Below are 56253 nucleotides of genomic sequence, written 5' to 3' on the forward strand. Positions count from 1 at the left end.
AAACTTCCCAAACAGGCCCTAGTCCGCAATCCGGTCGAGCGGGCGAAGACCCGGCTGGGCATGGCCGGCACGCGGATGAGCGAACTGCGCACGATCACGGTGAATGACAGCGGGGTAATCGCCCCGGAAACCGGTGCCGGCGCCCCGGAGACGAGCCTCCGGGTGCCGGTGGTGAACCCCACGGCCATCGCCGCACCACCGGCCATCGCGATGTCACCTGCTGCGGTGTCACCCGCTGCGGGGACGTGGTCTCCCGGTCCCCGCACGCCCGCCGTCCCCGGCAGTGCCGGCAGATCCGATGGCCCCAACGCGCCGGGCGGCCCGCCCGGCCCCGGCAACGGGGACCGCCCCGACCCCGCGCTGGTCAACGCGCTGCTGCGGGACTGGCTCGCCGAGGCACACGCCGGCACGCAGGTGCTGCTGGCCCGGGTCGCCGCCGGGGACGCGGACGCCTGGACCACGGTGAACGCCTTCACCACCGAGCAGTCCCGCGGGCTGAAGAACCTGCTGAGATCGCTTCCCGTGGGCTCGGTCGGACCGGCGCATGCGGCTCTGGATCTCATCGACGACGTCAGGCGCAGGCTTGGCCCGCGGGCACCAGCGCCGGTCCAGGCCCCCTCACCTGTCCGCCCGATCTCTCCGATCGTGCCGGCCGGTGACGCGCTCACCACCCCGCCCTACGTGGCGCCGCTGCTCTCCGTACCTCGGCCCACGGCGACCGGGGCCACCGCCGCGCCCGCCCTCAGCACTCCCACCCCCAGCGGCGCCGACACCGGCTCGCCAGGGCCCCCGAGCCCGGCGCCGGGTGGTGCCACCAGCGGAACGACCACCCCGACCACCGCCCCGACCCTGGCCCTGGCTCCCGCCACAACCCCGGCACCGTCATCGGCGTCGGTCCCCGCCTCACCAGAGCTGATCATCACCGAATCAGCCAACCCGCCCGGCAGGCGGGGCACCGACGCGGCTCCCGCCACGACCCCGGCAGACGACACGACCGCCTCCGATGCCACGCCGACCACGGTAGGCGCGCCCTCGCCGCAGAGCCCCCCGGACGGGGTGCCGACGCCGGGATCCCGTTAGCCCACGAGGGCCACGGCGCCGCGTTCTCCCCGGGTGTTCTGCAGCATCTCGGCGACGAGGAAGGCCAGTTCCAGCGCCTGCCCGGTGTTCAGACGTGGGTCGCAGGCGGTCTCGTAACGGCCGCCGAGGTCGTCTTCCCCGATGAGTTCGGCCCCACCGAGGCACTCGGTGACGTTCTCCCCGGTCAGCTCGATGTGCAGGCCACCGGGGTGGGTGCCCAACGCCTTGTGGACCTCGAAGAAGCCGAAGACCTCGTCGAGGACATCATCGAAGTGGCGCGTCTTGACGCCGCTCACGTCACGGGTGTTGCCGTGCATCGGATCGCACGACCACACCACGGGCGGCCCGGCAACGTTGACCTTCTCGATGATCGAGGGCAACGTGTCCCGGACCCGCTTCGCCCCCATCCGGGAGATCAGGGTGAGCCGGCCGGGGACATGGTCGGGGTTGAGCCGCTCGGCAAGCTCGAGGACCTCGTCCGGGCCAGCCTTCGGCCCGATCTTGCAGCCGATCGGATTGCCCACCCGGGACAGCAGGTTGACATGGGCACCATCGAGGTCCCGGGTCCGCTCGCCGATCCAGATCATGTGGGCGGACAGGTCGTACGGATCGCCGGTGGCGTCCTCGATCCGGGTCAGAGCACGCTCATACTCCAGCAGAAGGCCCTCGTGACTCGTGAACAGCTCGACCCCGCTCAGCGCGGCGGTCCGATCGAGGTCGATGCCACAGGCGGCCATGAAGGCGAGGGCACGCTCGATGTCCGTCGCCATCACCTCGTAGCGGCGACCCGCCGCGGAATCCCGCACGAACGCCTTGTTCCACTCGTGGACCTTCGACAGGTCGGCGAAACCGCCGGTGGCGAAGGCCCGCACGAGGTTCAGCGCGACTGCGCTCTGATGGTAGGCGGCGACCATCCGCATCGGATCGGGCCGCCGCGCGGCGGCCGTGGGCGCGATGTCGTTGACGGCGTCGCCCCGGTAGGAGGGCAGCCCGGTGCTGGCCTCGATGTCCGCGGACCGCGGCTTGGCGTACTGCCCGGCGATGCGGGCGACCTTCACCACCGGCGTGCTCGCACCATAGGTGAGGACGACCGCCATCTGCAGCAGCGTCTTGACCTTGTCCCGAATCTTGTCGGCGGTGTTCGCCACGAAGGTCTCGGCGCAGTCACCGCCCTGCAACAGGAACGCCTCGCCCCGAGCAACCAGCGCGAGACGGTCGGTCAGGGACCGAACCTCGGGCGCGGTGACCAGCGGGGGGAGGGCCGCAAGCTGGTCGTAGGCGGCTCTCAACTCTGCCGGGTCAGGCCAGGACGGCTGCTGCTTGGCCGGAAGGGTCCGCCAGAGATCCAGTACGCTCACGACACCAGGGTACGGGCCCAGTCGAGTTCGGGCGGTCACCATCGCCCGACATTTTTCCGGGGAATCGGCGTCTTCCTTCGGACAGGCATCCGCCCGGGAATCGGCACCCAGCCCTGGCTCCCGGACCGGGATTGGTTCCCGGACCGGGTCCGGCCCGACGGCCCGCCCCTTCCCTGGTCAGCCGGGTCAGCCGAAGAAGATCTCGGCCTCGTGGTAGAGCTCCTCGGGCACCGTCTTGAGCTCACGGGTCGCATCCTGCAGCGGAACCCGGTCGATGCGGGTGCCGTGCAGGGCGACCATCACCCCGAAGTCGCCTTCGTGCACGGCGTCGACAGCGTGCAGTCCGAAACGCGTCGCGAGCCACCGGTCGAAGGCCGTGGGCGTGCCGCCGCGCTGCAGATGCCCGAGCACCGTGGCACGCGCGTCACGACCAGTGCGGGCGCGGATCTCGGTCTCCAGGACCGCCCCGATGCCCTGCAGACGGACATGCCCGAAGGCATCGACCTCGCCCTCCCTGGCGACCATGGTGCCCGTGATCGGGACGGCGCCCTCGGCCGCGACGATGATCGGCGCGTAGTGGGTGGCAAATCGAGCCTCGACGAAGGCGCACACCTTGTCGAAATCGAACGGCCGCTCCGGGATGAGAATGACGTTGGCTCCCCCCGCCATGCCGCTGTGCAGGGCGATCCACCCGGCATGGCGGCCCATGACCTCAACGATCAACACCCGGTGATGGCTTTCCGCGGTGGTGTGCAGCCGGTCAATCGCCTCCGTGGCGATGTTGACCGCGGTGTCGAAACCGAAGGTGTAGTCCGTCGCGGAGAGGTCGTTGTCGATAGTCTTGGGCACTCCGACCACGGGCAGTCCCTCGGCGTGCAGCTGGGCGGCCACCCCCAGGGTGTCCTCCCCGCCGATCGCGATGAGCGCGTCCACCGCGGCGGCGGCGAGGTGCTCGCGCACCAGCGCGGGCCCGTCCACGGCGGCGTAGGGATTCGTGCGGCTGGAGCCGAGGATCGTGCCGCCGCGCGGGAGGATCCCCCGCACGGCCGCGATGTCCAGAGGGACCGTCTCGCCGGTCAGCGGCCCCCGCCAGCCGTCCCGGTACCCGACGAAGCTGTGGCCGTAGACGCTCTCTCCCTTGCGCACGACGGCCCGGATCACCGCGTTGAGTCCCGGGCAGTCGCCGCCACCGGTCAGTACGCCGATCCTCATCCCGAGTTCTCCCGTCGACCGTACACCGCTTTCTCCGGCGGCAGCGTAGCGGGAGGGCCGTACTTCAGGACAACATTGTGGTTACGTGGCGTGGCGACGATAGGCCGCCGCGGCCGCGTCATCGACTCATCGGGATGGGTGACTCATCGGGATGGGTCCGAGACGGCGGCAGCCTGGGCGCGCAGCGGGGCGAGAACCCGCCACCGGGCGAGGTTGTGCAAGGCGTCAGCGAGCGCATCGTGGGCGTTGGGCGGCGGTGCGGGAAGAACCGGCCGGCCCACTTCCTCCCACAGCTGACGCAGGTCCCGGGTGAAGCGGGGCAGCTGGGCGGGCAGGGCGGGCATCGTACCGAAGAGCTGGCAGAGCACCACGTGGTCATAGGCCCCGTACCAGGCCCACAGCTCGAGGGTACCACCCGCGGTCAACAGCGCGGCGACCTCGTCACGGATTCGGGCCCGCGGCTTCCACGCCTCGCCCGACGGCGACGGCAGCTGGTCGATGACGTTGCGACGGACCCAGGGCACGGCCCACGACGGATCGAACTCGGTCGACACGGCATAGTACCGCTGTGTGCCGTCCTCGCTGACGATTCCGATGCTGACCAGATCGAGCCAGTGATGACCGGTGTCGGTGCGTTCGATGAACTCGGTGTCGTAAAAGAAGCGGGTTCCCACCAGCTCAGTCTCCTCCGACCGAGGTGTCCGCCATGGTCGGCGGCTCGGCCGCGGACCACCCCGGGCCAGGGCCCGAGCGCCGGCGCCACGGGCGCAGCAAGGCCCCGAGCAGCAGCGCCGCCAGGGCGGCACCGATCAACGGCAGCAGCCACAGCAGCGGCCCGGAGTACTCCTCCGTGGCGTCATCCCCGGACGCCGCCGCCCGCGGACCGCCCGGCCCCGGCGACCGCCCTCCTGCCGGGACGATCGCCGGCGTCGCGCGGCAGCCGGCCGCACCCGCGACGGACGGCGGAGTCACCGCGGGACCGGTCGCCGGGGAGACCCGGACCTCGACCCGGGCGGCGCCAGGATCATTGACGAGGCAGAGCAGACCAGCCCCGGGCGCGGACGTCACCCGCGCCCCGGTGACCTGCACCTGGTAGCCCGTCGGATAGGACCAGGCCGGCACGCTGATCGCGGTCGCCGTGCCGGCAGCGAGGGGCGGCCCGGCCGACGGCGTGGTCCGGTAGGCCACCATCAGCACCCGCGACGCGTCGAAGCGCAACACCTCCGGTACCCCGGCGATGGCCACGGGGTAGGGGCGGACGATGTCTGCGGGCGGGGCGGGCGCCCGGCGTTCGGCGCCGCTGCTCCCGACGGGCGCGGCGGTGCCCACCGTGCCCCCGGTCGGGCTCGGGGCGTCGTAGAACCAGCTCAGGCCGAACGCGTCGGCGGAGGCGACGAGACCGCGGACGCTGGCCGCCGACCCGTCCTTCCAGCCGACCAGGTATCCGGTCGGATCATTGACCGCCACCGTCGATGCGGCGTCGAACGGGGCGGGCCGGTTCCGCCACAGCAGGTGAGTGCCGTCATGCGCGGCCACCGCCGCTACGAGACTCTCACCGCCGCCACCACCCTCGGGCACCTCGTAGCCGAGCAGGCCCGGCACGTCGCGGAACCGCGTCGCCAACCGTTCGAGCCCCGCGGCGAGGCCGGCGACGGAGGGTACGTAGCCCGCCGAGGCGGGCACGATCCGCAGCGTGACCCGCAACCCGCGGTCGGTGAACATGCGGGTGAGGGCGGCGGCCTGGTCGAGTCCGGGGTCGGCGGGCGTGGTCGCCGCGCCGGCACCGTCGAGGACCGGCCCACCGGATGTCGCCGGGAAGCGGCCGCCGCTTGCCATCGGGACCGCTAGGCGCACCCCGGTAAATCCGAAGCCGACCCAGGTGTCGATGTCCCCGGCGGTGGGCGTCACCCCGGCCGGCACCGTGATCCCGTGCAGGACGACCACCCGACGATCACTGTCCGTGAGGTACGTTCCCGAGCGACCGATCGTATCGGCCGGGGCGGCGCCCACGGGCGGTCCAGCAGGTGCGGTGGGGGAACCGGCCGCCGAGGCCCCGGGCACCGGACCCGTTCCCGCGAGGCAGCCAACGATCAGGCCGAGCGCGACCAGAAGCGGACGCCGTCCCGGGAATCGCCGGGGATGCTCGAAGCCGCGACGCCGCCCGATCGTCGTCCAGCCAGGAACGCTGTCACCACACACCGGACCATCCTGCCGTGTCCACCGCAAACGGGTCAGACCGCCCGGTCGATCCGGTCTTTGGCGGCGCGTGGATTCGCCGGCGCCGTGACCGGCAGCCCGAGCTGATCCGGAGACCGAGCCGGCGTCGCCGCCCCAGGGGAACCCTGCGCCGTGCTGGTGGACGCCGGGGAGACCTGCGCCGGGGTGGTAGACCCCGCGGGCGCGCCGGCAGCGGCAGCCGCCTGTGCCCGGGCGGCCGCGAGCTCCTCCTTGGCCCGCTTCGCGTACATGTCCACATACTCCTGGCCGGACAGGGCCATCAGCTCGTATATGATCTCGTCGGTGACCGAGCGCAGGACGAAGCGATCATCTGCCATGGCCGCGTAGCGGCTGAAGTCGAGCGGGCGGCCGATGCGGATGCCGACCCGACGGATCTTCGGAACCAGCTGGCCCGGCGGCTGGACCTCGAAGGTCCCGATCATCGCCACGGGGATGACCGGGACCCCGGCTTCCAGCGCCAGGCGCGCGACACCGACCTTGCCGCGGTAGAGCCGGCCGTCCGGGGATCGGGTGCCTTCCGGATAGATCCCGAGCAGGCGGCCCTGGCGGAGCACCCGGACCCCCGAGCGCAACGCGCCCTCGCTCGCCTTGCCGCCGCTGCGATCGATCGGGATCTGGCCGACGCCACTGAAGAACACCCGCTTGAACCACCCCTTGACGCCCGCCTCGGTGAAGTAGTCGCTCTTCGCCAGGTAGGTGACACGGCGGGGGACGACCAGCGACAGGAAGAGGTGGTCCAGGAAGGAGAGATGGTTGCCGGCGAGGATCGCGGGCCCCTCCGGGGGGATGTTCTCTGCCCCCTCGACCCAGGGACGCCAGAACAGTCGCAGGACAGGTGTCAGGAACACCTTGACCACCCAGTAGAACAAGACAGCTCCCACCTGGTCACCGCCGCACGACGACGGCCCGCCGGGGGCGCCCGTGGCCAGTCGCCCGTCTTCATCCGCCGACGCCGATCACACCTGGCCCGAACCTCCCACGAACCGTCCGGTCGGTCGGGAACCGGGGCGCACGCCGCCGGTCCACGACCCGCGGCCTCGCCGGGGTCCGCCACGGAGACCCCGACGATCCTTGCGACCCCACCGCACCAGGGCCGGGTCGCCCAGGGCCGGTCGCAAGGATGATGGGCTTGCTTGAGCCTAAGGAGAGGTCATCACGACGTCCACCGAACAGGGTCTACCCCGCTCGGCGTGTCATTCTCCGGTGCCGGCCAGGAAACCTGACGGCGGGCCCCCAGCCTCCCGCAGACCGCGCCTCGATCCCGATGTCCCGCGCGCGTACCCACCCATCACCGATATCATCAGGCGGGGACTTTCCGTCCGGCGGCTCCTGCGCAGCGATGTTGCGCAGCGAGTGAGACACGCACGACCGTGGCCTCAGCCCGCGGACCGTGCGAGCATGCGTTTACCGGCGTTTTCCCTCCGCGCGTCGCCGGACCCGCATCGCGGCATGCGGGCGGGCGCGCGAGGCACGAAGGGCGGATCACGATGGCGGGTGTCACCGGTGCGGCCGTCCTCCCGGGCGCGGAACCGTTCGAGTTCGAGGGTGGGCCGGTCGGCGTGCTGCTGGTCCATGGGTTCACCGGCTCCCCGGGCAGCATGCGACCCTGGGGCGAGTACCTCTCCGCAGTCGGGCTGACCGTCTCGTGCCCGCTGCTGCCCGGCCATGGCACCCGCTGGCAGGACATGGTGCCCACCACCTGGCCGGACTGGTACGCCACGGTAGAGACCGCGTTCCTGCGGTTGCGGACCACCTGCGAGCAGGTCTTCGTCATGGGGCTGTCGATGGGCGGGACCCTGGCCCTGCGGCTGGCCGAGCAGCACGGCGGGGATCTCGCCGGCCTCGTCACGGTCAATCCCAGCCTCACCACCGAACGGTGGCACGCGGCGTTCGCCCCGTTGCTGAGCCGGGTGATCCCCGCCGTGCCTGGCGTGGCCGGCGACGTGAAGGCCGAGGGCGTGCCCGAGGTCGGTTACGACCGGGTACCCCTGCGCCCGTTCGCGTCGCTGCGCCAACTGTGGGCGGTGACCCGGCCGGAGCTCGGTCGGATCGTCTGTCCGGTCCTCACCTACCGCAGCATCGTCGACCACGTGGTGGAAGCCAGCTCCGGCGCGATTCTGCTGGCCGGGCTGCGTGCCCCGGCCGAGGAACGGCTGCTGGAGAACAGTTACCACGTCGCGACGCTCGACAACGACCGAGAAACGATCTTCGACGGAAGTCTGGAATTCGTCCGGCGGCACGCGCCACGCGCGCTCGTGCCCGACGTGCCCTGCGGCGATGGCTGAGCGGTCACCGGGTTCAGGACCCGGCGAGCACCGGCCCTCGCCGGCGGACGACGCCGTGCCCGAGGGGGCTCCCCTCGGCGGGCCGAGCAGCGCCCCCGCCGACGGCGGTGGCACCTCCGCGAACCGCGAGGAGCCGGCCGACGGTGGTGGCGACGACGGCGACGGTGGCGGCGGCCTCAACGACAGCGGCCTCGACGGCGGCGGCGACGGATCCGCGACAACCGCGGGGGGCGACGCACCGCGGCCCTCCCCGCGCTCCCAGAAAGCCGACGACGCCGCGTTCTTCGAACTCATCGCGCGCTTCGACGACGAGCCCGAATCCCATCGGTGGCCGGCGGCGGAGAATCTGGACGACACCCGCCGCCCCACTGTGATCATCCTACGCCCGCCGTTCGAGCCGGGTGGTCCTCCCGTATCGGAGGACCGGACCGACCCCCGGCCCGACCAGCTGCCGTTCCCGTCCGCGGGCGGTGACAGCGGCCGACGGGGACGCGGCGGCACCGAAGACTTCGTCGTCGACCTCGGCGATCTGTCGGGTTCCGGCCAGGTCCCGGAGGGTCTGGACGACCCGGATCTGGACCCGGACGACGAGCACTACGAGCCGCCACCCCCGCCACCGCTGCCACGGATCAGGCCCGTGACGCGCTGGGCACTCGGTTCGATCGCCCTCGGTGTGATGTTCCTCGTCGTTCCGAACCTGATCGACTTCAACCAGTCCCGGACCCAGAACGTCGCCGGGGTTCTGCTGATCCTCGGCGGGGTCGGCACGCTGGTCGCGCGGATGGGAGACCGTCCGCCCACGGATTTCGACGGCCCCGACGACGGCGCGGTGGTCTGAGCGCGGCGTGGCAGCCGTCGTACCGGCACCGAAAAGGAAGGGCGTGGGGCGTGCAGTACCACGAAAAGGTCGAGGTCCACGGGCATCTCATGGACACGGGCGTGCTGGCTCGGGTTCTCGACGACGTGCTGGACTATGGCGGTGACTATCGGGTTGATCGTATCGACCTGGGGCACAGCCACGATGACGAGTCCCACGCGGTCATCACGGTGGGGGCCGATTCACCGAGTCAGCTCATGCGCATTCTGATGCGGATCCAGGTCCACGGCGTGAACAAGATCGAGTCTGGCACGGCCCGGTGCGAGCCGGCCGACCGCGACGGCGTCTTCCCCCCGGACTTCTACTCCACCACCAATCTGGAGACCGTCGTCCACCTCGACGGCCAGTGGGTGCCGGTGGAGCATCCCGAGATGGACTGCGGCCTGGTCGTCTCGCACGGCCGGGTGCAAACGGTACCGGTCACCGACGTGCGCGCGGGAGACATGATCGTGTGCAGCGTGGACGGGGTGAAGGTCGTCCTGCCGGTCACCGCCCACTCCAGCCGGGTCTACGAGGAGTACGAGTCCCTGGCCGCCCCGCTGCCGAGCTCCACCCAGCCGCAGGCGGTCCTGGCCCGGGCGATCGCCCGCCAGATCCGCGAGGTCAAGGCCGAGGGGTCGCAGGTGCTCTGGGTGGCGGGTCAGACTGTGGTGAGCACCGGGGCCGGGCCAGCGTTGATCGCCCTCGTCGGGGCCGGCTATGTCGACGTGCTGTTCGCCGGCAACGCACTGGCGACACTCGACGTGGAGGCTGCCCTCTACGGATCGCCGCTGGGGCTCGGGCCGCTGCGCAGCGGCCGGGTGCAGCGCGGCAGCGAGCAGCACATCCGCGCGGTCAACACGATCCGCCGGGAGGGATCCATCCGGGCCGCCGTGGAGTCCGGCGTGCTCACCCAGGGGATCATGCACGCGATGGTCAAGGCCAACAAGACCTTCGTGCTCGTCGGATCGGTCCGCGACGAAGGCCCGCTGCCCGACGTCCACACCGACGTCCTGGCAGGCCAGCGGGCGATGCGCGCCGCGCTGCGGGGGGTGGCGTTCGCCCTCATGATCGCCAGCGCCCAGTACTCCGTGGCCACCGGCAACATCCTGCCGGCCTCGGTCCCGGTGGCCTGCGTGGACGTCAACCCCTCGACGGTGCACGCTCTCACCGAACGCACCAGCGCGCACGCGGTCGGCGTCGTCGCCGACACCGGGCTGTTCCTCGAGGAGCTCGCCGCCGAACTGGTACCCGACTACCGGGCCTCCCCACGTAGCGGCTTCGCCGCGACGCGGGGACCCCTGTCATAGGGCGCCGTACGGGGTCTCCGTCGAATCGCCTTCGGCGACCCTCCTGGGATAGTCGTGGGGATTTCGGGTCAGAACCGGGCGAGGTCGGCCGCGCCCACGAGGCCCGCTTGGGATCCGAGCTCGGCGATGACGATGTCCGGCTCGGAACGGTAATCCCGCCCGGGCATGGCGGCCAGGAGGCTCTGCCGGGCCGGGCCGAGCAGCAGCTCGCCGGCGTCGGAGACGCCGCCGCCGATGACGAAGCGGTTCGGGTCGAGCGCGGCGACCAGCGTCGCCATACCCTCGCCTAGCCAGTGGCCGATCTCGGTGAAGCACCTGATCGCCGCCGGGTCCCCTTTGCGTGCCGCCTCGGTGACGTCCGGGCCGGTCAGCGCGTCAACGCCACCGCCACAATGCTCCAGCATGGGCATGGCCGCACTCGGATCCACGGTGGCGATGTTCTTCGCCAGCCGGACCAGCGCTCGCCCGCTCGCATACTGTTCCCAGCACCCTCTGTTACCACATCCGCACGGGTACCCGTCGGGTACCACCCGCATGTGGCCCATCTCGGCGCCGATACCGGACGCGCCCCGGTAGAGCTCACCGCCCAGGACGATGCCGCTGCCGATGCCGGTTCCCACCGTCAGGCAGACGAGGTCACGCCGGCCACGGCCGGCCCCGAAACGGTACTCCGCCCAGGCCATCGCGTTGGCGTCGTTCTCCACGACGACGGGCAGGCCGATGCGCGCTCCGACCTCGTCGCGCAGGGGTTCGTCGCGCCAGGCGAGGTTCGGTGCAAACAGGACGCGGGACCGGTCCGAGTCGACCCACCCGGCCGCGCCGATGCCGACCGCACGCACGGCGTGGTCGGCACTGAGCTCCGCGACGACGCTGGCGATGGTGTCCGCGACCTCGGCGGCCGAATGGCCCGGGGTAGGCCGACGCAGGGAGGTGATGATCGTCCCCGCGCCGTCCACGACGCCGGCCGCGACCTTCGTCCCGCCAACGTCGACGCCGATCGTCAGGCCCTCCATCCGGTCCTCCACCGGCAACGGGCCGGGGGCCGCGCCGGCACGCTCGGTGCGCGGAACCGTCAAGCTGCCCGGAATATCCAGATTCTTCGAACTATCGGGAGTAGCGATGCTCACGTGATATCGATCCTCTGCACGCGGGGTCTAAGCGCGGTGGCGGGTTGGGTGCCGGTGGTGTCCCCCGGCCATGGATGATCCCCAGATGCGGGGGGCGCCGTCTCGCGCCGTCGCGGCGTGGCGGGCCCCGGAGCGTCCTCCCCACGGGCACCGAGGGCGGCGCGGAACGCCGCGGTCAGGGATCCGGCAGCCGCGAGGAGATGGCCAACCACCTCGGGGCGGTCGCCGGCGAAGCTCGACAGGAGCCGGCACAGCGGGCACACGGCGCAGGGCCAGGTGTGATCCGCGGGTCCCGGCGCCGGATCCGCGTGGGGATCGGGTATCGACGCCGCATCGTCGGCAGCGGGTCCCGCCGCCGACGATGCGGGGGGACCGGGATGGCCGGGGGGCAGGTGCGAGGCGGCCCAGTCCCGCAGGGCGTCAGCGAGCAGGGCGGCTTCGACCGCGAGCGACCCGCGGCCGGGCGACGCGGACGGGCCGGTGGGAGGCGTGCCGGTGGGAGGCGTGCCGGTGGGAGGCGTGGTGAAGTCGGGCCCGGCGCCGCCGGGCCGACCCGAGGTGGACCGCTGCGTGGTCATACCCGCACCCACTGCTGCGGGTCCGGGACGAACGAGACGACCAGCCGATCGTCACGCAGCCGGGCGGTGCTCACGTCGCAGCGACGCAGCGCCGCAGGCAGCGGAACGGCCCGCCGATACGACCCCACGGTCACCACCAGGTCATCACCCAGCCGGGCCAGATCGATCTGGGAACCGTCGACGAACGGCAGCCCGAAGGACAGCGCGAACCCGTCCTCGGTGCGCTCCACCCGCGGCTGGCCGCTCGAGCCGATGAGCGGCTCCCCGAGAACACTCCCCGGATCGAGCTCACCGTAGGTCGCCGCGCCGAAGGCGGCCAACTCCTCCAGGCCGATCGGTTCGCCCGCCCGGTAGCCGACCGGGAGGACGGGGGTGGGCATGAAGGCCGCGGTGATGTCGGCGAGCTGCTCGCGGTGAACGGCGGCCCACCCCGCCCGCCAGGCGTCCGCGTTCGCCGACGGGAAGATCCGGTTGACGACGACGCCGTCCAGGGTGAACCCATGCAGCGACAGCGCCGTAAAGCTGCCGCGGGCCGCGGCGAGCGCCGAGCTCTCGGGGGTCAGCACCAGCCGGACGCTGGTGGTGGCGTGGTCGGTGAGGATCGCGCGCAGGTCGACCGCCGCCCGGTGCAGGCGGTTGACGGTGTCGTAGGCGGGGGCCGCCAGCGTGCTCCACCGGCCGCCGAGCGCCGCCGCCCAGCCGAAACCGGGTCGCAGCCAGCGCGCGAAGGCACCGTCGGGCGGCAGCAGCCGGCGGCAGTACCACGACAGCGTCTCGGGAAAGGCCAGCAGCCGCACCAGCGCCGCCGCCGAACCTCCGTCGACCACCACCAGGTCGTAGTTCTCACTGGTGAGGCCGTCACGCAGTTCGAGTAGCGTCAGGGTCTCGACGGCCCCGGGCAGGAAGGCCAACTCCTCCAGGTCGAACGGATCGACGTTGATGGCCGGCCAGGTGCCTGCCAGCACCTCGCGTACGGCCGGCCACCGGGTCTCGACCGCGCGGCGCAGGTCGACCTGCTGGCCGTGCAACCCCGGTTCAAGCTCGGTCGGCTCGGCGCCGATCGGGTGGTCGAGCGCGCCGGCGAGCCCCGCGGCCGGGTCGACCGACAGCACGAGGGTCCGATGACCCCGTTGAGCGGCGAGGATCGCGGTCGCCGCCGCCACCGTGGTGGTACCGCCGCCGCCCTTCCCCGTGAAGAGCACACACCGCACGTGCGCTCAGCTCTCGACGTACTTCTTGAGGTCCTTGAGAGCGGCATCCACGATGCCGCTCTGCACCTTCCGCCGGAGCAGACCAGGAATCTTGATCTTTGTCTCAGCGGTGAGGTCGTAGGTCACCTCGGTGCTACCGTCACCCAGGTCGCGCAGGGTGTAGCTGCCGTCCTGCGACGACATCGCCTGGCCATCGACCATGCTCCAGACGACCTGATCGTCGCCCTTCCAGGTGTACTCGTTGACAAACTCGTCCTTGATGACGACGGCGTTGATCCGGAACCGGGCGCGCCGGGGACGGCCGTCCGGGCCCATGTCGAGGATCTCGGCCTCCTCGATCTGGCCGATCCAGGTCGGATACGCGGAGATGTCGACGATCGCCCCCATCACCGCGGCGGGCCGGGCGTTGATGACGATCGTCGATCGGGCGTGGTCCGCCATGGCAGACAGCACCTCCACATTCTTCGAGCGCGGCTGAAGAGCACGGCGTCGCCGGCCCACCGGCAACCCGGATCTCTCCGGGGCCCGGGAACAATCCCCGACCGATCGCCTGAGGCTACCGGAACACCGAGCGCGCCCGGCTACCACTCGAGAACGAAGGGCGTCCCCCGAGCCTGGAAATGTCCGACGTTCACGCAGCGTGTGCCGTCGATCTCCAGGCTGGCCGTCAACGGCTGGTGCACATGCCCGAAGAGCACGTAGCGCGGCCGGGTCGCGTGAATGGCCTCGAGGATCGCCACACTGCCGCGCTCGAAGCGGCGTGCCTCGATGTCGTAGACCAGCTCGGGGATATGCGGGGGGATGTGGCAGCACAGGACGTCGACCTCGCCCACCGCGGCGACCTTGGCGGCGAAGGCGTCGTCGTCAATCTCGTAGGGGGTGCGCATCGGGGTCTGCAGCCCCCCGCCGACGAAGCCGAACCGCAACCCGCCGATCGTGGTGGTCTGCCCGTCCAGCAAGGTGACGCCGTCGCGCAGGTACTCAGGATACAGGTGCGGCAGATCGACGTTGCCGAAGGTCAGGTAGGTCGGGGTCGGGAACGCCGCGAACAGCACCTCGTACTGACGGCGGATGGCCGCCTCCACGATCTGCGTGCGGTCCCCGCCCAGGCTCGCCCACAGCGTCCGGGACCATGCCCGGGCCTCGTCGAACCGCTGGGCGTTACGCAGCTCGATCATGCGACCCACGGCCTCGGCGCCGAACAGGTCGCCCATGATGCCCCGGCCGTGGTCGTGGTAGTCGATGAAGAGAATGAGATCACCCAGACACACGAATGCGTCGGCCTCCTCGCCCGCCGCCGCCAGCGCATCCGCCCGCCCGTGCACGTCGCTGACCACGTGGACCCGCATGGCTGGAAGCTTAGGCGCCGACAGGGGCCCGTCGCCCCTACTCGAACGGCCCATCCGGCCGATGAGGGATGCCGCGCGGATCCCGGGCGTACCCGGGACATGTCCCCGGCGGTCGCGCTCACCGGCAACGATCATCGGTCGGACGCCGTCGAAGGGAACCCTTTACACCCCGCAAGGTCGCAAACCGCCCGCCCGGAGGCTAACGTCTGATGCCCTGGCCTGGTCTTCCGTTCTTCCGTTGTTCCGTGCTTCCGTTGTTCCGTGGCGTCGTCCCCCCCGGCGTGCACAAGCCATCTGGTAGGACTGGTAGGAGTAGCAGTGCGCGAGTACACCTCCCCGCCCCTGATCACCATCGCCGACGATGCGACCCTGACGGACGCCGTGTTCCGCAACGCGGCGGCACATCCGGACAGTACGCTTATCCAGCACAAGATCGACGGCAAGTTCGTCGGCATGACCGTCCGCGAGTTCCGCGATCACGTCGTGGCCACCGCCCGGGGCTTCATCGCCCGCGGGGTGCGGCCCGGGGACCGCGTCGGTCTGGCGAGCCGGACCCGGTTCGAGTGGACGATTGTCGACTACGCGACGTGGCTGGCCGGCGCCGTCTGCGTGCCGATCTACGAGACCTCCAGCCCGGGCCAGATCGAGTGGATCCTGCGGGACGCCGGCGTCGAGGTTCTCGTGGTCGAAAACGACGAGCTCGCCGAGCGGGTCGCGCAGGTACGCGACGGCGTCCCCGCGCTGCGGAAGGTCCTCGTCATCGAGCACGGGGCGCTGGCCGGTCTCGCCGTGGACGGCGTCGGCATCGCGCCGGAGCAGCTGACGGCGGCCCGGGCGTCCGTCAACGCCGACAGCCTCGCGACGATCATCTACACCTCGGGGACCACCGGCCAACCGAAGGGCTGCGAGATCACCCATCGCGCCCTGCTGTTCACCGCCGAGGCGGCCATCGCCACGCTGCCCGAGCTGTTCGCGCCCGGTGCGTCCACACTGCTGTTCCTCCCGCTGGCGCACGTGTTCGCCCGCATGCTCCAGGTGGGCGTGGTCCAGGGGGCGTTCACCCTCGCCTACACCCCGGACTCGCGGACCCTGCTGCCCGATCTCGCCAAGGTGCGCCCGACCTTCCTGCTCTCCGTGCCCCGGGTGTTCGAGAAGGTGCACGCCGGGGCGCGCCACAAGGCGCACGCCGAGGGCAGGGGCTGGATCTTCGATGCCGCCGAGAACACCGCGGTCGCCTACAGCCGGGCTCTCGACGGCGGCGGCCCCGGCCTGCTCCTGCGGCTGCGGCACCGGTTGTTCGCCGCGCTGGTCTACAGCAAGCTCCAGGCGGCGCTCGGCGGGCGGGCCCGCTACGCGGTCAGCGGCGGGGCGCCGCTGGGTGAACGCCTCGGCCACTTCTTCCGCGGGATCGGGTTCACGGTGCTCGAGGGCTACGGTCTGACCGAGAGCAGCGCGCCGGCCGCGGCGAACCGGCCGGGCAACGTCCGGATGGGCACCGTCGGCCAGCCCTTTCCCGGCGTGACGATCGCCATCGCCGATGACGGGGAGGTCCTCATCCGCGGTCCCCTGCTGTTCCGCGGCTACCGCAACAACGAGCTCGCGACGAAGGAGGCGCTCGACGCCGAGGGCTTCCTGCACACCGGCGACCTCGGCGACCTCGACGCCGACGGCTTCCTGCGGATCACCGGCCGCAAGAAGGAGCTGCTGGTCACCGCCGGTGGGAAGAACATCGCGCCGGCGCCGCTGGAGCACATCGTCCAGTCCCATCCCCTGGTCAGCCAGGCGATGCTGATCGGGGACCGGCGGCCCTTCATCGCCGCCCTCGTCACGCTCGATCCCGAGGCGTTCGACCGGTGGCGGTCCTCGGCGGGCAAGCCGGCCGGCGCGACGGTTGCCGACCTGGTCGACGACGCCGGCCTGCGCACCGAGATCCAGCATGCGATCGACGCCGCGAACGCGACGGTGTCGCACGCCGAGAGCATCAAGAAGTTCGCGATCTTGCCGCAGGACTTCACGGTGGAGACCGGCGAGCTCACCCCGAGCCTGAAGGTGCGCCGCTCGCTGGTGCTCGACCGGTTCAGCCAGGCGGTGGAGGACATCTACGCCAGCCCGCGCTAACCTCGTCCGGGCCGGCAAGCAGCGTGCGCAGGTCCTGCGCGAGGACGTCCCACCGCCAGCGCAGCTCGACCCACGCCCGCCCCGCGGCACCCATCGACGCCGCCCGGTCGGGGTCGGCAAGCAGATCACCGACGGTCGTCGCGACCTGCGCCAGATCGGTACCGTCGATCACGATGCCGGTGCGCTGGTGCAGGACGGCGTCGGGGGAACCCCCACTGCGGCCGGCCACCACCGGCAGGCCGGTCGCCGACGCCTCGAGGAAGACGATGCCGAGCCCCTCGACCTCCAGGCCGGCGAGGCGGGAGCGGCAGGGCATCGCGAACACGTCGCCCGCCGCGTAGTGCGCCGGCAGTTCCTCCCACGGCACCGAACCGGTCATGATCACATGCTCGGCGACGTCGTTCTCCCGGGCGAGCCGTTCGAGATCACCCCGCCGGGGACCGCCGCCGACGATCAGCAGCGCGGCGTCCGGCACGCGGCGCCGTACCATGGGCAGCGCCCGGATCAGCATGTCCTGGCCCTTGCGGGCGACCAGCCGGCTCACGCACACCACCACCCGGCGGCCCGTCAGCCCATGGCGTCGGCGCATCTCCTCGCGCCCGTGACCGGGACGGAACAGCGAGGGGTCGACTCCGCTGGGCAGCCGGGCAAAGGTGGGATGGCCGCCGAAGGCGGGCCGGACCCGGGCCCGGGTGTAGTTGGTCAGATAGGTGATGACGTCGGCCGCGGTGCCGATGCTGCGCAACACCTGACGCGCCCCCGGCAGCGCCGCCCAGCCGACCTCGTGACCATGGGTGCTCGCGACCATCCTGCGCACGGCCGTGTCGCGGCGCAGCCGGGCTCCGAGCAGCCCGAGCGGTGCCGCGGCGCCGAACCACACCGTGTCGCATCCCTCCGCCCGGGCGATCTCTCTGGCTCGGCGCAGGACGTCCGGTGTCGGCAGCATCAGCGACGTGGTGTGCCGCACGACCGGGAAGTTCTGTTCGGCGTCGAAGGCCGCGGCGTTCTTCCAGGCCGGGGCGTAGACGACGATCTCGCCCCCGGGCAGCCGCGAGGCGAAGTTGTGCACGTAGGCCTGGATCCCGCCGGGACGAGGCGGGAAATCGTTCGTGACGGCCAGCACGCGCATCCGCCCATATTCTCCCACGGTCCCACCGCGTTTTCCCACGGCCCCACCGGCGCCCGCGCCGGCCCCCCGGCCGGGCGGGCTAGCCGGCGCGGCGACGCCGCGGCGCCTGGTCCAGCAGTGCCGTCCGCACGTCGGCGAGCGGGGGCAGCAGACCGGCGTCGGCGAGCAACCGCAATGCCTCGAGCTCCTCGGCGTCCCAGCCGACGGGCGGGCCCGGCGCCGGGAGTAGGACGGTCATCATGCAGCCGGCGCACCTGACACCACGGGCGGTGCAGGAGTCACAGTCGATCAGCATCGTGCGCACCTTCCGGATCCGAACCGGTGGAGGTCGGCGACGACAGACAATCCGAGCACCGATCTCCCGACTTCACCGACGGTAGGTCCAGGGTCCGACAATTCTCGGCGGACAAGTCCCGCCCGACGAAAGTCCCGCCCGACGGATCCCCTACCGGTCGAGGCGGGCCAGCAGAGCGGCCGAGGGTACCGCCCGGGCTCCGGCGGCGGCGCAGTTCTCCGCGACCTCCCGGTCGGAGGTGATGACGAAGACCGGGCGGCCTTCCGGTTCCATCCGCACCAGCCGGACGATCTCCTCGTCGGCGAGCTGGCCGGGCCGGCTGAACAGCACGCGCACCCCCCGAGGCATGGCGACACCCACCGGCCGGGCCACGACGGCGGTGGCATCGAAGACGACCGTGACCTCGCTGTCGGGATTGCGGCCCGCGAGCGCACCGAGTCCGGACAGCAGCCGCTCACGCTGGGCCTGCAGGGTGAGGCGGCCGTAGCCCCGCTTGGTCACGTTGTACCCGTCGATGATCAGATGGACCCCGGGGACGGCCAAAACCTCGTCGATCAGGGAGGGGTCGTCGTCCGGCCGCCCGCGGGCCCCGGCGAACGCCTGCGGGCCGTTACTCGGGCCGGCTCCGCCGCGAGCGATGAGATCCGCGGGCCTCGCGACCATCGTCGGGAGGTCGAGTTCGCGTCGCAGGCCGTGCGCCGAGGCGATCAGGGTGTCAAGGAGAACGCGCAACCGGGCGTCATCGACGCTGCGGGACTCGCGGCTGTCCCGGCGGGTGGAGGCGAGCGCGCTCTCCAGCTCCGCCACCCGGCCGCGCAGCCGCCGGGTCTCCGCCTCGGCATCCCGGCTGACGGCCAAGACTGCGTCCCGGGCCGCCTCGGCCGCGGTCAGGGCCTCTCGCGTGGCGTCCTCGGCCCGCCGGATCCCGGCGGTGGACGAGCGCAGCCGCCGGCGAGCCTCGTCCGCCTCCGCCCGGGCCGCCCGCAACTGCTCGCGCAGTTCCTCCTGCTCGGCCGCGGCGATGCGCTTGCTCGTCTCGAGCTGTTCGGTGAGCCGCAGTATCGTCCGCTCGGCCTCGTCGACCTGGCTGCGGACCGCCGCCTCCGACGTGGACGCCGCAGCGACCTGGACCAGCTCCTGCCAGCCGGAGACCCGCAGCAGGTACGCGACCGCGGCGATCTTCTCGGGAGGCGCCGCGGGCGGCGGTCCGTCCGGCGAGCTGACGGCTTCGACAAGCTCGGGATGATGACGGCGGATCCACTCGGCGACCTGGCCGCGGAACACGTCACCGTCCACCGCCGCGGCCAGCGGGACAGCTCCCTGGCGGACGCGGCGGGAGGGCTTGAAGCGGCGCACCGCGACCAGCGACGGCGGGACCTCCGGCTCGGGAAGATCCGCCAGCGTCTGCTCGGCGAACTCGACGACATGCGCCCGCACCGGCGCCGGAAGCGGCTCACTCATGCGGCGAATCCGAGGGTGGCGACGAAATGTTCATCAACACGCGCACGACGGACAAACCGGACGGGCCGTATCTCCAACGGCTCGTCCAACCGGCCAGACAGCAAGGCACGCGGGACTCCGGAGCCGACGGGGAGAACGATGACAGTATAGCTTATCGGGAGAGCTCAGGGCACTCACGGCCGCTACCGGCCGGATCGGTACGTCGGCGGCCTACGGCGGGGCGGGCATTGCCTCAGGTGAAAGTCGGCTTATGTAGCCTCGCGAGGCGCGCCCCTTATGCTCGTTTTCTTCCGAACGCGGCCCTGGCTGCGCCTGAGAGGATCATCGTGACCGACCAGAACCCGCCTCACCAGCCCCCCAGCGGTGACGGGAGCCAGGAGGCGTGGAGGCAGCCGAATGACCCCTGGCACCAGCCCGCGGACGCTGGCAGCACCCCCGCCTCCGGTTCGCCCTCTACTCCCCCGCCGGCTCCGGTCCCACCGTGGGGAGCGCCCCAGCCCGGCCAGCCGAACCAGCCCGACTCGGAGGAGACACGCCTCGCCTGGCCGGGCACCGTCCCGCAACCGGGCGGGCAGCAGTGGGGCGGGCAGCCCAGCGGCCCACAGCACCCCGGCGCTGCGCCAGGGTGGGGACAGCCCGGCGTCGGGCAGGGCTGGGGACAACCGGGCGGCTGGCAGCAGCCGGACCATCCCCCGGCCGCGGCTGCCGGGCCCTACCAGGGTGGGAGTGCCCCATACCCGGAGACGGTCGGCTACCAGGGCGGTCCCGACGCCTACCAGAACCCCCCCTGCTGCTACCCGCCGCCCGGCGGGTAGCAGCAGGGCAGCCCGCCGCCTCCGCCCTGGTAGCGGACCAGTCCGCTGTTCATCATCGTGCCCCTCGCCGTGGTCGCCGCCATCGTGCTCGGTGTCGTGATCGCCCTCGCGGTGGGCGGCGGTGACGACACCGAGATCGCCTCCCCACCGGCCCCGACGGTGACCGTGCCCGACCTCCCGAATACCACCGCGACCGCGGCCGCCCCGACCGCGACCCCGCCAAACGGAGTGCCGAGCTGCGTTCCGGTGACGCCACAGCACGCGCCGGCGGCCGGCACCGCGACGATCGGCGGCTCCGGCACCGCCGTCGGCCGGGCCACCTCCTCGGTCAGCGACTTCGAAGCCAGGGTCACCCTCAACAGCGTCTGCTCCACCACCGGCAAGGTGACCCAGTACGGCGACGCGCCCGCCCAGGGGGCCTACTACGTCATTAACGTGACGGTCGAGGTGAGCCGCGGGTCGACGTCCGCCTCACCGTCCGATTTCTACATCCAGACCTCCGACGGCACCCGGTACGACGGCAGCTACGAGAACGTCGCGCCGCGGCTGTCGGTGTCGACTCTCAAGGCCGGGCAGCGGGTCCGGGACAACATCGTCATCGATGCGCCACCCGGGCACGCCATCCTGAACTGGGAACCGCTGTTCACCGTCGATCCACCGAAGTTCCAGCTCTGACCGCCGCGTAACCCTACGATCCGCCAGAACAGCCAGAACAGCCAGAACAGCCAGAACAGCCAGAACAGCCAGAACAGCCAGAACAGCCAGATCCGCGCCGGCCGGTACCCGGCTCAGCCGAGGGCGGCACGGATCCGCTCGGCCACGGCATCGAGCTCGGCCGAGTCGGGGTTGTGGTCGGCGAGCCTGAAGTCGATCTGCGTCTCGTCCTCGATCGGCAGGAGATGCACGTGGACGTGCGGGACCTCGAGCCCGGCGACGAGCGCGGCCACCCGCCGAGGTCGGAAGGCCGCGTCGATGGCGCGGCCCACCGTCGCCGCGGCGCTCCACAACGCGACCTGGAGATCATCGGGTAGATCGATCCAATGGTCAATCTCGGTGCGGGGAACGACCAGGGTGTGTCCCGGCCGGATCGGCGCGATCGTCAGGAACGCCACCACGTGCTCGTCGGAGTAGACGATGCGACCGGGAAGCTCGCCGTTGATGATCCGGGTGAAGACGCTCGACATGGCTGCGACCCTATCGACCGGGTCGTCCGGCGCGTGACGACAGCACCCGATGGCCGATGGCCGTTCACCCGGCCGTCGAGCCGTCACGTTTTCCGCTGAACGCGACGGTGGTGTGGAGCACGCTTCTCCGAAACCGTGCTCCACCCTCGCCGACCCGCCGGGAACCCAACCCCGTGGGAGCCCGGCCCGCCGGGGTGTCAGACAAAGGGGCGCGCGAATCCCGCCGGCCCGACCGTCATCACCCGGAACTCGTTACCCTCCGGATCCTTGAGAACGTATTCGCTCTCCCCGTCGTCGTCGTACCGGGACACCCGGCGGGCACCGAGGGTCGACAACCAGCCGATCACACGCTCCGCGTCAACGGCGTAGAGATCCAGATAAAGCCGGTTACGGCCGGCATCGCGCTTCGCCCCGGGCCTGAGGAGGAGCTTGGGTCCCGCGCCGGCCGGGTGACGCAGGATCACCCCGTCGTCACGCCGGCTCACCTCGTATCCCAATGCGGCGGACCAGAAGCGCACCATCACGTCAACGTTCGAACAGTCGACCGCGACCCGCGCCACTCGAATGCCGTTCGTCTCGAACCATGCCACCTGGGCATGATTCCGCATTCGACGCACGCAGGCCTGCCGAGTTGGCCGCACGTTTGAGCACACGCCCCGACAGAAGCACCGGACTGCCCCGACGGGACCATAAACGGGGCAACCGCGGCGAATTCTATGGCCAATACCGTCCCGTGGCACACCCAGCACCCTACGGATCAGGTATCGTTAACCATTTTCCACCGGCCCGTGACCCGGAACCTCCGTGACGACGTGCGGCGAGGCGGACCTGCTTTCGCCTCCGGGCCCGGCGGACAATCCCGGGCGTGAAACTGTCGGGGGTGGGGCCTACCGTGACGCCGTGCGCCCAGATCCCACCCCGGACCGTCCCCGGCCGCCCCGCCCCGGCAGGGCAGGGCAGGGCAGGGCAGGGCAGGCTGGACGATCTCGGTCGCCCGTTGGCGGACGTGACCTTCGTCGTGTTCGACCTGGAGACGACGGGCACCTCCCCGGGAACCGACGAGATCACCGAGATCGGCGCGGTCCGGGTCCGCGGCGGCCGAATCCTCGCCGAGATGGCCACTCTGGTCCGGCCGGGCGTCGGCATCCCTCCGATGGTCTCGGTGCTCACCGGCATCACCGACGTGATGGTGGCGACGGCGCCGCCGGTCGCGCAGGTGGTGCCCACCTTCCTGGAGTTCGCCCGCGGTGCCGTTCTTGTCGCCCACAATGCCCCGTTCGACCTCGGCTTCCTGCGCGCCGCCGTCGAGCTCTGCGGCTATCCGGTGCCCGACTGGGAGTATCTGGACACGTTGCGTATCGCCCGGCGGGTGGTCACGAGAGACGAGAGTCCCGACTGCCGGCTCACGTCGCTGGCCTCGCTGTTCCGCAGCCCGGTCGAACCCCGCCACCGGGCGCTGGCGGACGCCCGGGCCACCGTCGACGTGCTGCACGGGCTGTTCGAACGGCTCGGCAACGCGGGCGTGACCACCCTGGAGGACCTGCACGACTACAGCTCCCGGGTGTCGCCGGCCCAGCGACGCAAACGGCACCTGGCCGACGGCCTGCCGACGGGCCCGGGTGTCTACATCTTCCGGGACGCCGACGAACGGGCCCTGTATGTCGGCACCTCGCGTTCGGTGCGTTCCCGGGTCCGTACCTACTTCACCGCCAGCGAGCCCCGGACCCGGATGGCGGAGATGGTGGCGCTGGCTGAGCGGGTCGACGCGATCGGCTGCGCGCACGCCCTGGAGGCCGAGGTCCGGGAACTGCGGCTAATCGCCGAGTACAAGCCGCCGTACAACCGCCGATCCCGCTTCCCGGAGCGATCCGTGTACCTCAAGCTCACCGACGGGCCGTTCCCGCGGCTTTCACGGGTACGCGCCGCCCGTGACGACGCGACCTATCTCGGGCCGTTCGGCAGTGTCCGCGCCGCCGACGCCGCCGCCGAGGCGCTGCTGGCCGCGGTGCCGCTGCGCCAGTGCTCCGGGCGCCTGTCCCCGCGCGTGCGCCGGCCCGCCTGTACCCTCGCCGACCTCGGCAGATGCGGAGCGCCGTGCGACGGCCGGGAGGACGTGGCGAGCTACGGCCGGCACGTCGCCGCCGCCCGGGCCGCCATCACCGGCGATCCGGGCCGAGTCATCGCCGCCTCGACGCGGCGCATCGACCGGCTGGCCGCCGAGCAGCGCTACGAGGAGGCCGCCGTCCAGCGGAACCGGATGATCGCGTTCGTCCGCGCGGCCGCACGTGCCCAGCGGCTGTCGGCTCTCACCGGAGTCGCCGAGCTCGTCGCCGCGGCCCCGACCGCCGAGGCCGGCTGGGAGCTGGCCGTGGTGCGTCACGGCCGGCTGGTGTCAGCGGCGAGCGTGCCGCCCGGTGTCGATCCGCGGCCCTGGGTCGACGCCGTGGTCGCCAGCGCCGAGACGGTGCGGCCACGGCCCGGCCCGGCCCCGTGCGCCTCCGTCGAGGAGACCGAGCGCATCGCCCGTTGGCTCAGTGGGCCGGGGGTACGGCTCGTGCGGTTGGAGGGCGGGTGGAGCTGGCCGGCCGCGGGCGCCATCCGCGCCGCGGCCGGATTCGGTGCGGCCCCCGGCCGGCCGGTACGTGCGTATGACGGTGACGAGTGGTTCCCGTCGGCCTGACGTGACGTCAGGCCATGACGTCAGGACGCCACGTACTGACGCCAGCTGCTCCGTCAGGTACTCCGTCAGGCCGGACGGCTACTGCCGGCCGCCGCCGGGTGGCTGCTTCTCCTCGACGAAGAACCCGGTCACGGCCTTGCCGGCGCGGCGCGCAAGCCCCTTGCCGTGACCGTCGCCGTGCCCGTTGGCCGCCGGCAGCTCGAACCGGTCCGTCGGGACGAGCGGATGGTCGGGGATGGGAGTTGGCTTCGGGCGGTGGTCCTCCACGAACTCCCCGCTGGGAAGCTGGCGGATGATCCCGGTCTCGATGCCGTGATGCTCGATCTCGGCGTCCTTCTGGTTGAGCGCGATGCAGATCTTCTTCGTCACCGCGTAGGCGATCGGTGGCACGACGATGAGCCCGATGCGGCCGGCCCAGGTCATCGCGTTCAGCGAGATGCTGAAGGTCTTGGCGATGATGTCGTTACCGCCGGAGATCATCAGCACCAGGTAGAAGCTGATCGCCATCGCGCCGATCGCGGTCCTGGTCGGCGCCTCCCGGGGCCGCTGCAGGAGGTTGTGCGGCTTCGTGTCCCCAGTGAACCTGGCTTCCAGCGCGGGATAGAGCGCCGCCAGCGTGAACATAATGCCCGGCAGGACGGCAGTCGGCCAGAACACCGCGGGGAGGGTGTGTCCCCAGCCGCGCCATTCCCACGGCGGCATGAGCCGGGTCGAGCCGTCGAGGAAGCCGATGTACCAGTCCGGCTGGGAGGCCGCGCTGACCTTCGCCGGGTCGTACGGGCCGAACATCCAGATCGGGTTGATCTGGGCGAGACCACCGAGCAGCGCGAGCATCGCGAAGACCAGCATGAAGAACCCGCCGGACTTCACCGCGAACACCGGGAAGACCCGGTGGCCGATGACGTTGTCCTCGGTCTTGCCCGGCCCGGGGAAGTCCGTGTGCTTCTGGTGCCACAGGATGCCCAGGTGCGCGCCGATGAGCGCGAGCAGGACGCCCGGCACCAGCAGGATGTGCGTCACATAGAGCCGGGGCAGGAAGTTGACGCCCGGGAACTCCCCGTTGAAGACGAGGAACGACGTCCACGTCCCGATAATCGGGATGGACTGGGCGATCGAGGCCGCGATCCGCAGACCGGTGCCGGAGAGCAGGTCGTCCGGGAGCGAGTAGCCGGCGAAGCCCTCGAGCATCGACAGGGCGACCAGACCGATGCCGATCAGCCAGTTGGTCTCGCGGGGCTTGCGGAACGCGCCGGTGAAGAACACCCGGAACATGTGCACGACCATCGACGCGACGAAGACCAGCGCGGCCCAGTGGTGGATCTGGCGGAACACCAGACCGGCCCGGGTGTCGAAGCTGATGTCCAGCGTCGAGGCGTAGGCCCGGCTCATCTCCACGCCCTTGAGCGGGACGTAGGAACCGTTGTAGATGACCTCGGTGTTCGACGGGTCGAAGAACAGGGTCAGGTAGATGCCCGTCAGCAGCAGCACGATGAAGCTGTAGAGGGCGATCTCCCCGATCATGAAAGACCAGTGGTCGGGGAAGACCTTGTTCAGGTTGCGCCGCAGAAAGGCCTGGTTGCCGAACCGTTCGTCGAGCTCACGGTTGGCCTTCCGGATCGGGCCCGGCCGCTTGACGAACTCGGGGGCGGAGGCGGTGGTCATGAGCGCTCCCAGAAGGCGGCACCGACGGGCTCGTGGTAGTCACCGTCACGGGCGTAGAGGAACCCGTCATTGTCCGCGGCGATGGCAAGCTGCGGCAGGGACCGGCTGGCCGGCCCGAAGATCGCCCGGCAGCCGTCCCGCACGTCGAAGACGGACTGGTGGCAGGGGCAGAGCAGATGATGGGTCTGCTGTTCGTACAGGCTGACCGGGCAGCCGGCGTGCGTGCAGATCTTGGAGTAGGCAACGTGGCCGTCGACGCCCCAGTCCTCCCGGCCCTTGCGGGGGCGGTCGACCCCCGGTGGCAGCCGGATGAGGATCGTCGTGCTGTCGGCCTTGGTCTGGATATCGGTCTTCGGCTGGTACGCGACGGTGCCGTCGGCCTCGGTCACCGGAACGGCCGGGAATACGGTCTCGATGCCGCCGATGGCGACGTCGCCGAGCTTGACGTAACGGCCGTCCTCCGTGACGAGGCGGGCACCCTTCACCCAGCTCGTGTGGTCGAGCTTCTTGCCCGGCTTGGCGTTCGTCAGGTTCAGCAGCGGCACCACGATCAGCCCGCCGAGCACGGTGCCAGCCCCGAGCAGGGTGCGGCGCAGCAACGGGTAGCGCGCGAGGCCGGTGTCGGCGAACCCGGCCGCGATCTCCTCCTCGGTGACGGCGATCTCCTCCTTCGAGGAGGCGAACGCGTGGCGCTCCTGCACGGCCTGCTCGTGCGGCATCAGCCGCTTGGCCCACAGGATCAGGCCGATGCCGAGCCCACCAACGGCGAGGCCCAGCGCGGCCCCGAGGGAGGGGGTGTAGTACGCCTTGTGCTTGTCACCGACGAAATTGGTGACGACGAACCCGACGGTGCCGATCACCGAGATCAAGAACCAGCCGGCGATCAGCCGCTCCGCCCGCCGCTCGGCCCGGCGGTCCACGTCCTGCGCGCGCGGCGGACGGACGGTCACCCCGCCGGCGGCCCGTTCCCCGTAGGTCGGCTGGATAACCCCCGCCCGCGGGCGAACGGCCGTGGTCCCGGGCTCACGGGTCGAGTCGGTCTGGTGGGGCGGCGTGCCCAGGGCCTCCGGGCCGTCCGGCGTCCCGGCCGGGACGTCCGGGCCGCCGGCAGACACCCCGGATCCCCCGGCGGGCTGGCCGGAGGTGTCCACCGGGTGCTTCGCCCTTCTGAAGATGCTGCTCATCGAGTCCTGCTCAGATTCATCGGCCGGTTCGCCCTGGTAGCCCGGGTAGTGCATACGCCGCTCCCTCGGGACGGACGGCTGGTCCGCACCGGAATCCGCCGGCCCCGGCGTTCCCGGGCCCGTCTGGTCACTCCACTCATACCTTCTGCCTCGCTCCGATCCACAGGCACACGCCCAGCAGGGCACCGACGCCCACCAGCCAGGCCAGCAGCCCCTCGGGCACCGGACCGTAGTTACCGAGGCTGTGCCCACCGGCGCTCGGCGTTTCCTTCATGTGCCTGATGTAGGCCGCGATCGCGATCGCGTCCTCCTCGTTGAGCTGGCGCGGGCCGAACACCGGCATCGACTCCGGCCCGGTCCGCATGGCCTCGACGACCTGCACCGGGGTGGACTCATTCAGCGAGGGGGCGAACTTGCCGTAGGTCAGCGGCGCACCCTGACCGACGGCCTGGTGGCACTGCGCGCAGTTGGCCCGGTACAACTCGCCGCCGTGCGACAGATCGGCGTCGTTGAGCGCCGCGTCCGTGACCTTCGGTATCTCCTCGCCGCCGCCAAGGCTCTGGATGTACGCGGCGAGCTGGTCGATCTGGGTCGCCGAGTAGATCGGGGGCTTGCGGTCGGCCTGCGCGGCGGGGGCGGCCAGCGGCATCCGGCCGGTCGACACCTGGAAGTCCACCGCGGCGGCGCCGACGCCGATGAGGCTGGGCCCGGTGTTCGTGCCCTGCGCTCCCAGCCCGTGGCAGGTCGAGCAGCCCTGCAGGTACAGCGCCCGGCCCTGCCGGACCGCCTCGTTGGCGTCCGGGGTCTGCGCGGCGTTGCCGCCCGGCGCGAGCACCGTCCACAGCACCCCCGTGGCCAGCAGGCCGAGGACCATGACCAGCGCGGAGGACCTCCGGCGACGACGCGCGGGCGAACGGCGCCCGCCCGAGAACCGCTTCGTGGCGGCGACCGGCACCGAGGATCGCGACGCCGCAGTGCCCGACGCCAGGGTGCCCGGCGCGGGGGTGCCCGGCGCCGGAGTGCCCGACGGTGGGATGCCCGACGGCGTGCCCGAGGATGCAGTCATGTCGCTCACTGGAGGAGGTAGATGGTCGCGAAGAGGGCGATCCAGACAACGTCGACGAAGTGCCAGTAGTACGACACGACGATCGCCGAGGTCGCCTTCTCCGGCGTGAAGCGCCCGTACATCGATCGGCCCAGCACCATCAAGAAGGCGACGAGACCGCCGATCACATGGAGCCCGTGGAAACCGGTGGTCAGGTAGTACACCGATCCGTAGGCGTGCGACGCCATCGTGAACTTGTTCTCGCTGAAGTACTCGTTCACCTGGCCGCCGACGAACACCAGACCCATGATCAGCGAGATCAGGTACCAGCGCCGTAGCCCGTACACGTCACCACGCTCGGCGGCGAACACGCCGAGCTGGCAGGTGACGCTGGACAGAACGAGGATCACGGTGAAGAACAACGCGTACCCGACGTGCAGCTCCACGGGTCCGTGTTCGGATCCGGCAGGGTCGCCGGTAGCCGGCGGCCAGTTGCCGCTGTTGACCGAACGGATCGTGAAGTACATCGCGAACAGGGACGCGAAGAACATCAGCTCCGATGACAGCCACACGACCGTGCCAACCGAGACCATCGAGGGACGGTTGGCCGTCGGGTGCGGTGGAGGAGCCTTCTCGAGGACGGGGGCTGAGGCCACGTCGGTCATTCTGGCACGGGACGGCCCACGCGCCACCGTAGGTTCGACGTTCGGTAGGACTACGACCCGTCGATGACCGCCCCGGATCATCGTGGCGGCTGCCTCGCGTGCCCGGCAAAGCCCTGCCGCAACTGGAAAAACGCAGGTCACAGCGATGTCAGTCGGCCTACGAACGATGCGGAGCAACAAGGCTGACCCGGCCGATGTTGCGTGCCTCACCCGCGACACACCGGCCCGCCAGCGCCGTTCGGCGGGCACGGTCGAGCCAACACGGACACCCCCGACCGCGACGTGGCCCCCGACCGCGACGTGACGTGACGCCGGGCGGGCCTCAGCCGGACATCGCGGCGAGCGCCCGCAGGCCGTCCGCCGGCAGGGCGATGCCGCCCTCCGAGCCGGGATCGACCGCGAGCAGGAGATCATCGGACGGCCAGATCCGGCCCAGTGCTGCCACCTGGACCGTGCGGTAACGCGCCACCTCCGGCAGCGCCTCGGCCAGGCGTTGCTCAGAGGTGAACGTCGGGACGAACTGGGTGCCGTCCTGCCGTTCGGCCACCGGCAGCTGCAGGACGCTGTCGTCCTCCTCCGACAGATCGGTGATGTCGTTACCGAGGTCGGGCAGCAGGACCTCGGCGACGGCGAGATCGCCGAGCGCCGCTCGCTCGTCCTTACCTTCGGCGAGGCGGTGCAGCGCGGCCCGCGCGGCCGTGCCCTGCGCGGAGGGGACGCCGGCCGGGACAGCGGCGCCGGGGCGGGTGCGGTCGGGACGTAGCTGGTCATCGGTCACGGGTGGCTCCCTGACGTGGATGAACGTGCTGACGTTGACGGGTGGGCGGACGTGCCGACACGGACGCGTGCCCTAGGTGTTCCGCCTACCCATCCCGCCGCGCGCGAACCGACTGCCCGCGGACGTGTCCGACCTCACCCGCGACCGGGGACCCGCGACCGGCCGTGACCGTGACCGACTGCGACCGGCTGCGACCGGCCGTGACAGGTCGGCGCCGGCCGAGTGGGCCGGTCAGGACCGCAACGCGAGATCCGCGATGAGGGCACGCCGGGTGGCTCCGGTCAACGGCGTCGCCTCGCTGTACTCCGGGTGTTCCACGACGAGCTCGACCAGCACTTCGGGGTCGCGGAAAGCATCCCGGAGCGAATCGGTCAGCGCGAAGCGCACCATGTGCACGGAGACGGTCTCAGTGGTCACATCGGGATCCTCGTCAAGGCCGGGGATCTCCTCGCCCGCCACCCGGGTCCCGCCGATCTCCAGGGCGAGACTGTGCTGCAGCCCGGCAAGCCGCCCCAACTCCTCGCGGACAGTCTCCAGAACCGAGAGCTCGATGAACACCGTCGCCGTGAGGACGTGGCTGGAGGGCAGCAGGCGGGAGTACGCATCGATCTCGTGGGCGACGTCGGCGGAGGCGGTCAGCCGCTCGGTGTAGACCATCTCCTGCACCTGGTAGCGCAGCGTCTGCTCGTTTTCGAACTCGAGGACGACGATGTCCCCGACCCGTACCCGGCGTTCGGCGCGCACCAGGATCATCTGACTGCGCAGCCGCGGCCGGCGCTCCGTGTACGCCTGGTGGTCGGTGGTGATGTCGGCGATGGTCAGCGCCATCGTGCGATCTCCTGTCCGGAAATGCTGGGATCCGTGAACGGGCGAGCGGTCCAGGAACGGCCGAGGGCCCACGGCGCGGGAGCGACGATACGGGCCGGGGTGGCGACGGGGACTACTGGCATCGCCCCGCCACCCCGGCCCGGTCGATCGAGAAACCCCGACGATCAGGCGTCGGCCGTCTCCTCGGCCGACAGCGCGTCGAGGGCCTTCTTGAACCGACCGGCGTGGGTCTTCTCCGCCCGGGCGAGGGTCGAGAACCAGTCCGCGATCTCCTCGAAGCCCTCCTCGCGGGCGGTCTTGGCGAAGCCGGGGTACATGGCAGTGAACTCGTAGGTCTCGCCGGCAACGGCGCTGACCAGGTTCTTCATGGTCGTGCCAAGGGGCTCGCCCGTCGCCGGGTCGCCGACCTCCGCGAGGAAATCCAGGTGCCCGAAGGCGTGCCCGGTCTCGCCCTCCGCGGTGTCGCGGAACAGCGACGATGCGTCGGTCAGCCCCTCGATGTCGGCCCGGCGGGCGAAGTAGAGGTAACGCCGGTTCGCCTGGCTCTCGCCGGCAAACGCCTCCTTGAGGTTCTCGTGGGTCTTGGTGCCGTCAAGCTTCGGCATGAAGTGCTCCTTGTGGATGGGTGTTCACTATTGACCGGTCCTGTCCGCGCCGCGGGCCGGGCCGGAGCCGTTCGCCTGACAATCCGGGCACAGCCCCCGGAACTGCAGGTCGTACCCGGTGATGGCGAATCCCGAGCGGCACGCGATCTCCGCCATCATCCCGTCGGGGACGGGGTGATCAATGTCGACCGCCCGACGGCATCCGCCACAGACCACGTGGTCGTGACGACTCGTGTTGGCGTCGTACCGGGCCGCCGGGCCGCCGCCCAGGCGCAGCTCGATCGCTCGACCGGCGGACACCAGCAACGCCAGTGTGCGGTATACGGTCGCGCTGCCGATCCCCGGGGACACGGTCCGCACCCGTTCGTAGACCTCGGCCGCGGTCGGGTGGTCGCGGGCCGCCGCCAGCACCGCCAGCACGGCCATCCGCTGCGAAGTGAGACGAAGATCGGTCTGGTTGTTCATAGGATCACGCCCGTCGTACGGCGGTGGAACGCCCCGGGCCGCCGGCGGCGGCGATCGAGGCGTCACGCGGTCCGGCCGGCATCAGGGTCCACCGATTGAGAACAAGTCTCAGTATCACTCCTGCGACGATCCGAAGGCAACCAGGGGTCTGTGCTCCCGGCCCCACCCGGCCCGGCGAGGACCCGGCGGGCGACGCGACACGGGTCACGTCCGACGGTCCGCGGGAGGTAGCCTGCACGGGACAACTCTCACATGGCAGCGTCCACTTCCGAGGTGCCCGGATGTCCGGGGTACCTGGGAGCCCGAGGTGCCTGGAGGGCGGTCCGCAGTTCACCGCTGGCCGGCTCACCGCCGGTCGGCGATGGTCACCTCTCGCGAAAGGCCCGCGGACGACATGATCACCATCCTCGTCTACGCCGACCGAGCGGATGTGCGCGAACACGTCCGGAACGCGATCGGCCGTCTCCCCGCCGCTGGCCTCGGTCCGATTGAGTTCGTCGAGGCCGCCGACGCCCCCGAGGCGATCGGCGTGGTCGATCATCACGAGGCGGATCTGTGCATCTTCGACGCGGAGGCCACCCCCAGCGGCGGCATGGGGCTCTGCCGGCAGCTGAAGAACGAGGTCATCAACTGTCCGCCGACCATCCTGCTGGTCGCCCGCCCGGACGATCGCTGGCTCGCCACCTGGTCCCAGGCGGATGCGGTGGTCACCCATCCGATCGACCCGGGTCTGCTCACCGAGGCGGTCGTGACACTGCTGCGGGCGCGTGCCGGCGGCGCCGTGGCCCGTCAGCCGCTCACCGGCGCCCAGCTCGCCCACTGAGATCCAGGGCTTCCGAGATATGACCACCGTTAGCGCATCCCACTCCTACACCGGCCACTCCCCCGTCGGCGCTCCCCCCGCCGGGGCTCTCCCGACCGTCGAGACGAGCTGGCCGGAGCTGATCGGGGCGTTGCTGGCGGGCGAGTCCCTGGACTCCGCGCGCACCGCCTGGGCGATGCACCAGATCATGGCGGGGGCCGCCTCGCCCGCGCAGGTGGCCGGGTTCGCGGTATCGCTGCGGTCCAAAGGGGAGACGCCGGAGGAGATCGCCGGCCTGGTAGGGGCCATGCTGGCCAGTGCCACGCCCCTGAGCCTGTCCGAGCAGGTACGGGCCCGCGCCGTGGACACCTGCGGGACCGGCGGCAACCGTTCCCACACCGTGAACCTGTCGACGATGGCCGCGCTGGTCGTCGCCGGCGCGGGTGTGCCGGTGGTCAAGCACGGCAACCGGGCCGCGTCGTCATCCTGCGGCTCGGCGGACCTGCTCGCGGAGCTCGGTGTCGTGGTCGACCTGCCGCCAGCCGGCGTCGAGGCGTGCCTGGCTACAGCAGGCATCGCCTTCTGCTTCGCCCAGGTCTTCCACCCGGCGATGCGGCACGTCGGCGGGGTCCGGCGCGAGATCGGCGTGCCCACCGCGTTCAACATCCTCGGGCCGCTGAGCAACCCGGCCCGCCCCGGCGCGCAGGCGATCGGCGTCGCCGACGCGCGGCTCGCTCCCGTCGTCGCCGGGGTGCTGGCCGACCGGGGCACCCGGGCGCTGGTGTTCCGCGGCGACGACGGGCTCGACGAGCTCACCCCGGTGACGACGTCCGCCGTGTGGGTCGTCGCGGCCGGCGCCGGACAGCCGCGCCGCGAGCGGTTCGACCCCCGCGACGTCGGCATCCACGTCGCGGACCGCGCCGCGCTGCGCGGCGCGGACGCCCGTTACAACGCCGCCGTCACCCGGTCGGTGCTCGCCGGTGAGCCCGGACCCGTCCGCGACGCGGTCCTGCTCGCCGCCGCCACCGCCCTGGTCGCCGCGGCCGGCCCCTCCGACGCCCCCGTCACCGAGCAGATCGGCGCCGCCCTGCCCCGGGCGGCCGAGGCGGTGGACTCCGGCGCCGCCCGGGCCGTCCTGGAGCGATGGGTGACCGCGAGCCAGGCCGCCGCCGCAGCGGTCGACACGGCGGTGGCCACGGCTCCCTGAGCGGGCCTTGGGAAGGGGGACCCCCCGACCCGGGCGGGATCAGTCCTCGGGCACCGGCGGGTGCCAGAAGTTCTCGAAGACCAGGCAGGTCACGAACACCACGACCAGAAGCGCACCGAGAACAATCAGCCAGACGCCGAAGACGAGGCCCATGGCCGCCGTCACCGAGCTGGCCCCGATGAAGAACGGGTAGTAGCTGCCCGGGGTGAAGTGCCCGAGCTCCCCCGCCCCGTCGGCGATCTCCGCATCCGGCAGGTCCTGCGGGCGCATGCCGATCCGCCGGCCAGTGAAGACCAGGTAGCCGCCGACGAGCAGGCCGAGCCCCGTGGTGAGGGTCAGCGCGGCCGTGCCGGTCGGGTCCTTCGACCAGAACCAGTACACCAGCGCGGCGGCCCCGGCGAACACCCCGAAGAAGTTGAAGATGATGCCTTCCACCTTCATGCCATGGCCGCCTTAACTGATCTCGGGAGTCGCGTGGTAGTCGACCCGGCCAATCGTGGCCGGATAGTGCAGGTCGAAGGCCGGGCGTTCGGAGCGGATGCGCGGCAGCGCCCGGAAATTGTGCCGCGGCGGCGGGCAGGACGTCGCCCATTCCAACGAGTTCCCGTAGCCCCAGGGGTCGTCGACGACGGCGAGTAGGCCCTTGCGGTAGGAGTGCCAGAGGTTGTAGATGAACGGCAGCGTCGACACGGCGAGCAGGAACGAACCCGCGGACGAGATCGTGTTCAGCGTGGTGAACCCGTCGTCCGGTCCGTAGTCGGCGTACCGGCGGGGCATACCCTGCACGCCGAGCCAGTGCTGCACCAGGAAGGTCAGGTGGAAGCCGAGGAAGACCGTCCAGAAATGGATCTTCCCGAGCCGGTCGTTCATCATCCGGCCCGTGACCTTCGGGAACCAGAAGTAGGTGCCGCCGAAGGCGGCGAACACCACGGTCCCGAAGATGACGTAGTGGAAGTGGCCGACGACGAAGTAGCTGTCGCTGACGTGGAAGTCGATCGGCGGGCTGGCCAGCAGCACCCCGGTCAGGCCACCGAACAGGAAGGTCACTAGGAAGCCGACGCAGAACAGCATCGGCGTCTCGAAGGTGAGCTGCCCGCGCCACATCGTGCCGATCCAGTTGAAGAACTTCATCCCGGTCGGCACCGCGATGAGGAAGGACAGGAAGGCGAAGAAGGGCAGCAGCACCGCGCCGGTGACGAACATGTGGTGCGCCCACACCGCGACGGACAGGGCGGCGATGCCGATGGTGGCGAAGACCAGACCCTTGTAGCCGAACAGCGGCTTGCGGGAGAAGACCGGCAGAATCTCGCTGACGACGCCGAAGAACGGCAGGGCGAGGATGTAGACCTCGGGGTGGCCGAAGAACCAGAACAGGTGCTGCCAGAGCAGCGCGCCACCGTTGGCGGCGTCGAACACGTGCGCGCCGAAGCGCCGGTCGGCCTCCAGGGCGAGCAGCGCCGCGGCGAGCACGGGGAAGGCGACCAGCACGAGGATCGAGGTCACCAGGAAGTTCCAGCAGAAGATCGGCAGCCGGAACATCGTCATGCCCGGGGCCCGCATCGTCAGGATCGTTGTGATCATGTTGACGGCGCCGAGGATGGTGCCCAGACCAGACACCGTCAGCCCCAGGATCCACAGGTCCGACCCGGCCCCCGGCGAGTACACCCCGTTGTTCAGCGGCGAGTAGGCGAACCAGCCGAAGGACGCCGACCCGTTCGGGGTCAGGAACCCGAAGATCACCGTCAGGCTGCCGAACAGGAAGAACCAGTAGGACAGCGCGTTCAGCCGCGGGAACGCCACGTCCGGCGCGCCGATCTGCAGCGGCACTAGGAAGTTCCCGAACGCGAAGGCGATCGGGGTCGCGAACATGAGCAGCATCAGCGTGCCGTGCATCGTGAACAGCTGGTTGTACTGCTCGTTGGAAAAGTGCTGCAGCCCCGGGCGGGCCAGCTCCGCCCGGATCATGATGGCCATGAGGCCGGCGACGATGAAGAACACGAACGACGTGACGAAGTACATGACGGCGATGTCCTTGTGGGACGTCGTCCGCAGATAGCCGAGCAGGTTCGTCCGCCGGGGGATGTGGGGGGCCGGGGAGTCGGCGTGCCCGACACCCGGTTCTTGTACGAGGGTCACTGTCCACTCCCGGTGGTTGCGGTGGTGGCGGCGGTCCCGGTCATCGACGCGGCCGGCGTCGCCGAGATCACCGCGTTCTCCCGGTCCGCGATGAACGTGTCGTACTCGGCCTGCGGCACGACCTTCACATAGAAGTTCATCCGGTCGTGGTCCGTCCCGCACAGTTCGGCGCATCGACCGATGAAGGTGCCGGTCTTCGTGACGGTCAGTTCGAACTGGTTCACCCGGCCGGGGATGACGTCCCGCTTGAACAGGAACTCCGGCACCCAGAACGAGTGGATGACGTCCGGCGAGCTCTCCACGAAACGGATCGAGCGGTTCTGCGGCAGCACGAGCACCGCCGGCTCACCGGGGCGACCGGTGACCTCGATCGGGTTGGCACCCTGCCGGCCGGATCCGGTGTCGAGGTACTTGAACTGCCAGTTCCACCGGAAGGCGATCACGTCGACGGTGACGTCGGGCTTCGACGAAAGCTTGGTGACCTCGGTCTCGTCCCGGGCCGTGTAGAAGAACAGCCCGGCCACGATCACCACCGGCACGACGGTGTAGAGCACCTCGACCGGCAGGTTGTAGCGCACCTGGCGGGGAAGTACGTCGCTGCGTTTCCGGAAGGCGATGACCGCGTAAAAGATCATTCCCCAGACGAGCACACCGACGGCGAGCGCCGCGATCGCCGAACCCTGCCAGATGTTGAGAAGGCGCGGCGTGTGGTTCGTCACGCCCTCGGGATAGCCGAATGTGGGCCTGTCGCAGGCGGTCGCCATGATCCCCACGACAGCGAGCGCGGCGCTGAGACGCAGGACACGCCGAAGCGGCCGGATGTGCCGCGTCCCGTGCACGCCGACCGCGGACACCGCGGCTGCGCGTGTGTCGGAGCCAGCCGGCGTCGTCGGCGTGTCCTCGACATCCGCGAGCGACGGCCGGGTCCGACCGAAGGATCTCCTCACCAGGTCCTGCCTCCCACGACGAGCGGGCCGCGGCCGCGGGGGCGGACAGCGTTCGTCCCCGCGCGCGAGACCCCCTGGAAACGCCATGTCGCCCCGCCGATCCAACCGGACGACATGCTGTCTTCGACACGCTGTAGATGGTGCGGCAGCAGCGTATCTCAGCGGCCGCGAACCTTCTCGCCTCAGGCCCCCGTCAGCGCCTGTGACGCACGCCCCTCCCGGCCGTTCACGGCGTACCGTTTCACAGGTGCCGGCCTATCTCGACCACGCGTCGACCACGCCGCTGCACCCTGCCGCGCGCGAGACTCTGCTAGTGGCCCTTCAGGATGGCTGGGCCGACCCGGCACGGTTGTATCGGGAGGGCCGCCGGGCGCGCATGCTGCTCGACGCGGCGCGCGAGACCGTCGCGAGCGTACTCGGGGCTCGGCCGGACGAGATCAGTTTTCCCGCGAGCGGGTCGGCGGCGGCGCATCTGGCCCTGCTGGGCACGGCGGCGGCCCGGCGGCGCGCGGGTGACGTCGTCATGGTCAGCGCGGTCGAGCACTCCAGCGTCCTGCACGCTGCGCAGCGGCACGAACAGGCCGGTGGACGGGTCGTCAGGGTCGGTGTGGATCATCTTGGCCGGATCGACCCCGCCGGCTTCACCCCCGTCGCCGGTACCGCCGTCGCCAGCCTCCAGCACGCCAACCATGAGGTCGGGACCATCCAGCCGGTCGCCGAGGTCGCCGAACGGATGCGCGCCGCCGGGGTGCCGCTGCACACCGATGCCGCCGTGACAGTCGGCCACATCCCCGTCGACCTGGCCGACCTCGGGGTGGATCTGCTCACCGCGAGTGCCCACAAGTTCGGCGGACCACCCGGGGTGGGCGTTCTCGCCGTGCGCACCGGGACCCGCTGGCGCAGTCCCGGTCCCGTCGACGAGCGGGAGGGCGGTCGGGTTGCGGGCTATCCGAACGTCCCCGCCGTCGCCGCCGCCGCCACGGCGCTGAGCGCCCGGGCGGGTGAACTCGCCGCGGAGGCGCCCCGGCTCGCCGGCTACGTGGCCGAGCTGCGCCGCCGGCTGCCCGAACTCGTCGACGGCGTGGAACTACTCGGCGACCCGGACCGGGCAGCGACGGTTCCGCACATCAGCGCGTTCTCCTGCCTCTACGTCGAGGGCGAGGCACTGCTGACCGAGCTCGACCGGGCCGGAATCGCCGTGAGCTCCGGGTCGAGCTGCACATCCGACACCCTGGCCCCGAGCCATGTCCTGGTCGCCATGGGCGCGTTGACGCACGGCAACCTGCGGATCTCCTTCGGCCGCGAGTCGACCCGGGCCGACCTCGACGCCCTGCTGACGGCGCTGCCCGCGGCCGTGCGCGCCGTGCGGGACCGGCTGGGCGCCGCCGGGCTTTGACGCCGACAATCCGATGACGGAACAGCCGCACACGGTCGACTCGCGAGGACGGCGCTGCCCGCTGCCGATCATCGATCTGGCCCGCGCCTTCGGCGGGATTCCGGTGACCGGCACCATCACGCTCTGGGCCGACGATCCCGCCGCCGGCGCGGACGTCGTGGCCTGGTGCCGGCTGCGGGGTCAGGAGCTGGTGGGCGTCTCCCCGCTCCCGGAGGGCGGGGAGGCGTTCGTCATCCGGCGGCTTGTATAATCTTCCGGCTCAGATTGTCGGCAGATGCTCGGCGATCTCGGCGGCGGCGTCGGAACCGTAGGCCTCGGTGAGACGCTTAAGCACCTCCGACGGCTCCACCGTGTACTCCTGGGTGCCGATCGTCTCCAGGACCAGGGTGGCGAGCAGGGAGCCGACCTGGGCGGAGCGTTCGAGCGAGAGGTCCCAGGACCGGCCGGCGAAGAACCCAGCCCGGAAGGCGTCCCCGACTCCGGTGGGATCCGGGGTGGCGCGGGCGGGAACGACCGGGACCCGGATGGGGTCGCTCTCCGGGGCCTCGATGACCGCACCATCCTTGCCGTGCGTGGTCACCCGGACGCCGACCCTGGCCAGGATCTCCTCGTCCGACCAGCCGGTCTTGCTGGCGAGCAGCGCCTTCTCGTACTCGTTACAGAACAGGTAGGCCGCACCGACGACGAGCTCGCGGATCTGCGGGCCCTCCATGATCGCGAGCTGCTGGGAGATGTCCGCCGCGAACGGATATCCCCGCTGTCGGCACTCCTCGCTGTGGCGCAGCATCGCCCCGGGGTCGTTGGGGCTGACGATCACCATGTCCAGGCCGCCGAACCGCTCGGCGATCGGCCTCAGCTCGATGTCGGCGGCCTCACTCATCGCACCCGGGTAGAAGGACGCGATCTGGTTGAGGTCCTCGTCGGTGGTGCAGACGAACCGCGCGGTGTGCGCGATCTCGCTGACCCGCACGGAGGCGGTGTCCACACCGTGCCGGTCGAGCCAGGAACGGTAGTCGGCGAAGTCCTCGCCGACCGCGCCGACGAGGATCGGGCGCAGGCCCAGCCGGCCCAGGCCGAAGGCGATGTTGGCCGCCACTCCGCCCCGCCGGATCACGAGCTCGTCGACGAGGAAGGACAGCGAGACCCGCTCAAGCTGGTCGGCGAGCAACTGCTCGGCGAACTTTCCAGGAAAGCGCATGAGGTGGTCGGAGGCGATGGAACCAGTCACGGCGATACGCACGATCAAGGAGCTTACCGGCCTGCCCCGAAGCCCGGAACCACCGGCTCGCGCTGGTTCACACGCGTCATTACGGAGGCGTCAGATCGCGGTGTCCCGTGATTCCGGCGGCCCGCAGGCAATGGACCCGCAGGCAATGGAAACGACGGATACCGACACAAGCGGATACCGACACAACACATGCGGGAGAGCCCGGTCCGACGAACAAAGGTCGGACCGGGCTCTCCCGAACGTTCCGGTCTGATCAACCGGTCACCGAACCGCGCCCCGGGGCTCGCGCCGAGACGCGGCCCGAGCAGGAGGTGCGGCCCGGTGCTCAGCGCATCAGTGGAACGAGTCGCCGCAGGCGCAGGAACCCTGGGCGTTCGGGTTATCGATGGTGAAACCCTGCTTCTCGATCGTGTCGACGAAGTCGATCGTCGCCCCGCCGAGGTACGGGGCACTCATCCGGTCCACCGCCACCTTGACACCGGAGAAATCGAGGACGGTGTCGCCGTCGAGGGACCGCTCGTCGAAGAACAGCTGGTAGCGCATGCCCGAGCAGCCTCCGGGCTGCACCGCGATACGCAGCTTGAGGTCATCCCGACCCTCCTGCTCAAGCAGGGTCTTCACCTTGCCTGCGGCGGTGTCGGTGAGGACGACGCTCGAGGACTGCGTCGCGGGTGCGGTGGTGTCCTGAACGGTCATAGGGACTACTCCTGCCCTTGGTGGACGTGCCTGGCAAGCCAGGCCACTAGTTCCGGTTGACTTGTACGCAGGGCGCCGCCGACCATCCGGCGCACACCCCCCCGGGCACGGCACTGCCACTGTGCCGACATCCATGCCCAACACCGTCGGCCGGGATCCGCTTCCTATGGTAGCGATGCCGGCGCGGGCCAACCACGTCGAGATCCCGACCATGCTTGGAGACGGTGGTCACTCCCGTTCACGTTAGTGACCTTCGTCTGGCCGCCAGCTGACCACGAAGAGCTCGGCATACGATGGCGCCGGGAGTTAGAGTCTCATCGACCATTCGTGGACGGGTCCGGCGGGATCGTTCGATCGGCCGCCGCGGACGACGAGGCGGCCAGGCCGAGGGCCGGTCGACCGGAGGAGTGCCATGACCACCAACCCGGCCCTGCGGCGCGACCCGATCCCTGCTCGCGGCCCGATCCCTGCTCGCGGCCCGATCCCTGCTCGCGACCCGGCCCTCGACCGGGTCGGTGTGACTCCGTCACCGCTGGCCCTGCTGCTACTCGGACGCCAGGCCGACCCGGCCAGCGAGCGTGGCGTGGACTGTCCGGGTGAACTCCCCCCGGCGGCCGATCCGACCCTCACAGCCCGCGCCGCGGCGGCGAAGCGGGCGCTGGGTGATCGGGCGTTCATCCTCGGGCACCACTACCAACGCGACGAGGTCATCGCTTTCGCCGACGTGACCGGCGACTCGTTCAAGCTGGCCCAGCAGGCCGCCGCGCGGCCGCAGGCCGAGGCGATCGTCTTCTGCGGCGTGCACTTCATGGCGGAAAGCGCCGACATCCTTACCGGCGCGCACCAGCAGGTGATCCTGCCGGACCTTGCCGCCGGCTGCTCGATGGCGGACATGGCCACAGCCGAGCAGGTCGAGCAGGCCTGGGACGATCTGCTCGACGCGGGAGTCGCCGCCGGCACCGTTCCAGTGAGCTACATGAACTCCTCGGCCGCGATCAAGGCGTTCACCGGGCGCCACGACGGGACGATCTGCACGTCGTCGAACGCCAGGCGCGCGCTGGAGTGGGCCTTCGGCGAGCGTGGGGGCGCCCGGGTGCTCTTCCTGCCGGATCAGCACCTCGGCCGCAACACCGCCATCGGGGAGCTGGGGATGAGCGAGCAGGACTGCGTCGTCTACGACCCCCGCAAGCCCTCGGGAGGACTGACCAGCCGGCAGCTGCGCGAGGCGAAGATGATCCTCTGGCGGGGTCACTGCTCGGTACACGGCCGGTTCACCCGCGATAGTGTCGACGAAGTCCGCCGCCGGATCCCCGGGGTGACGGTGCTCGCCCACCCGGAGTGCCGGCGGGAGGTCGTCACCGCGGCCGACCTCGTCGGCTCGACCGAGTACATCATCTCGGTCGTCGATGCCGCTCCCGCCGGATCGGCGTTCGCGATCGGTACCGAGCTGAACCTGGTGCAGCGGCTGGCGACGAGGCACCCTGACCAGACCGTGGTCTTCCTGGACCGTACGGTGTGTTTCTGTTCCACCATGAACCGGATCGACATGCCCCACCTCGTGTGGGCGCTGGAGTCCCTCGTGCGGGGTGAGACGGTGAACCGCATCACCGTCGACCCGGACATGGCCCCCTATGCCCGGAAGGCTCTCGACCAGATGTTGGCGCTGCCCTGATGGCTCTGCTGAAACGACGCGGCTCCGCCAGCTCCGATGCCGGCTCCGGTCCCATCGCCGGGGATCCGATCGCCGAGCAGGTGGAGAGGGCCGAACAGGAGAAGGTCGCCGATCCGCGGCGCACGGCGGCCAAGGGCCGACCCACGCCCCGCCGGGCGGAGGCGCGGGCCGCCCGTACGAAGCCCGGTGGGGCGCTCGGCGCCCCGGCGAACAAGCAGGAGGCGCGGGCGGCGCGACGCAGGCAGAGCCAGGAGTACCGCGCGGCGATGATGTCCGGCGACGTCAGCCGGCTGCCACCGCGTGAACGCGCGCCCGAGCGCGTGCTGGCCCGCGACTTCGTGGACACGCGGATCAACGTCGGGTCGTTCTTCCTGCCGATCGCCATCGTCTACTTCGTCGGCGGACTGGTCCCGAACGCATCGATCAAGCTGGCCGCGACCCTGCTGATGCTGCTCGGGATCGTCGCGGTCGTCATCGACTCGCTCCTGCTCTCCTGGCAGGTGAGCCGGCGCGTCGCGGAGAAGTACCCGGACTCCCGGGTGCGGGTGCGGGCCTACGCCGTGCAGCGCGCGCTACTGCCGCGGCGCTGGCGACTCCCCCGCCCGCGGGTCTCCCGCTCCGGCCCGCGCCCCTGATCGACGGTCAGGGCCGACGGCTAAGGTCGTCACGTGAAGCATCGACGTCTCGGGCGCAGCGGCCTGTCGGTCAGTGAGATCTCCTACGGCAACTGGATCACCCATGGTGACCAGATCGAGGCGGATGCGGCGACCGCCTGTGTGCGTGCCGCCCTCGACGAGGGCATCACCACATTCGACACCGCGGACGTCTACGCCGGTACCCGCGCCGAGAGCGTCCTGGGCGAGGCGCTGCAGGGCGTGCGCCGGGAGTCCTACGAGCTGTTCACCAAGGTCTACTGGCCCACCGGCCCGGGCGAGAACGACAAGGGCCTCGGTCGCAAGCACATCATCGAGTCCGCGCACGCCTCGCTGCGCCGTCTGCGCACCGACCACCTCGACCTCTACCAGGCACACCGGTACGACCCAACGGTGCCGGTCGAGGAGACCCTGCGGGCCTTCGACGACCTCGTCCGCGCCGGCAAAGTGCTCTACGTCGGCGTGTCCGAGTGGAGCGCCGAGCAGATCAGCGACGCCGTCCGGCTGGCCGGCGAGCTGGGGCTGGACCGCATCATCTCCAACCAGCCGCAGTACTCGATGCTGTGGCGGACCATCGAGGCCGACATCGTGCCCGTCAGCCGGAAGGCCGGGATCTCCCAGATCGTCTGGTCGCCGATCGCCCAGGGCGTGCTCACCGGCAAGTACCTGCCCGGTCAGCCACCGCCGACCGGCAGCCGGGCCACCGGTGGAACCGGTTCCACCTTCATCTCCCGGCTGCTGCGCGACGACGTGCTGACCGCGGTGCAGGAGCTGCGGCCGATCGCCGCGGACGCCGGGCTGTCGATGGCGCAGCTCGCCATCGCCTGGGTGCTGCAGAACGACAACGTCGCCTCAGCGATCATCGGCGCATCCCGGCCGGAGCAGGTACGGGAGAACGTCAAGGCTGCCGGCGTGACGCTCGACGCGGTGCTGCTCGATCGGATCGACGACGTGCTCGCCAAGGTCGTCACCCGGGCCTGACCCGGGCCTGCCTCCAGGCCTGGCCCCGGGCCCGCCGGCTGCCCCGGATCGAATCGGATCGAATCAGCCAGGTTGGTCGTCGGCCGGGTCGGTTCGGCGGAAAGCGGAGGCCAGCGCCTGCCAGGTCCGGTCGAGATCGGATCCTGGCAGGTAGCGGCCGTCCAGTTCGAGGATCATCATGCCGTGCGCGGCGGCCCACAGGGCTTGCGCGAGATAGGGTTCCCCGGCCGCCCGGTAGAACGGCTCCCCCGCCCAGTCCTCGACGTCGGCGCTCAGTAGCCGACGGTTCAGCGAACCGGCGGTGACCAGGCGGTAGAGGTTCGGATGGGCTCGGGCATAGCCCCGGTACGCGGCCAGCAGGGCCGGGACCACCTCCGCGGAACCGCTGCGGTCGACCACGTCGTGGAGCAACTCCCCGATCTCCATGAGCATGGTCTCGATCAGCTTGGCCTCGAGCTGCGGCTTGCCCGCGAGATGCTTGTACAGCGACGGCGCCCGGATACCGAGGAGATCACCGATCCGGCGCATCGTCAGCGCCCCCGCCCCCTCGGTCTCCAGCACCCCTCGCGCGACCGTGATGATCTCGGTGACCCGCGGCGAGACGGGGCCCAGGACCGGGCGGGGCGCGATCCTGGGCAACGGCAGCTCGCCGGCCGGCCGCACCTCCGCCACCGACCGTGCTCCCCGCGCCGGCGCCGACCCGGATTCCGCCCGCACCGGTGAGGTTGCCGTCCCTGTGTTCACGCCGGCGTGATCACGAAGACGGGATGGCGGGGCGCGATCCGACGGATCTCCTCATCGGACGAGCCCGGCCCGACCCCGTCGAAGAAGGCGCCGACCTCGGCCTTCCACCGCCGCAGGTAGGCCCGCAGCACGGCGACGCTCGCCGCCGGATCCAGCTCGATCGCGGAGTAACGCGTGCGCGACCGGCCACGCAGCAGGTACAGCTCGCCCTGGGCCACGCGCAGATTACGCACCCACTGGCCATGTCCTCGCGCCGAGACCAGGTACTGCTGCCCGTCGAAGATGAGCAGGTTCACCGGGGTCCGGCGCGGCTCGCCGCTGATCCGGCCGCGTACCTCGAGGATCCGGCTGCCCAGGAGGCTGATCCCCGCCCGGGTCAACGCCGCGACGGCGCGGTTGGCCACGTTACGAGTGAACCATCCGGGGGCGAGGTAATGCGCTTCAGCCAGAGTGGACGGGTTGTTGTGCTCGGTCAAGATCTGCACCCTCTCTGCCGACCGGAGCGGCCCGGCGCCAGCCTAAGCGATCTCGATGGTTCGGCCGGCCGGACCACACCGGACAGGCCGACGCCGCTAGCCAACACTGCTAGCTAACGCCGTTAGCCGACCTCTCGTCAAGAGGTAGTTCGGTCGGCACGAATCGGGACCGGCACCGGTCGGGACCGGCACGGGCGGAGGCGGCTCAGGTCACCGGGCGCAGGCTCATCGGCCCGTAGATGCGACGGCCGGCATCGAGGAGCGTCACCTGCGCCACCCCCGCATCGAGCAGGTCACGCCAGGTCTCCCCGAGCCACGTCTCAGCGTCTCCCTGGCTGGTGAACGACTCGGAGGTCGAGTCCCCGCCGACCATCGTGATGGTGCCGTCATCGCCTTCGTAGCGCCAGGTCCAGGTCATGAGTGTGTCCTTCCCACCCGGGCGGCCCGCGCTGGAACCGCCGGCCGTGATCGGCCAGTGCGCCGGCCGGTCGCCCCATCCAACCGCGTGCACCCAGCCGACGCGGGACTCCCGGCCCCACCCCAGGGCCGATGATCCATCGTGGCACTGGTCGACCGGCCCGCGGGCCCGGGTCCGGTCGGCCCGTGCTACTGGCGCGGTCGGCGATACCGGCGCCAAGATGTCGTGAACGCCGGTAACGTCAGTTCTGGTGGATGCCCGGACGGCACCGCGACCACCACGATCGCGAAGCCGGCGTCACCGGTCATCGCCGGTCGCGCGAGCCGGCGGAGGTCCGCACGGTGAGCACAGCCGCGTCGAAGGCAGGTCCGCACGACAGGCACGTCTGCGTGAGCAGTACGTCGGTACAAGGAGGAAGAACCCGCGTGGGAACGACCGTCTACAACGCAGCGGCCATCGTGGCCGAGTCCGTGGAACACGAGGACGCGCCCCTGACCTGGTGGGCCGCCGCGCTCGTCACCTTCGCGGCGATCTTCCTGCTGGCGGTGGTGCTCACCCTCATGACCCTGTGGGAGCGCAAGCGCCACCCGCACGTCTGAGGTTCCGGAGGCCACGGAGCCTGGCAGGCTTGAGAACCCGGAGAGGCGGAGACCCCGGGGGATCCGGGGCGCCACGGGATCCGGGAGACGGAACACGATGAAGGTGACGCTGCTCGGCACCGGCTCGGCGGACGGCTGGCCCAACCCGTGGTGCGACTGCGCATCCTGTGCCTGGGCCAGGGAACACGAAGTACGCGGGCAGACGGCCGTTCTGATCGACGACGCCCTGCTGATCGACTGTGGTCCCGACGTGCCCCGGACCGCTGCCCGGCTCGGAGTACGCCTGTCGGGGCTGCGTCATCTGCTGATCAGCCACGCCCATCCCGATCATCTGGGGCCCGAGAGCCTGATGTGGCGCTCGTGGTCGACAGCCGCGGGACGGCCCCTCGACGTGGTCGGTCCGCCGGGGGCGCTGGCGGCGTGCCGGGAGTTCCTGGCTCGCTGGGAGCGATCCGATCCGGACCGGGACGGCTCGCCGCTGCGGCTGATCGCCGTGGTGCCCGGGGGCACGCCGACGGCACCCGGGCCCCTGCGCCTCGGCGGGGACGATCGGCAGGCCGCGGAGGACCGGGGATCCGCGGAGGATCAGGAGTCCCCGAGCGATCGGGGTTACCTCGTTCGACCGGTCGCCGCCCGGCACGGTGACGCGAGCATCGGGCCGGCCGTGCTCTACGACGTGACGGCGCCGGACGGTGGACGCCTGCTGTACGGCTGCGACACCGCGGCGCCGCTGCCGGCGGAGACGCTCGAGGCGGTCACCGGCCGCGCCTACGACGTCGTGTTGCTGGAGGAGAACAACGGCGACCGGCCGGGGTTCGGCGAGCACCTTGACCTCGACACCTTCGGTCAGCTCGTGGCCGAGCTGCGCCGCCGCGGCGCCGTGGTGCCGAGCACCCTGGTACTGGCCGTTCATCTGAGTCACCGCAACCCGCCCGGCGACGAACTGGCCCGCCGGCTCCAGCTCGCCGGCGCGCTGGCACCGGCGGACGGGACCGTCTATGACATCGTCCCGGCCGCCCGGCGGCAGCCACCACAGCCGTCTCAGCCAGCACAGCCACCACGGGCACCAGGGCGGTGGCAGCGCCCGGTGTTCCCGGCACCACACCGGCTCCTGATCACGGGGGGTGCCCGGTCGGGGAAGTCGGCCGAGGCCGAACGCCGGCTGCTCGCCGAACCGGAGGTGGTCTACGTCGCGACATCGGCGCCGCCTGATCCGGCCGACGCCGAGTGGTCCGAGCGGATCGCCGCACACCGGCGGCGGCGCCCGGCCGCCTGGACGACCGTGGAGACGGTCGATCTGGTCCCCCTGTTGCGCTCTCCCGGACCACCGCTGCTCATCGACGGTCTGGGGCTGTGGGTCGGCGCCTGGCTGGACCGTCCGGACGAGTTGCGCATCCGCGCGGAGGAGCTCGTTGACGCCTGGCGGGCCACCGGCCGCCGGGTCGTCGCGGTCACGGACGAGGTCGGTTCCGGAGTCGTTCCCCCGGCCGAGGCCGGCCGCCGGTTCCGCGACGCGCTCGGCCGTCTCAACGCCGATCTCGCGGCCGAGGCCGACGAGGTGTGGCAGGTGGTCGCGGGCATCCCCCTCCGGCTGCGACCGTTCCCGCACGAGTGGTCATAGCGTCCTCACGGGACGAATCCTCACGGGACGAATCCTCCCGTGAGGAAGTCGTAGCGATAGAGCCCGGCCGAGCAGGCCACGATGAGACCGGCCAGTTCGGTCGCGGGAAGCCACCGGCAGGACCGGGCCGCGCCCTCGAAACGCATCATGGTGGCGCATCGCCAGGTCGAGGTGTCCCAGATGCGCAGCGCGCCGTCGCCGCCCGCGGTGGCGAGCCACGCCCCGTCCGGAGAGAAGGCCGCGTCGCGCACGGTGTGGACGTGTCCGATGAGCGTCGCCACCGCCGCGCCGTCGCTCACCCGCCAGACCCGCACGGTGTGGTCGGCTCCCGCGGAGGCCACCAGCGCGCCATCCGGGGAGATCCCCACGCCCAGCACGTTGTCGGTGTGGCCGGTGAGCACAGCCCGCTGCTCCAACGTCGCCACGTCCCACAACCGCACGGTGCGGTCATTGCCGCCCGAGGCCAGCCACCTGCCGTCCGGGCTGACCGCGCAGGCCTGCACCGGACCGCGATGACCCGCCTGATCAACAGAGCCCACCAGACCGCGGGGATCCTCGGAACCGCTCGACGCGGCAGCGGTGGCGGTGGCGGCAGCAAAGGTGGCCAGCCACTCGCCCCCCTCGGTCTCCCACATCCGCAGCGAGCCGTCCCCGCAGGCCCCGACGAGCCAGGAACCGGTGGGGTCGACAGCGAATCCGTAGATCTCGACGTCGGCCGTCAGCACGGCCTGTACCGTCGCGGTGACGGGATCCCACAGCCCGACCGCGTTCGTGTCCACGGGTACGACCGCCCAGGAACCGTCGGGTGCGGCCACCGACCCGCGGGCCTGCTGGACACGACCGCCACTGCTCGCCGCGCCTGGCTCTCCCGTGGCCAGATCCCAGGCGGTCGCGGTGCCGTCGTCGGAGTAGGCGACGACCAGGGTGGGCGCGTCCCGCCCGCGGGGGACCACCACGGCGCAGCCCCGCATCGCCTCGTCCCGGCCACTCGCGGCGGGCTTGGGCAGGGTGACGTCGGTTGCCCACAACCGGATGCTGCCGTAGCGGCCCGCGGCGGCGACCCATGATCCGTCCGGGGAGACCACGCACGTGCGGCTTCCGACGGCGCCGACCAGCTCCGCGCGATGGGTGCCGCGCTCGGCGTCCCAGAGCCGGATCGCTCCCTCCCAGCTGGTCGTCGCCAGGAGGCGGCCATCCGGGCCGACCGCGGCGCACCGCACGGACCCGGCACCATCGCTGATCACGCGATCCTGCCGGCCGGCGGGCATTGACCATCGGCGGACTGTTCCGTCCTGCCCCGACGAGCCGAGCCAGCTACCGTCTGGAGCGACGGTCAGCGAGAGTACGGATCCGGCATGGCCCGTGAGGGTCAACCTCGGGGCTCCGGTCGTCGCATCACAGATCCGGATGACGGAGTCGTCACCCGCGACGGCGATCCAGCTTCCGTCCGGCGCCGGCACGCAGCAGCGCAGCGCCGCGCCGGAGACGGGGACCTGAAAGACAGAATCTCCGCTCACAACGTCCCAGCGGATCAGGGTCCCGGCCCCGCCGACCGAGATGATCCCCGCCCCGTCAGGAGTGAAGGCGCAGGTGTTGACCTCGCCGGCAGGCCCGGTCAGCACCCGGGGCTCGGGCCGGTCCGGCGAGGCTGCGGCGGTGACGGCGGTGATGGCGGACAGAGCGGCGCCGTCCGCCTGCCCGTCGTCGAGACTCCGAGCATCCCGAAGACCAGAAGCATCCCCAAGAGCCGGGGCATCCCCGAAAGCCGGGACATCCCCGAGATCCGGCACGTCGACGGGATCGGGCGCGGTCCATAGGCGGACCGTTCCGTCGGCACCGGCCGAGGCGATGGTTCTCCCGTCCGGCGCCACCGCGCAGGCCAGCACCGGACCGTGGTGGCCCGTGAGCACGGCACGGGATCGTCCCTCCGGGACGTCCCAGACGCGAACCGTTCCATCGCTACCGGCCGATACCAGCCAATCGCCGCTGGGAGCAACGGCGAGCCCGTGCACCCACCGCCGGTGGCCACCGAAGGCGCGGCGCAGCGCCGGATGCGGCTGGTCGGGCAGGGACCAGCGGTTAGCCAGGCGAGGTACGCCGACGTACCGGTCCAGCTGCGACCGGGCCGCCGCGAGCTCGGGCCGTTCGTCGAAGCGGCTGAGCACGACGGCGCCGAGGGCCTCCGGCGGGTCGGTGGGGGCCAGCAGATGCGCGCTCTGGGCGACGGTCCGGCTCAGCACCGCCAGCACGGGATCGGTGGGCAGAGCGGAGGTGGCGATGGCCAGATCAGCCTCGAGCGCCACCGGGCCGAGGTGCGGGCGGGCGAGTTTGGCGAGGGTCCATCGCAGGTCGTGCAGCAGGGCGGCGACCTCGTCGGTCCGTTCCGCTCCGGTGAGATGACGGACCAGATAGGCCCAGGCGTATCCGGCGGAGTCGGGCAGCAGTCACCAGGGCGCCGGCATCCGCGACGGTCCGGCGGTGGCGGTCCCGGTGGCGAGAAAGGCGGTGTAGAGGGCATCGCACAGCAGGGCGTCGAGTTCACGCAGCCGTGCCGGGCCGACCCGGACCCGCAGATAGGTGCGAAGCACATCCTGCAGGAGCAGGGAGGGTGGCGTCTGTCGATAGGCGACGACCAGGGACAGGTCCGCGAGCTCCTGGCAGAGATCGTCGACCTCGTCCGGATCGAGGTCGACGGTGGCTCCCCAGTACACCTCGAGTACCTCCCGGGGAATCTCGACGTCCTCGGGAAACACGGCGAGCTCGAGATAACGCTCCAACCGATGCCCGGTGAGCAGCCCAAGGCTCGCCCCCAGGGTCACCTCCACGGCCTCGTTCCGGTCCGCGGCCCGGCTGACGTCAAGCCCGGTCGGACCGCGCCGCTCGAGGCGACGCAGCACCCGCTCGACGGCCCGCGGCACGGTCATCCCATCCCGAATGTGCCGCACCAGGGTCCGGTTCACCAGGCTCAGCAGCATCGGCCACCGACCGGTGACGACCAGCAGCCGCGCCGCGGCCTCCGCCGGCACACCACCGCCGACGTCCCGCAGCAGCAGCGCCATCGCCTCACCGTGGGCCATGGTCGGCATCTCAACCATGCGGGCCCGGGGAGCAAGGTCGCGCAGCCGCGTGGTGACCAGCCGCACCGTGTTCGGACCGCCCTGCAGGAAGGGGCGGAGCTGGGCGCGTTCCCACACGTCGTCGACGATGAGAAGCCGGGGCTCGTCGCCGAGCAGCGTGCCGAGATGAAAACCGGCCTGCTCGGGATCGGAGAGGGCGGGACGAAGACCCGAGAGCGCCTCACTGAGATCATTGACCCGGTCGGCGAGGTGCGCGCCGCCGAGCGACTCCCCGATCGTCACCCACAGCACGCCACCGCCGAACCGCCTGGCGATCTCCGGACGCCGACAGACCTGCTGAGCCAGGGTCGTCTTTCCGATTCCGCCCGTTCCGTACAGGACGACCGGTGCGTCCATCACCCCGCCCGCCGACGCCCCGGAAAACCCCGACGCCCCGGAAGACCCCGCGTCGGCCGCGGGCGTCGCCCCGGCGAGCACCTGCGCGAGAACCGCGGAGGTGAGCGCCGGCCGGGCAACGACACCGCCGCGGTCCGCAGGCACCATCCATGGTCGACGCGGTCGTCCCGGCACCGCCTGGTCCACCGCGGTGGACGGCCCCGCCAGGAGCGACCTGCCCGCGGCCGCCTCCCGGCGCTAGCTCTCCCGCAGCTTCACCAGGGCGTCGAGGACGGCGGTCTCCAGGTCACCCGCGTTGCGGAAGTCGGTCGTGATGATGCCCGATTCCCGCAGCCGGGCACGGAATCGCTTCTGGCGAGCGGGATGCAGGTCGTCGACGAAGTCTCCGAACGGCACCTCGGCGTAGTAGTCGAGGAGGAACACCAGGCGGGGGATCCCGGCGGCGGTTGCCGTGTCGAACTCCAGCTCGGTGTACGAGACCTGCGGCCGGCCGGGCACCGGGGAGCCGTAACGGAAGCCGATGAGGCCGATGTAGACATCGGACGAGCGGACAGCGCGGATGCAGAACTCCGCCGGATCGTCGTCGCGAGCCCCGAAGTACGCCATGTCGATGACCCGGTCCCCGGCCAGCGCGACAGCACGTTCGGCCGCCGCCACGAACGAGCGGTCCCGCGGAAAACGACGCAGCTCAGCGGTGTGGCTCAGGAACACCCGGCGTTCGTGCCCGCCCGCCGCTCCCCCGATGGGAACGGCCGGCACCGGCACCGCGGGCGCTGACACATCCGGCAAAGTACCCGATCTCAACAGCCCGCCGCCTCCGCAACCGGCCTTTGCCAGCCACGCCGGCAAGGACCAACCGTCCCGGCCGCGCCGATCGGCACAATCATGCGGTACGGGGACCGCTGGGAGATACCTTCGCGGGGATGTGGTGCGTTGCCGACCGAGCGGATCAGGTAGTAAGGATCCCGTGGATCCCGATGCGTCAGGCAGCGCCGTTCCCGCCGTTCCCCCGCTGGACTCCGACGCGATGGCGACGGCTCGCCAGCGGCAGACCGAACTGACCAAGCCACCCGGGGCGCTGGGCCGGCTCGAGGATCTGTCCATCTGGCTCGCCGGCGCACAGGCGACCTGCCCGCCCCGTCCCTTCGCCCGGATCCGGGCGGTCGTGATCGCCGGCGACCACGGTGTCGCCCAGGCCGGGGTGTCCGCCTTCCCCAGCGACGTGACCGCCCAGATGGTCTCGAACTTCGCCGCGGGCGGCGCGGCGGTCAACGTGCTGGCCCGCCAGGTCGGGGCCGCCGTGCGCGTGGTGGACGTGTCCGTGGACACCGCGCGGCCCCTCACGCCGGGCGGGGTGGATGGATCGGCCGCACCGGAGCGCTATCGGGTGCGACGGTCGAGCGGACGGATCGACCGCACCGATGCGCTGTCGGTCGCGGAGGCGGACGCCGCGTTCGCCGTCGGCCGACTCATCGCGGACGAGGAGATCGACGCGGGCGCGGACCTGCTTGTTCCCGGCGAGATGGGGATCGGCAACACAACCCCCGCAGCCACCATCGTGGCGCTGCTGTGCGACCGGGAGCCGATCGAGGTGGTCGGCCGCGGGACGGGGATCGACGACCAACGCTGGATGATCAAGACGACCGCGATCCGGGACGCGATGCGGCGCGGCCGGCTGTTCACCGGCGACGCGCATTCGGTGCTGCGGGTCGTCGGTGGAGCCGATCTGCTCGCCCTGGCCGGGCTGCTGGTGCAGTCCGCCGTGCGACGGACGCCGGTCATCCTCGACGGTGTGATCGTCTGCGCGGCGGCGCTGGCCGCAGAGCGGATCGCCCCGGGAGCAAACCAGTGGTGGGTGGCCGGCACCCGGTCCACCGAGCCCGCCCAGGGAATCGCACTGGACGCACTCGGTCTGACCCCCCTGGTCGACGCCGGCCTGCGTCTCGGGGAGGGTACCGGTGCGCTCCTCGCCGTTCCGTTCCTGCGGGCGGCCCAGGCCACGCTGGCCGAGATGGCGACGTTCGACCAGGCCGGTGTCAGCGGGAAAGCCGAGGTCGGCGGGGAAGCCGAGGTCAGCGGCAGCCAGGAGGGCTCAGGCCCCGCGGCCGGTGCCCCGTGATGCTCGAGGCGAGAACAGCATTCACGCTGCTCACCGTCCTGCCGCTGCGGGGCCCGGAGCACACCGACCGGCGGCTCGCGGGCCGGGCGATGGCCCTGGCACCCTTCGTCGGCCTGGCCTTGGGGCTGCTTGCCGGCAGTGCGGTGTTCGCCACCCGGATCGTCACGGCGGTTCCCGGTCAGCGCACCCAGACCCTGCTGCCGGCCGTCGTCGGCGTCGCGGTGCTCGCTCTGGTCACCCGGGGCCTGCATCTCGACGGGCTGGCCGATCTCGGGGACGGGCTCGGCGCCTGGCGAGCGCGGGGCAGGGATCGCGCCTTGGAGATCATGCGCGAGTCGACCATCGGAGCCTTCGGAGCGATCATTGTCCTGTTCGTGGTGCTGCTTCAGGTCGGGGCCCTGAGCACGACGATCTCGGCGCATCGCGGCACGCTGTCGATTCTGGTCGCCGCGATGACCAGCAGGCTCGCGGCCACCCTGGCCTGTACCGGCGCCATCCCGCCGGCTCGGCCGGATGGCCTCGGTGCGCTGGTCGCGGGAACCGTGCGGACCCGGGACGCGGTGCTGTCCTTCCTGGCTGTCTGCGCCGTCGCGGCGCTGGCCGGACTGCTGGACTTCGACGGCGGCGACCCCGGCCGGGCGCTGCGAGCGGTCCTCGCGGTCTGGGTCGGGACAGGCGTCTCGTTCCTGCTCCGGCGGTATCTGCTCACGCGCTTCGGCGGGATCACCGGAGACATCCTCGGCGGGCTTATCGAGATCACCGCGGCGGCGACCCTGCTCGCCATGGCCATGACGATCCCGACGCCCGTCCTGCACGCCCTCGGCCTGCACTGACAGCGCGGCGGACGCCGCCCGCTGGAGTCCGCCGGGCAGGCCCGCCCGGCGGCTGGGCTACTTGGGCGAGGACCCGACGAACGGCGGCCGGACAACCGTCATGGGACTCGGACGGCCCCGGACGTCGACGTTCACCGTGTCGCCCGCCTGCACGGACCGGTCCAGCAGGGCGAGTCCGATCCCCTGGCGCAGCGTCGGAGAGAACGTGCCGCTGGTGACCTCACCGACCGTGGCACCAGCCGCGGAGGTCACGGTCATGTGCGGACGGGGAATCGCCCGGCCGGTGGACCGCAGCCCCCACAGCAGGCGGGAGGCGCCGGCGGACCGCTCCGCGAGCAGGGCGTCGCGTCCCCAGAAGCGATCCTTGTCCCAGCCAACGGCCCATCCGGAGCGGGCCTGGACCGGCATGATCGACAAGGAGAGGTCCTGGCCATGCAGCGGATACCCCATCTCGGTCCGCAGCGTGTCGCGGGCGCCGAGGCCGACCGGCACGACGCCGAGCGGCTCACCTGCCGCGAACAGCGCATCCCACAGCGCAGGGGTGTCGTCCCAACGGGGCAACAGCTCGTAGCCTCGCTCTCCGGTGTAGCCCGACCGGCACACGATCACCGGGTGGCCCTTCCACTCCGCGTCGACGAAACTCATGTACGTCCCGCCGGTGGGCAGGCCGAGGGCGCCGAGCAGGTCGACGCAGGCCGGTCCCTGGACCGCCACCACGCCGTACCCGGTGTGCAGGTCGGTGACGGACACGCCCGCCGGCGCCGCCGCGGCAAGGCGAGCGACGACCTGTGCGGTGTTCGCGGCATTCGGGACGAGGAAGACCTCCTCGCCGGAGTACAGGTAAGCGATCAGATCGTCGACGACCCCGCCGGTCTCCTCGCAGCACAAGGTGTACTGCGCCTGGCCGGGGCCGATCCGGCGCAGGTCGTTGGTCAGGCAGGCGTTGACGAAGGCGGCGGCGCCGGGGCCGGCGATCCTGGCCTTGCCGAGATGGCTGACATCGAAGATCCCGACCGCGCCGCGGACCGCCTGGTGCTCGGCGAGCACCCCGCGGCCGGCGTACTCGATCGGCATCTCCCAGCCACCGAACCCGGCCATCTTCGCGCCCAGCTCGACGTGCCGGTCGTACAGCGGGGATCGACGCAGCTCTGGGGATCGACGCAGCTCTGCCATGGCCAGCAGCCTAGTATCAGGCCGGCACCGGCCGAAACGACCGCGGGCCTGGCCTCCGGCCACCCGCCGGTGGCGTCCGGATCACCGCCGGGAAGACGTCCCGTTCAATACGCTCACTGCATGACCACCATCGTGCCCAGTACCGCCGCTCTCGCCGATCTCGATGTGGACGCGGTGGTGATCGGCACCGCCACCGGCGACGAGGGGCTCCTCGTGACCGGGGGCGCGGCGGACCTGGACACCGCGCTCGGCGGCCGGCTGACGGAGGTGCTTGCCTCGCTGGGTGCGACCGGCAAGGCCGGCGAAACGGTCCGCTTCGCCACCCTCGGTGCCGTGCCCTGCACGACGGTCCTCGCGGTCGGGCTGGGCCCCCTCGCCACGTCGTCCACGCCGATGTCGTCCACGCCGATCGACACCGAGGCACTACGCCGGGCGTCCGGGGTCGCGGTGCGCTCCCTCGCCGGGACCGCGCGGGTGGCCGTCGCTCTGGCGGCCGCGCCGGGCGCGGTCACGCCGGAGTCGGTGCGGGCCGTGACCGAAGGCGCGTTGCTCGGCACCTACTCCTATGACGGGCTGCGCACCACGTCAGCGAACGGCCGCCCACGCCCCGTCGAGGAGCTGACGCTGCTCGTTGACGAGCAGAGCCTCCCGACGGCGGAAGAGGAACTGCGCCGGGCCGTCATCATCACGGATGCGGTCACCCTGGTCCGCGATCTGGTGAACACTCCGCCGAGCCATCTGTCCCCCGCCCTGCTCGCCGACATCGCCGTCGAGCGGGCCACCGCCGCCGGCGTGACAGTCGAGGTCCTCGACGAGGTGACGCTCGCCGAGGGCGGCTTCGGAGGCCTGCTCGGTGTCGGCCAGGGATCCGCGAATCCGCCGCGGCTGGTGCGGCTGGAATGGCGCGGCGGTGGATCCGAGCGGCCGGCGCTGGCGCTGGTCGGCAAGGGCATCACCTTCGATTCCGGGGGATTGTCCCTGAAGCCGTCGACATCCATGGAATGGATGAAGACCGACATGGCGGGCGCGGCCGCGGTGCTCGGCACCGTCATCGCCGCGGCCCGGCTCAAGCTCCCGATCACTCTCACCGGCTGGATGCCCTGCGCGGAGAACATGCCCTCGGGCGACGCGATCCGTCCCTCCGACGTTCTCACCCTGCGCGGCGGCACCCGGGTGGAGGTGCTCAACACCGACGCCGAGGGCCGGCTGGTGCTCGCCGACGCCCTCGTCCGCGCCAACGAGGAGTCACCGGACCTGATCGTGGACGTGGCCACCCTGACCGGCGCACAGATTGTCGCCCTCGGCCACCGGACGAGCGGGCTGATGGGTCGTGCGGCCGCGGTGGACGCGGTCGCGGCGGCGGCCGCCGCCGCCGGCGAGAGCGTCTGGCCGATGCCCCTTCCGCCGGATCTGCGCAAGGGACTGGACTCAACAGTGGCCGACATCGCCAACGTGCCACCGGGAGGCAACCGGGATGGCGGCATGCTGGTCGCCGCGCACTTCCTCGCCTCGTTCGTCCCCGAGAAGGTGTCCTGGGCGCACATCGACATCGCCGGTCCCT

At 71.2% G+C, this 56253-nt stretch carries 54 protein-coding genes and 1 pseudogene (1 of these 55 only partly in view); 20 read left to right on the forward strand and 35 right to left on the reverse strand.

Annotated elements, in window-relative coordinates; all coding sequences use genetic code 11:
• Window positions 1-1080: pseudogene (locus tag AC08OQ_RS00005) on the forward strand (hypothetical protein); the annotation flags it as partial.
• Here AC08OQ_RS00005 and AC08OQ_RS00010 read toward each other — a convergent pair.
• The 5 genes from AC08OQ_RS00010 to AC08OQ_RS00030 all read right to left on the reverse strand — a co-directional run bounded on the left by AC08OQ_RS00010 (window position 1077) and on the right by AC08OQ_RS00030 (window position 6769).
• The gene (locus AC08OQ_RS00010; protein WP_476600670.1) at window positions 1077-2480 is read right to left on the reverse strand and encodes a class II 3-deoxy-7-phosphoheptulonate synthase; all 1404 of its coding nucleotides are present in this window, start codon (window positions 2478-2480) and stop codon (window positions 1077-1079) included. The pseudogene AC08OQ_RS00005 and the gene AC08OQ_RS00010 sit on opposite strands and share 4 nt — an antisense overlap.
• Window positions 2481-2624: 144 nt before the next feature.
• Window positions 2625-3650: a 6-phosphofructokinase gene (locus AC08OQ_RS00015; RefSeq protein WP_462203892.1), complete on the reverse strand. Its 1026-nt coding sequence runs from the start codon at window positions 3648-3650 to the stop codon at window positions 2625-2627.
• Window positions 3651-3793: 143 nt separating this feature from the next.
• Complete coding sequence (locus AC08OQ_RS00020; protein WP_476600668.1) at window positions 3794-4324, reverse strand: polyadenylate-specific 3'-exoribonuclease AS; 531 nt, start codon at window positions 4322-4324, stop codon at window positions 3794-3796.
• A 4-nt stretch (window positions 4325-4328) separates the two neighbouring features.
• Complete coding sequence (locus tag AC08OQ_RS00025) at window positions 4329-5849, reverse strand: hypothetical protein (protein WP_476600666.1); 1521 nt, start codon at window positions 5847-5849, stop codon at window positions 4329-4331.
• A 32-nt stretch (window positions 5850-5881) separates the two neighbouring features.
• Window positions 5882-6769, reverse strand: a complete 888-nt coding sequence (locus AC08OQ_RS00030) for a lysophospholipid acyltransferase family protein (RefSeq protein WP_476592928.1) — start codon at window positions 6767-6769, stop codon at window positions 5882-5884.
• A gap of 606 nt (window positions 6770-7375) precedes the next feature.
• Between AC08OQ_RS00030 and AC08OQ_RS00035 the strand changes: the two genes are divergently transcribed.
• From AC08OQ_RS00035 to AC08OQ_RS00045, 3 genes are read left to right on the forward strand one after another with little or no spacing between them, the layout of a single operon-like run.
• On the forward strand, window positions 7376-8173 hold the full coding sequence (locus tag AC08OQ_RS00035; protein WP_462186413.1) for an alpha/beta hydrolase: 798 nt from the start codon (window positions 7376-7378) through the stop codon (window positions 8171-8173).
• Window positions 8166-9011, forward strand: a complete 846-nt coding sequence (locus AC08OQ_RS00040) for a hypothetical protein (RefSeq protein WP_476604092.1) — start codon at window positions 8166-8168, stop codon at window positions 9009-9011. The genes AC08OQ_RS00035 and AC08OQ_RS00040 overlap by 8 nt, the downstream gene beginning before the upstream one ends.
• A 50-nt stretch (window positions 9012-9061) precedes the next feature.
• Window positions 9062-10339: an ornithine cyclodeaminase family domain gene (locus tag AC08OQ_RS00045; protein WP_476600664.1), complete on the forward strand. Its 1278-nt coding sequence runs from the start codon at window positions 9062-9064 to the stop codon at window positions 10337-10339.
• A 68-nt stretch (window positions 10340-10407) separates the two neighbouring features.
• On the opposite strand, the gene AC08OQ_RS00050 is transcribed toward AC08OQ_RS00045, so the two are convergent.
• The 5 genes from AC08OQ_RS00050 to AC08OQ_RS00070 form a co-directional block, all read right to left on the reverse strand.
• Window positions 10408-11352, reverse strand: coding sequence for an ROK family glucokinase (locus AC08OQ_RS00050; RefSeq protein WP_476600672.1), 945 nt, complete (start codon window positions 11350-11352; stop codon window positions 10408-10410).
• Between the two features lie 110 nt (window positions 11353-11462).
• Window positions 11463-12044, reverse strand: a complete 582-nt coding sequence (locus AC08OQ_RS00055) for a hypothetical protein (RefSeq protein WP_476604091.1) — start codon at window positions 12042-12044, stop codon at window positions 11463-11465.
• On the reverse strand, window positions 12041-13255 hold the full coding sequence (locus AC08OQ_RS00060; RefSeq protein WP_462186417.1) for an ArsA family ATPase: 1215 nt from the start codon (window positions 13253-13255) through the stop codon (window positions 12041-12043). Before AC08OQ_RS00060 ends, AC08OQ_RS00055 begins: the two co-directional genes overlap by 4 nt.
• A 6-nt stretch (window positions 13256-13261) precedes the next feature.
• Window positions 13262-13696 carry an SRPBCC family protein gene (locus AC08OQ_RS00065; RefSeq protein ID WP_476601676.1) on the reverse strand — a complete coding sequence of 145 codons (435 nt, stop codon included), beginning with the start codon at window positions 13694-13696 and terminating at the stop codon, window positions 13262-13264.
• Between the two features lie 140 nt (window positions 13697-13836).
• Window positions 13837-14604: a metallophosphoesterase family protein gene (locus tag AC08OQ_RS00070; RefSeq protein ID WP_462202465.1), complete on the reverse strand. Its 768-nt coding sequence runs from the start codon at window positions 14602-14604 to the stop codon at window positions 13837-13839.
• A gap of 318 nt (window positions 14605-14922) precedes the next feature.
• On the opposite strand from AC08OQ_RS00070, the gene AC08OQ_RS00075 reads away from it, so the two are divergent.
• Window positions 14923-16722 carry an AMP-dependent synthetase/ligase gene (locus AC08OQ_RS00075; RefSeq protein WP_476601672.1) on the forward strand — a complete coding sequence of 600 codons (1800 nt, stop codon included), beginning with the start codon at window positions 14923-14925 and terminating at the stop codon, window positions 16720-16722.
• Here the strand turns inward: AC08OQ_RS00075 and AC08OQ_RS00080 are convergent.
• The 3 genes from AC08OQ_RS00080 to AC08OQ_RS00090 all read right to left on the reverse strand — a co-directional run bounded on the left by AC08OQ_RS00080 (window position 16682) and on the right by AC08OQ_RS00090 (window position 19607).
• On the reverse strand, window positions 16682-17851 hold the full coding sequence (locus AC08OQ_RS00080; RefSeq protein WP_476601673.1) for a glycosyltransferase family 4 protein: 1170 nt from the start codon (window positions 17849-17851) through the stop codon (window positions 16682-16684). The genes AC08OQ_RS00075 and AC08OQ_RS00080 overlap by 41 nt on opposite strands.
• A gap of 79 nt (window positions 17852-17930) precedes the next feature.
• Complete coding sequence (locus tag AC08OQ_RS00085; RefSeq protein ID WP_462186437.1) at window positions 17931-18146, reverse strand: hypothetical protein; 216 nt, start codon at window positions 18144-18146, stop codon at window positions 17931-17933.
• 150 nt (window positions 18147-18296) lie between these two features.
• Window positions 18297-19607: an NYN domain-containing protein gene (locus AC08OQ_RS00090; protein WP_476601674.1), complete on the reverse strand. Its 1311-nt coding sequence runs from the start codon at window positions 19605-19607 to the stop codon at window positions 18297-18299.
• 326 nt (window positions 19608-19933) lie between these two features.
• Between AC08OQ_RS00090 and AC08OQ_RS00095 the strand changes: the two genes are divergently transcribed.
• Entirely contained in the window at window positions 19934-20422 is a 489-nt protein-coding gene (locus AC08OQ_RS00095) for a hypothetical protein (protein WP_476601675.1), read from the forward strand.
• 57 nt (window positions 20423-20479) lie between these two features.
• The gene (locus tag AC08OQ_RS00100) at window positions 20480-21097 is read left to right on the forward strand and encodes a DUF4352 domain-containing protein (RefSeq protein ID WP_476604090.1); all 618 of its coding nucleotides are present in this window, start codon (window positions 20480-20482) and stop codon (window positions 21095-21097) included.
• A 113-nt stretch (window positions 21098-21210) separates the two neighbouring features.
• Here AC08OQ_RS00100 and AC08OQ_RS00105 read toward each other — a convergent pair whose 3' ends face one another.
• Entirely contained in the window at window positions 21211-21606 is a 396-nt protein-coding gene (locus AC08OQ_RS00105) for an HIT family protein (protein WP_462202462.1), read from the reverse strand.
• Between the two features lie 197 nt (window positions 21607-21803).
• Window positions 21804-22214 carry a VOC family protein gene (locus AC08OQ_RS00110; RefSeq protein WP_476600656.1) on the reverse strand — a complete coding sequence of 137 codons (411 nt, stop codon included), beginning with the start codon at window positions 22212-22214 and terminating at the stop codon, window positions 21804-21806.
• Between the two features lie 389 nt (window positions 22215-22603).
• Between AC08OQ_RS00110 and AC08OQ_RS00115 the strand changes: the two genes are divergently transcribed.
• Entirely contained in the window at window positions 22604-24286 is a 1683-nt protein-coding gene (locus AC08OQ_RS00115) for a DEDD exonuclease domain-containing protein (RefSeq protein ID WP_476604089.1), read from the forward strand.
• Between the two features lie 78 nt (window positions 24287-24364).
• Here AC08OQ_RS00115 and qcrB read toward each other — a convergent pair whose 3' ends face one another.
• The 8 genes from qcrB to AC08OQ_RS00155 all read right to left on the reverse strand — a co-directional run bounded on the left by qcrB (window position 24365) and on the right by AC08OQ_RS00155 (window position 31518).
• Entirely contained in the window at window positions 24365-25948 is a 1584-nt protein-coding gene (gene qcrB, locus AC08OQ_RS00120; RefSeq protein WP_476600643.1) for a cytochrome bc1 complex cytochrome b subunit, read from the reverse strand.
• Window positions 25945-27132 carry a cytochrome bc1 complex Rieske iron-sulfur subunit gene (gene qcrA / locus AC08OQ_RS00125; protein WP_476600645.1) on the reverse strand — a complete coding sequence of 396 codons (1188 nt, stop codon included), beginning with the start codon at window positions 27130-27132 and terminating at the stop codon, window positions 25945-25947. The genes qcrB and qcrA overlap by 4 nt, the downstream gene beginning before the upstream one ends.
• A gap of 136 nt (window positions 27133-27268) precedes the next feature.
• Window positions 27269-28198, reverse strand: a complete 930-nt coding sequence (gene qcrC / locus AC08OQ_RS00130; protein WP_476600647.1) for a cytochrome bc1 complex diheme cytochrome c subunit — start codon at window positions 28196-28198, stop codon at window positions 27269-27271.
• Between the two features lie 5 nt (window positions 28199-28203).
• Window positions 28204-28842, reverse strand: a complete 639-nt coding sequence (ctaE, locus tag AC08OQ_RS00135) for an aa3-type cytochrome oxidase subunit III (RefSeq protein WP_462186428.1) — start codon at window positions 28840-28842, stop codon at window positions 28204-28206.
• A 322-nt stretch (window positions 28843-29164) separates the two neighbouring features.
• Window positions 29165-29620 carry an SseB family protein gene (locus AC08OQ_RS00140; RefSeq protein WP_476600648.1) on the reverse strand — a complete coding sequence of 152 codons (456 nt, stop codon included), beginning with the start codon at window positions 29618-29620 and terminating at the stop codon, window positions 29165-29167.
• Window positions 29621-29851: 231 nt separating this feature from the next.
• Window positions 29852-30448, reverse strand: a complete 597-nt coding sequence (locus AC08OQ_RS00145) for a DUF3501 family protein (RefSeq protein WP_476600650.1) — start codon at window positions 30446-30448, stop codon at window positions 29852-29854.
• A gap of 164 nt (window positions 30449-30612) precedes the next feature.
• Window positions 30613-31053, reverse strand: a complete 441-nt coding sequence (locus AC08OQ_RS00150; RefSeq protein ID WP_462186431.1) for a rubrerythrin family protein — start codon at window positions 31051-31053, stop codon at window positions 30613-30615.
• A 27-nt stretch (window positions 31054-31080) separates the two neighbouring features.
• Window positions 31081-31518, reverse strand: a complete 438-nt coding sequence (locus AC08OQ_RS00155; protein WP_462186432.1) for a Fur family transcriptional regulator — start codon at window positions 31516-31518, stop codon at window positions 31081-31083.
• A 394-nt stretch (window positions 31519-31912) separates the two neighbouring features.
• On the opposite strand from AC08OQ_RS00155, the gene AC08OQ_RS00160 reads away from it, so the two are divergent.
• Both AC08OQ_RS00160 and trpD read left to right on the forward strand, forming a co-directional pair.
• On the forward strand, window positions 31913-32341 hold the full coding sequence (locus tag AC08OQ_RS00160; RefSeq protein WP_462186440.1) for a response regulator transcription factor: 429 nt from the start codon (window positions 31913-31915) through the stop codon (window positions 32339-32341).
• Between the two features lie 19 nt (window positions 32342-32360).
• Window positions 32361-33527, forward strand: coding sequence for an anthranilate phosphoribosyltransferase (gene trpD, locus AC08OQ_RS00165; RefSeq protein ID WP_476600654.1), 1167 nt, complete (start codon window positions 32361-32363; stop codon window positions 33525-33527).
• Window positions 33528-33566: 39 nt separating this feature from the next.
• On the opposite strand, the gene ctaF is transcribed toward trpD, so the two are convergent.
• Genes ctaF through ctaC form a run of 3 tightly spaced genes read right to left on the reverse strand, consistent with a single transcriptional unit; the run spans window position 33567 to window position 36610 of the window.
• Window positions 33567-33968 (reverse strand): aa3-type cytochrome oxidase subunit IV, encoded by a 402-nt coding sequence (gene ctaF / locus AC08OQ_RS00170; protein WP_462186434.1) that lies wholly within the window; start codon window positions 33966-33968, stop codon window positions 33567-33569.
• A 12-nt stretch (window positions 33969-33980) separates the two neighbouring features.
• Window positions 33981-35663, reverse strand: a complete 1683-nt coding sequence (gene ctaD, locus AC08OQ_RS00175; RefSeq protein ID WP_476611855.1) for an aa3-type cytochrome oxidase subunit I — start codon at window positions 35661-35663, stop codon at window positions 33981-33983.
• Complete coding sequence (ctaC, locus tag AC08OQ_RS00180; protein WP_476599337.1) at window positions 35660-36610, reverse strand: aa3-type cytochrome oxidase subunit II; 951 nt, start codon at window positions 36608-36610, stop codon at window positions 35660-35662. Before ctaC ends, ctaD begins: the two co-directional genes overlap by 4 nt.
• A gap of 247 nt (window positions 36611-36857) precedes the next feature.
• Between ctaC and AC08OQ_RS00185 the strand changes: the two genes are divergently transcribed.
• Window positions 36858-38006, forward strand: a complete 1149-nt coding sequence (locus tag AC08OQ_RS00185) for a cysteine desulfurase family protein (RefSeq protein WP_476599335.1) — start codon at window positions 36858-36860, stop codon at window positions 38004-38006.
• A gap of 13 nt (window positions 38007-38019) precedes the next feature.
• Window positions 38020-38256 (forward strand): sulfurtransferase TusA family protein, encoded by a 237-nt coding sequence (locus AC08OQ_RS00190; RefSeq protein WP_462186314.1) that lies wholly within the window; start codon window positions 38020-38022, stop codon window positions 38254-38256.
• Window positions 38257-38265: 9 nt separating this feature from the next.
• Here AC08OQ_RS00190 and AC08OQ_RS00195 read toward each other — a convergent pair whose 3' ends face one another.
• Window positions 38266-39246, reverse strand: a complete 981-nt coding sequence (locus AC08OQ_RS00195) for a carbohydrate kinase family protein (protein ID WP_476599333.1) — start codon at window positions 39244-39246, stop codon at window positions 38266-38268.
• A gap of 321 nt (window positions 39247-39567) precedes the next feature.
• On the reverse strand, window positions 39568-39930 hold the full coding sequence (gene erpA / locus AC08OQ_RS00200) for an iron-sulfur cluster insertion protein ErpA (RefSeq protein ID WP_462186316.1): 363 nt from the start codon (window positions 39928-39930) through the stop codon (window positions 39568-39570).
• 412 nt (window positions 39931-40342) lie between these two features.
• Between erpA and nadA the strand changes: the two genes are divergently transcribed.
• Genes nadA through AC08OQ_RS00215 form a run of 3 tightly spaced genes read left to right on the forward strand, consistent with a single transcriptional unit; the run spans window position 40343 to window position 43236 of the window.
• A complete protein-coding gene (gene nadA / locus AC08OQ_RS00205) occupies window positions 40343-41602 on the forward strand; it encodes a quinolinate synthase NadA (protein ID WP_476599331.1) in 1260 nt (419 codons plus the stop codon).
• The gene (locus AC08OQ_RS00210; RefSeq protein WP_476599329.1) at window positions 41602-42237 is read left to right on the forward strand and encodes a DUF3043 domain-containing protein; all 636 of its coding nucleotides are present in this window, start codon (window positions 41602-41604) and stop codon (window positions 42235-42237) included. Before nadA ends, AC08OQ_RS00210 begins: the two co-directional genes overlap by 1 nt.
• Before the next feature lie 33 nt (window positions 42238-42270).
• Window positions 42271-43236 carry an aldo/keto reductase family protein gene (locus AC08OQ_RS00215; protein WP_462186319.1) on the forward strand — a complete coding sequence of 322 codons (966 nt, stop codon included), beginning with the start codon at window positions 42271-42273 and terminating at the stop codon, window positions 43234-43236.
• Window positions 43237-43299: 63 nt separating this feature from the next.
• Here AC08OQ_RS00215 and AC08OQ_RS00220 read toward each other — a convergent pair whose 3' ends face one another.
• The 3 genes from AC08OQ_RS00220 to AC08OQ_RS00230 all read right to left on the reverse strand — a co-directional run bounded on the left by AC08OQ_RS00220 (window position 43300) and on the right by AC08OQ_RS00230 (window position 44874).
• On the reverse strand, window positions 43300-43908 hold the full coding sequence (locus AC08OQ_RS00220) for a TetR/AcrR family transcriptional regulator (protein ID WP_476599327.1): 609 nt from the start codon (window positions 43906-43908) through the stop codon (window positions 43300-43302).
• Window positions 43909-43976: 68 nt separating this feature from the next.
• Complete coding sequence (locus AC08OQ_RS00225; RefSeq protein WP_476599325.1) at window positions 43977-44456, reverse strand: nitroreductase/quinone reductase family protein; 480 nt, start codon at window positions 44454-44456, stop codon at window positions 43977-43979.
• Window positions 44457-44661: 205 nt separating this feature from the next.
• Window positions 44662-44874 carry a hypothetical protein gene (locus AC08OQ_RS00230; protein WP_462186322.1) on the reverse strand — a complete coding sequence of 71 codons (213 nt, stop codon included), beginning with the start codon at window positions 44872-44874 and terminating at the stop codon, window positions 44662-44664.
• A 425-nt stretch (window positions 44875-45299) separates the two neighbouring features.
• Between AC08OQ_RS00230 and AC08OQ_RS00235 the strand changes: the two genes are divergently transcribed.
• On the forward strand, window positions 45300-45473 hold the full coding sequence (locus AC08OQ_RS00235; protein WP_011437513.1) for a hypothetical protein: 174 nt from the start codon (window positions 45300-45302) through the stop codon (window positions 45471-45473).
• Window positions 45474-45570: 97 nt separating this feature from the next.
• Entirely contained in the window at window positions 45571-47094 is a 1524-nt protein-coding gene (locus tag AC08OQ_RS00240; protein WP_476599323.1) for a bifunctional adenosylcobinamide kinase/adenosylcobinamide-phosphate guanylyltransferase, read from the forward strand.
• Window positions 47095-47114: 20 nt separating this feature from the next.
• On the opposite strand, the gene AC08OQ_RS00245 is transcribed toward AC08OQ_RS00240, so the two are convergent.
• The 3 genes from AC08OQ_RS00245 to AC08OQ_RS00255 all read right to left on the reverse strand — a co-directional run bounded on the left by AC08OQ_RS00245 (window position 47115) and on the right by AC08OQ_RS00255 (window position 51332).
• Window positions 47115-49397 carry a hypothetical protein gene (locus tag AC08OQ_RS00245; RefSeq protein ID WP_476604086.1) on the reverse strand — a complete coding sequence of 761 codons (2283 nt, stop codon included), beginning with the start codon at window positions 49395-49397 and terminating at the stop codon, window positions 47115-47117.
• 141 nt (window positions 49398-49538) lie between these two features.
• Window positions 49539-50714: an NB-ARC domain-containing protein gene (locus AC08OQ_RS00250; protein WP_476599322.1), complete on the reverse strand. Its 1176-nt coding sequence runs from the start codon at window positions 50712-50714 to the stop codon at window positions 49539-49541.
• Between the two features lie 90 nt (window positions 50715-50804).
• Entirely contained in the window at window positions 50805-51332 is a 528-nt protein-coding gene (locus AC08OQ_RS00255) for a DUF4062 domain-containing protein (RefSeq protein WP_476611856.1), read from the reverse strand.
• A gap of 202 nt (window positions 51333-51534) precedes the next feature.
• Between AC08OQ_RS00255 and cobT the strand changes: the two genes are divergently transcribed.
• Together cobT and cobS are read left to right on the forward strand one after the other, a co-directional pair.
• Window positions 51535-52686: a nicotinate-nucleotide--dimethylbenzimidazole phosphoribosyltransferase gene (cobT, locus tag AC08OQ_RS00260; RefSeq protein ID WP_476599318.1), complete on the forward strand. Its 1152-nt coding sequence runs from the start codon at window positions 51535-51537 to the stop codon at window positions 52684-52686.
• Entirely contained in the window at window positions 52686-53519 is an 834-nt protein-coding gene (gene cobS, locus AC08OQ_RS00265) for an adenosylcobinamide-GDP ribazoletransferase (RefSeq protein WP_462186333.1), read from the forward strand. The genes cobT and cobS overlap by 1 nt, the downstream gene beginning before the upstream one ends.
• A gap of 57 nt (window positions 53520-53576) precedes the next feature.
• Here cobS and gcvT read toward each other — a convergent pair whose 3' ends face one another.
• Window positions 53577-54692, reverse strand: a complete 1116-nt coding sequence (gene gcvT, locus AC08OQ_RS00270; RefSeq protein WP_476599316.1) for a glycine cleavage system aminomethyltransferase GcvT — start codon at window positions 54690-54692, stop codon at window positions 53577-53579.
• Window positions 54693-54812: 120 nt separating this feature from the next.
• Here gcvT and AC08OQ_RS00275 point away from each other — a divergent pair, with 120 nt between their 5' ends.
• Window positions 54813-56253: the 5' portion of a leucyl aminopeptidase gene (locus tag AC08OQ_RS00275; RefSeq protein WP_476599314.1), read on the forward strand. It continues 143 nt past the right edge of the window; the window shows 1441 of its 1584 coding nt (coding positions 1-1441); it begins with the start codon at window positions 54813-54815; its stop codon lies beyond the right edge, outside the window.

This window comes from Frankia sp. CcCS3 (assembly GCF_977927575.1).

Coding starts and splice junctions, on each gene's coding strand:
- gcvT (WP_476599316.1), bottom strand. CDS start 54,692: ATGGCAGAGCTGCGTCGATCCCCAGAGCTGCGTCGATCCCCGCTGTAC.
- AC08OQ_RS00010 (WP_476600670.1), bottom strand. CDS start 2,480: ATGGTGACCGCCCGAACTCGACTGGGCCCGTACCCTGGTGTCGTGAGC.
- AC08OQ_RS00160 (WP_462186440.1), top strand. CDS start 31,913: ATGATCACCATCCTCGTCTACGCCGACCGAGCGGATGTGCGCGAACAC.
- AC08OQ_RS00230 (WP_462186322.1), bottom strand. CDS start 44,874: ATGACCTGGACCTGGCGCTACGAAGGCGATGACGGCACCATCACGATG.
- ctaE (WP_462186428.1), bottom strand. CDS start 28,842: ATGACCGACGTGGCCTCAGCCCCCGTCCTCGAGAAGGCTCCTCCACCG.
- AC08OQ_RS00210 (WP_476599329.1), top strand. CDS start 41,602: ATGGCTCTGCTGAAACGACGCGGCTCCGCCAGCTCCGATGCCGGCTCC.
- AC08OQ_RS00150 (WP_462186431.1), bottom strand. CDS start 31,053: ATGCCGAAGCTTGACGGCACCAAGACCCACGAGAACCTCAAGGAGGCG.
- qcrB (WP_476600643.1), bottom strand. CDS start 25,948: ATGACCACCGCCTCCGCCCCCGAGTTCGTCAAGCGGCCGGGCCCGATC.
- AC08OQ_RS00145 (WP_476600650.1), bottom strand. CDS start 30,448: ATGGCGCTGACCATCGCCGACATCACCACCGACCACCAGGCGTACACG.
- AC08OQ_RS00240 (WP_476599323.1), top strand. CDS start 45,571: ATGAAGGTGACGCTGCTCGGCACCGGCTCGGCGGACGGCTGGCCCAAC.
- AC08OQ_RS00250 (WP_476599322.1), bottom strand. CDS start 50,714: ATGGTGCCTGCGGACCGCGGCGGTGTCGTTGCCCGGCCGGCGCTCACC.
- AC08OQ_RS00070 (WP_462202465.1), bottom strand. CDS start 14,604: ATGCGGGTCCACGTGGTCAGCGACGTGCACGGGCGGGCGGATGCGCTG.
- nadA (WP_476599331.1), top strand. CDS start 40,343: ATGACCACCAACCCGGCCCTGCGGCGCGACCCGATCCCTGCTCGCGGC.
- ctaF (WP_462186434.1), bottom strand. CDS start 33,968: ATGAAGGTGGAAGGCATCATCTTCAACTTCTTCGGGGTGTTCGCCGGG.
- AC08OQ_RS00015 (WP_462203892.1), bottom strand. CDS start 3,650: ATGAGGATCGGCGTACTGACCGGTGGCGGCGACTGCCCGGGACTCAAC.
- qcrA (WP_476600645.1), bottom strand. CDS start 27,132: ATGAGCAGCATCTTCAGAAGGGCGAAGCACCCGGTGGACACCTCCGGC.
- AC08OQ_RS00110 (WP_476600656.1), bottom strand. CDS start 22,214: ATGCGGAATCATGCCCAGGTGGCATGGTTCGAGACGAACGGCATTCGA.
- AC08OQ_RS00050 (WP_476600672.1), bottom strand. CDS start 11,352: ATGGAGGGCCTGACGATCGGCGTCGACGTTGGCGGGACGAAGGTCGCG.
- AC08OQ_RS00080 (WP_476601673.1), bottom strand. CDS start 17,851: ATGCGCGTGCTGGCCGTCACGAACGATTTCCCGCCTCGTCCCGGCGGG.
- AC08OQ_RS00085 (WP_462186437.1), bottom strand. CDS start 18,146: ATGCTGATCGACTGTGACTCCTGCACCGCCCGTGGTGTCAGGTGCGCC.
- AC08OQ_RS00055 (WP_476604091.1), bottom strand. CDS start 12,044: ATGACCACGCAGCGGTCCACCTCGGGTCGGCCCGGCGGCGCCGGGCCC.
- trpD (WP_476600654.1), top strand. CDS start 32,361: ATGACCACCGTTAGCGCATCCCACTCCTACACCGGCCACTCCCCCGTC.
- AC08OQ_RS00105 (WP_462202462.1), bottom strand. CDS start 21,606: ATGTCGAGCGTCTTCACCCGGATCATCAACGGCGAGCTTCCCGGTCGC.
- AC08OQ_RS00090 (WP_476601674.1), bottom strand. CDS start 19,607: ATGAGTGAGCCGCTTCCGGCGCCGGTGCGGGCGCATGTCGTCGAGTTC.
- AC08OQ_RS00040 (WP_476604092.1), top strand. CDS start 8,166: ATGGCTGAGCGGTCACCGGGTTCAGGACCCGGCGAGCACCGGCCCTCG.
- AC08OQ_RS00190 (WP_462186314.1), top strand. CDS start 38,020: ATGACGGAACAGCCGCACACGGTCGACTCGCGAGGACGGCGCTGCCCG.
- cobS (WP_462186333.1), top strand. CDS start 52,686: ATGCTCGAGGCGAGAACAGCATTCACGCTGCTCACCGTCCTGCCGCTG.
- qcrC (WP_476600647.1), bottom strand. CDS start 28,198: ATGACTGCATCCTCGGGCACGCCGTCGGGCATCCCACCGTCGGGCACT.
- AC08OQ_RS00065 (WP_476601676.1), bottom strand. CDS start 13,696: ATGGCGGACCACGCCCGATCGACGATCGTCATCAACGCCCGGCCCGCC.
- AC08OQ_RS00035 (WP_462186413.1), top strand. CDS start 7,376: ATGGCGGGTGTCACCGGTGCGGCCGTCCTCCCGGGCGCGGAACCGTTC.
- AC08OQ_RS00155 (WP_462186432.1), bottom strand. CDS start 31,518: ATGAACAACCAGACCGATCTTCGTCTCACTTCGCAGCGGATGGCCGTG.
- erpA (WP_462186316.1), bottom strand. CDS start 39,930: ATGACCGTTCAGGACACCACCGCACCCGCGACGCAGTCCTCGAGCGTC.